Raw genomic sequence first — 57,341 nt, 5'->3', positions numbered from 1 at the left:
CTCACATTCATATGCTGGAGCAGCGGAATGCAATCGAGCAGATAGCGCTGAAGGGCCTCGACGCTGTCTTCCCTTTCCAGAAGCTGCAAGGGGTCGCTTGTTTCCGCAATTGACTCACTCATACCGGATCTCCAGCGCCAGGTGATTGTCAGGTCAGTTTCGCCGGCCACAGACCGGGCAGAGGGGATCCCGGGCAAAGCGGGTCTCTCGCCAGCGGCCAGAATGGGCATCATAGCGTAACAGGCGGTCCTGCAAAGCCTCACCGCGCCCGGTGAGCAGCTTGATGGCCTCGACCGCCTGCATGGCACCAATCACACCCACCAGAGGGCCCAGCACCCCGTTGCTGGCGCAGTCCCCCATGTCATCGTCAGCGGCAGCCTCGTCAAAGAGGCAGGCATAGCAGCCACCATGGCGGCTGTCGAAGACCGCCACCTGGCCCTGCCAGCGAATCGCGGCCCCGGAAACCAAAGGCCTTCCATGGCGAACAGCGGCGCGATTGACCGCGAAGCGGGTGGGGAAATTGTCACTGCCGTCGAGGATGACATCCACTTCTGGCAGCAGCCTGTCCAGGTTGGCATCGTCCAGCCGCTCACGCTCACAGTCGATCGCCACCGCCGGGTTCAGGGCCAGCAGGCGGTCACGGGCTGCCTGCGCCTTGTCATGACCCACCTGGGTGCTATCGAACAGGATCTGGCGTTGCAGGTTGGCGGTGTCGACACTATCGAAATCGGCCAGAATCAGCCGGCCGATCCCGGCGGCGGCCAGATAGGCGGCAGATGGATTGCTCAGGCCACCCATGCCGACGATCAGGGCGGTGGAGCGGCCCAGTTCGCTCTGGGCGTCCTCGCCGAATTCCGGCAGTGACAGATGTCGGGCATAGCGAAGTCGGTCCATCCGCTTCTCCGGGGCCAATGCGTGGGCGACTATTTTACATGGCAAAAAAAGCGGGGCCCTTGCGGGCCCCGTTGGGGTAGTTGCTTGGTGGCATCCTTGCCGTCGCTCGCCTGTCGGAAGGGCGGCCGGGTAGCCCCGGCTTCTTGTTGCCGCCTGCTTGGGGACTGTTGGCGGCAGCCGGATCCGGGTGAGGGGGAGTCACGATGGATCCGGCGGGTCCGGATCGTTGCCGGACTTGAGTTCAAGTCTATACCAGCTTTGTACAAAAGCAAGTTAATATTAGCGAATGTGCGCATAAATAATTGCATTGCCCAGATAGCTTTTTGCTATCATTTGGCAGCATTTCGCGCGGCTAGCCGGTATCGCCTCCCCGGCGGGCAGTGGATATCCGTTCCCGGCCGGCCAGATCGCGGTGGGTCGCGATCTCGATCAGACCGGCTGCATCCAGCAGCGCCCGCACGGCCGGTCCCTGGTCATGACCGTGCTCCAGCATCAGTCGGCCGTTGGGGGTCAGCTGGGCCGGGGCCTCGCGGATGATCCGGCGCAGGTCATCCAGGCCATCATCGCCCGCGGCCAGGGCGGTGCGGGGTTCGTGGGGCAGATCGCCCTGCGCCAGGTGAGGGTCCTGTTCGGGAATATAGGGCGGATTGGAAACGATCAGGTCGAAACGCTCCCCCGTAACTGGCTCGAACCAGTCGCCTTCCAGCAGGCGGAGCTTCAGGCCCAGCCGCTGGGCATTATCCCGGGCCACGCTGAGGGCCGCCGCGCTCTCATCACTGGCGCTGACCGACCATGCGGGGCGTTCGTCAGCCAGGCACAGGGCAATGGCACCGCTGCCGGTGCCCAGATCCAGTGCGCGTACTCCCCCGGCCGGCATCAGATCAAGAGCCAGATCCACCAGCAACTCGGTCTCCGGGCGGGGAATCAGGGTATTGGCATCGACCCGCAGGCTGAGTTGCCGGAAATCACGCCAGCCCAGCAGGTGGGCAATCGGTTCATGCCGGGCCCGTCGCCGGACCCAGGCGAGATAGCGCTCGGCCTCCGCCGCTGTCAGCTGTCGCTCCGGGAAGGCCATGATCTGGGCATCGCCCAGGCCGCTGGCATGGCGCAGCAGCAGGCGGGCCTCGCGACGGGGATCGGGGGTCGTGCCCTGGAGCAGGGTCTCGCCCCGACTGAGCAGCTCGCTGATGGTGGCCGTTTGAGACCTGCTGTCTGGGGGTATTTCTCGCATCCCCACATTGTACGCAAGCTGGCGAGGCAAAGCTCCTGGCCATGCCGTACAATATGCGCCTTTGCGACTGGCGGTTGGCCTGGGCCAATGCACCCCCTTGGCCTGCAACCGCTGTTTTCCTGTTCGCCTGCGGGAGGCTGCATGCAGATTTATCGCAATGCGCTCGAGATGATCGGGCGCACGCCCATGGTGGAACTGACGCGGCTGGATACCGGCCCCTGTCGTCTGTTCGCCAAGCTGGAACTGAACAACCCGGCCCATTCGGTCAAGGACCGGATCGCCCGGACCATGATCGAAGAGGCGGAGAAGCGGGGCGATCTCAAGCCCGGTGACACCATTGTCGAAGGTACCGCCGGCAACACCGGTCTTGGCCTTGCCCTGGTGGCTCGCCAGAAGGGCTATCCCCTGGTGCTGGTGATTCCTGACAAGATGAGCCCGGAGAAGATCGCCAGTTGCCGGGCCATGGGAGCCGAAGTCATCCTGACCCGCTCGGATGTGGCCAAGGGCCACCCGGAGTATTACCAGGATCTGGCCCTCCGTGTTGCCGAAGAGCGCAATGCCTATTTCATCAACCAGTTCGGCAATCCGGATAATGCCCTGGCCCACGAGCGCACCACCGCGCCGGAAATTTATGAACAGCTGGACGGCAAGGTAGATGCGGTGGTCATCGGGGTTGGCAGTTCCGGCACGGTGACTGGTTTGGGTCGCTGGTTTCGGGAGCATGCGCCGGAGGTGGAATTGATCGTCGCCGACCCCGAGGGTTCGGTGCTGACTCGCTACATCAATGAAGGGGAACTGGGTGAAGCCGGTTCCTGGCTGGTGGAGGGCATCGGCGAGGATTTCATCCCGGATGTGGCCGACCTCAGCTTCGTCAAGAAGGCCTATGCCGTTCCCGACCGGGAGGCCTTTCTTACCGCCCGCCGCCTGCTCTCCGAGGAAGGCATCATGGCAGGCTCCTCCAGCGGAACCCTGCTGGCCGCGGCTCTCCGTTACTGCCGCGAGCAGAGTGAGCCCAAGAATGTGGTGACCCTGGCCTGTGACACCGGGAATCGTTACATTTCCCGCCTCTACAACGACTTCTGGATGTGGGAGCAGGGCTTCATCGAGCGCCCCGCCCACGGCGACCTCCGGGACCTGATCAGCCGGCCCCATGAAGACCGGGCGACGGTGGCGGTATCCCGTCAGGACACGGTGGCCACCGCCCACAAGCGGATGCGCGATAACGGCTTCTCCCAACTACCGGTCGTGGAGGGTGACCGGCTGTTGGGCGGGGTCAACGAGGGCGATCTGATCCATGCGGTCAGGGGCTCGGAAAAGGGTTTCGACAGCCTGGTGGGCGAGATCATGAATCCCAGCTTCCCCACCGTGGAAGTGGATCTGCCCATGGTCCAGTTGGCTGAACGCCTGGAAATCGACACCGCACTGGCGGTGGTGCGCGACTCACACTTCCTCGGCATGGTGACCCGCAGTGATCTGCTGGGTTACCTGCGCCGGGGCAATGTCATTGAAGAGTAAGGAAAGCGATATGTCGGACAAGAAGCGTCACGGTCTGGCCACGCGGGGAATCCATGCCGGTCAGCGGCCGGATCCCAGCACCGGCGCCATCATGACCCCCATCTACGCCAGCTCCACCTACGTGCAGTCCAGCCCGGGGGAGCACCAGGGCTATGAGTACTCCCGTACCCAGAACCCCACCCGCAGCGCCTATGAGGCCTGCGTGGCCGATCTGGAGGAAGGCAGCCACGGCTTCGCCTTTGCCTCGGGCATGGCGGCCACCGGCACCATCCTGGAGCTTCTGGACGCGGGCAGCCATGTGATCTGCATGGACGATCTCTACGGCGGTACCTATCGCCTGTTCGAGAACGTCCGCAAGCGCTCCGCCAATCTGGATTTCAGCTTTGTGGACATGCGCGATCCATCCGCAGTGGAAGCCGCCATTCGTCCCGAGACCCGCATGATCTGGGTGGAGACCCCCACCAATCCGGTGCTCAAGCTGGTGGACCTGGAGGCCATCGCGGAGATCGGTCGTCGCCACAAGCTGCTGACTGTCGCCGACAACACCTTCGCCACGCCCTGTGTACAGCAGCCGCTGACCCAGGGTTTCGACATGGTGATGCACTCGGCCACAAAGTATCTCAACGGTCATTCCGACATGGTCGGGGGTGTGGTCGTGGTGGGCGATAACCAGGATCTGGCCGATCAGCTGGCCTACCTGCAGAACTCCGTGGGTGCCGTCAGTGGCCCCTTTGACAGCTTCCTCGCCCTGCGCGGGCTCAAGACCCTGGCCCTGCGCATGGAACGCCACTGCCAGAGTGCGCTGGAACTGGCCCAGTGGCTGGAAGCCCGGCCGGAGGTGGAAAAGGTCGCCTATCCGGGGTTGGAGAGCCATCCCCAGCACGAACTGGCCCGGCGTCAGATGAAGGGCTTTGGCGGCATGATTACCATCTGGCTCAAGGGCGGCCTGGATCAGGCGCGCAGCTTTCTGGAAAATACCGAGCTGTTTTCCCTGGCCGAGAGCCTGGGCGGGGTGGAAAGTCTGATCGAGCACCCGGCCATCATGACCCACGCCTCCGTCCCCCGGGACAAGCGCGAGGCACTGGGTATCAGCGATACCCTGATTCGTCTTTCGGTGGGTATTGAGGATCTGGACGACCTCAAGGCCGACCTGGAACATGCCCTGTCGGCGATCAAGGCGTAGGGCGTTTAAATCTCACTTTCATTTAGGGGAGCAAGAGATAATGTCGGAGCAAGAAAAGGCAGCCGGGCAGGAGGATTTTGAAGCCCGCAATGAACTGGAATTCCTGATTCAGGCCGGCCGTGACGGCAAGGTCTCCCTGGGCACCATCTTCCAGTGCCTGTTGCGCTCGCCGCTGTACATGGTCATGAACCAGCCGGTCCAGCCGGGCGACCGCCTTAACGACGTCCAGGGCCTGATGGTCACGGACAAGGAAGGCGGCCAGTTGCTGACCGTGTTCACCGCCGAGGAACGCACCGAGGACTTCTGCCGCAAGCAGGAGGGTTTCGAGCATCCCACGCGATTCCCGGCCCCCATCCTGCTGGACAATATGCGCGATGACATGGGCCTGGTGATCAACCCGGGATTGACCGTTGGCATTCAGGTGACCGCCAAGGGTGTGCGCTCTCTCAAGCGCGAGTTCGGCCAGGGCTGGCTGCAGAACATTCCCGCGCCGGAAGCCGATGAAGGCCAGGGCGGTAGCGAGCCGCAAAGCCACTGAGCGGGCTGGCGCCCATGAAGTCGCTGGTGGACGCCCTGGCCGGTCCCGGCTGGGGCGTCATCGATGACTTTCTCCCGGCGGAGACGGTTGCCCGTCTGCGCCGGACCCTCTACCGGCGTCAGAAGCGCGGCAGTTTCCGTGATGCCGCCGTGGGCCGTGCCGCCGGCCGTGCCCGGGTCAAGGCCATCCGCGGCGACCGACTCTGCTGGCTCGACCCCAGCCGGGCACGGGGCAGCGAGGCGGTCTGGTTCGAGCAACTCTCGGCCCTGCGCGAGACCCTCAACCGCGAGCTTTATCTGGGCATTCGCGGCTGGGAAGGCCACTACGCGCTCTATCCCCCCGGCGCCCGCTACGGCCGCCACATTGACCGCTTCCGAGACGACGACGCCCGCGTCGTCTCCACCGTCTTCTACCTCAATCCCCGCTGGCGCTCCGAATACGGCGGCCAGCTCCGCCTCTACCCTGATGCCGCCGACCCGGTGGACATCTTCCCCGCCCCCGGCCGCCTGGTCATTTTCCTGAGCGACAGCCTGCCCCACGAAGTCATCACCACCCAGCGGGATAGATTGTCCTTGGTGGGGTGGTTTAGGAGGGATTAGGGAGCGGCGAGCTCCGAGCTTCGAGCAGCGAGCTGGCCTTGCACGCGACAATGCCGTGCCGCTTCGGAAACGCCGTGGATTGCGTGTGGCTTGAATACGCGAGGCTCTGCAGGAAACAGTAGGCCTCGCAGCCGGCGCGGCCAGCTCGCCGCTCTACCCAGTCATCTCCGCCAGCCGGTCCGCGTGATCTTCCTGCATCAAGGCCTCCAGAACCGGATCCAGCTCGCCTTCGAGAATGCCGTCGAGCTGGTGGAGGGTGAGGTTGATGCGGTGGTCGGTGACGCGGCCCTGGGGGAAGTTGTAGGTGCGGATGCGTTCGGAGCGGTCGCCGCTGCCGACGAGCTTGCGCCGGGTTTCGGATTCGCTCTGGCGCTGTTCCTGTTCCCGGGCGGCTTCCAGTTTGGCTTTCAGCAGGGATAGGGCGCGGGCCCGGTTCTTGTGCTGGGAGCGTTCGTCCTGGCATTCCACCACGATGCCGCTGGGCAAGTGGGTGATCCGGACCGCGGAGTCGGTCTTGTTGACGTGCTGGCCACCGGCCCCGGCGGCCCGGAAGGTGTCCACCCGCAGGTCATTGCTGTTGATTTCCACGCTGGTGTCCACTTCGATTTCCGGGATTACCGCCACGGTACAGGCGGAGGTGTGGATCCGGCCCTGGGATTCGGTCTTGGGGACCCGCTGGACCCGGTGGGCGCCGGACTCGAACTTGAGATGGGCATAGGCCTCGCTCCCCACCACCCGGCTGATGATTTCCCGGTAGCCGCCGACTTCACCCGGGCTTTCGCTCAGGATCTCCACCGTCCAGCCCTTGGTTTCGGCATAGCGGCAGTACATCCGGAACAGGTCGCCGGCGAACAGGGCGGCTTCGTCGCCGCCGGTGCCGGCGCGGATTTCCAGGAACAGATTGCTGTCGTCGTGGGGGTCGCGCGGGACCATCAATGACAGCAATTCCTCTTCCAGTCGCGTCTGCTCCGACTCCCCCGCGGCCAGCTCCTCGGCGCCCATTTCCCGCACCGCCGGGTCCGGGTCGGCGGCCATTTCCCGGGCGTCGGCCAGATCCGCTTCCTGCTGGCGGTATTGGCGGAAGGCCGTCATCACCGGCTCCAGTCGGGCATATTCCTGCGACAGGCGACGGAAATCATCCGGGTTGCTGGCCGCATCCGGTTCGGCCATCAGGCCGGCCAGTTCCTGGAATCGCTCTTCCAGTTGTTCGAGCTTGTGGCGGATATTGTCCTTCATTCTTCTTTCTCGTCTCCCTCGCCCAGGTCGAATAACTGTCTTGCCGTGTCCAGGGTGTCCCGGTCTCCCTGTTCCCCCGCCTCCCTCAAGGCCACGGTGGGTTCGTGAAGCAGGCGATTGGTCAGGGTATGGGCCATGTATTCGAGAACATCCTCGGGCCGGCGTCCGGCGGCCAGCATGCGCTGCGCCTGACGCAGGGTTTGTTCGCGCTGATCGAAGGCCCGCTCGCGCAGTCGGCGGATGGCCGGGACCGCGTCCAGACTACTGAGGGTGGCGGCCAGATGGCTGGCCCTGGCATCGACGATTTCCAGGGCGCGTGCGGCCGCCTGTTCCCGCGAGGCCAGGTTTTCGCGAATGGTCTGCTGCAGATCATCGATGGTATACAGGAAGACATCACTGAGATCTGCCACCGACGCCTCAATGTCGCGGGGCACGGCGATGTCCACCATCAGCACCGGCTTGTGGCGGCGCTGACGGAAGGCGGTCTTGACCATCTCCCGGGTGAGGATGGGCTCGCGACTAGCGGTGGAGGCGATGATGATGTCTGCCTCCACCAGATGGATCGGCAGCCGGTCCAGGCTGCTGGCCTGGGCCTTGACCTCATCCGCAAGCCGATGGGCCCGGTCCACGCTGCGGTTGGCGATGATCATGCGGCCGATGCCACGGCGGTTGAGGTGCTGGGCGGCCAGTTCGATGGTCTCGCCGGCACCCAGCAGCAGGGCGGTGTGGTTCTCGAATTCGGCGAAGATCTGGCGGGCCAGATCCACGGCGGCATAAGCAACCGAGACCGGGTTCTGGCCAATGCCGGTATCGGTGCGGACCTGTTTGGCCACCGAGAAACTGCCCTGAAAGAGCTGGTGCAGCACGCGCTTGGCGGTGCCGGCCTCCAGGGCGGCTTCGTAGGCCTGTTTCATTTGCCCGAGGATCTGGGGCTCGCCCAGCACCATGGAGTCCAGCCCGCAGGCGACGCGCATGGCATGTCGCACCGCCTCCTCGTCGACGAACTCATAGACCGCGCGCTGGATGGCCTCCTGATCTGTGTTCGGGTGATGATTGAGCCATTGCCGCAGGGCCGTCTCACCGTCCTCGTCCAGGCTGCCGTAGATTTCGGTGCGGTTGCAGGTGGACAGCACGGCCACTTCCCGGACCCCGGGCAGGGATTCCAGGTCACGCAGGGCCGCGCACAGCTCGTCGCCGGAAAAACTCAGTTGCTCCCTGAGTTCCAGCGGGGCCGTGTTATGGTTTATTCCTAGGGCGATCAGCGGCATGTAGGGTGGCGTTAGGGATGCTGGCTGGATTGGTGAACAGACCCCGACAGGAACCTGAGTCGACGGCCGTGGTCGGCCGAAGAACAATGCTCATTGGCTAAGCCGGGAGTCATGACAAAAAATCATTATACATCAGTCCTCCTGCTTGCCTTGCTCTGGCTGGCAGCGTGTGCCGGCATGACGCCCGAGCGGGAAGATGAGCAGGCTGCCCAGAGCGAACACATCCTGCTGGCCGAGATCGCCCGTTCCCGGGGGGAGCCCGAGCTGGCGTCGGATTTCTATGCCCGTGCCCTCAAGCCCCGTGCCTCACTGGCCCTGACCCGGGAAGCCAGCACTTATGCCCTGCGCGTCGAAGCCTGGCCACAGGCTCTGGAAATGGCCCAGCTCTGGAAGGCGCGGGACCCGGACAATCCAGCCGCGGACTGGGCGCTGGGTATGGCCGCCCTGCAGGCTGGGGAATTGGCCCAGGCCCGGGACGCCTTTCGGCGCTGGCTAATAGAGGCGAGCGAAGCGGACTGGCGCTATCTGGGCGGGGAGTTGCAATCACTGCCGCGGCGCTGGCGTGCCTGGCAGTTGATGGAGCCCCTCTCGCGAGAACACGACAGTGCGCCCGCGCTGCTCGCGGGCGCGCGCATGGCCATGAGCCTTCACCGCCTTGAGGATGCGCAACGGCTGAGTCAGCGGGCCCTGGTCCGTGACCCGGATGACCCCGAGGCCTGGTGGCTCAAGCGTCGTGTCCGCGCCCAGGCGGGGGATGCGGCGGCGGTGACCGAGGCCTGGCTGGCCCTGGCGGATTGGCGGGATGCCGGCGCCATTCTGGAAATGGCGACATTGCTGTGGGAATCCGGGGATCTGCCCGCCGCTGCCGATCTGCTGCGCGGAGCCCTGGAGGACAACCCCGGACTGTCCGCCTTCGATTATGCCCTGGCCCTGGTACTGAGCGAGCAGGGTCAGTATGAGGAGGCCCTGGAACGGTTTTCGCGATTGGCGGCTCGCGGTTTCCGTCTTCGCGAAACCTGGTTTCGAATGGCCGTGGTGAATGAGCGGGCAGGCAAGCGTGAAGCTGCCTTGCGGCTTTATGATCGGGTGCTGTCCGGCGACGATCATGTGGAGGCTCGCGCTCGGGCCATTGCCCTGTTGCTGGAACTGGGTCGAGAGGGCGAGGCGGATGAACGCATTGAGCTGAGTCGCTATCAGTTGGGAGACTATCGCCACCAGTTCCGCGTTACCCTCGGCAGCCTGCTGTTGGCCCGGGGCTGGCAGTCACGGGGTGTTGCCCTGTGCGAAGCGGCGCAGGCGGCCCGAGCCTGGGATGCCGATGCCCACTATCGCTGCGCTCTGGGCCGCCTGGAGGCTGAGCCGGGTTCGACCGTGGCGGTGGAATGGCTTCGCAAGGCCCATCGTCTCTGGCCGGAGGAGCCGCTGGTGCTGAACGCCCTGGGCTACAGCCTGGCCGATCAGGACCGGGATTTGCGTGAGGCCCGTCGTCTTATTCGACAGGCACTCAGGCGTAGCCCGGACAGTGGCGCCATACTCGACAGCAAGGGCTGGGTGGAGTATCGCCTGGGTAATCATCAGGCGGCGGCGCGCTGGCTGGAGCAGGCCTGGGAGCGCTTGCAGGTCGCCGAGGTCGCGGCCCACAAGGTAGCCGTGAAGTGGGCGCTGGGACAGAGGGAAGAGGCGCGAAGCCTGTATGAGACGGCCCGCGAGCGCTGGCCCGACGAGGAGATACTGGAAAAGACATGGCAGCAATTGCAAAAAGACTGAAGGGCGGTCTGGGGCTGCTGGCACTGGCGCTGATGGTTGCCGCCTGTGCCCCTTTTGCGCCCGCCCCGGAGGAGCCACCGGACTATATGGCCTGGGAGGCGCACCAGCGTGACCTCGCCATGCTGCAGGCCTGGTCGCTGGATGGTCGGGTTGCCCTGCGCACGCCTGATGATGCCTGGAGTGCCTCCCTAAGATGGTCCCAGTGGGTGGATTACATGGATTTTCGTCTGCGCGGTACCTTCGGGATCGGCGCCACCCGGGTTCGGGGCGATCCCGGCTGGGTGGTGATTGAGAACAGCCGGGGCGAGACCTGGCAGACCGCCGAGCCCGAGCGCGAGCTCGCCCTGCAGACCGGCTGGCAGGTGCCTTTGGGCATGTTGCGCTGGTGGATCATTGGCTTGCCCTATCCGGATGAGGAACCGGCCTACCTGGCAGTGAATGGGGGCGGCCAATTGAGCGAGCTGCATCAGGGCGGCTGGACCATTGAATACGATCGCTATGAGACGGTGGATGGTTTGGCGCTGCCCGGGCGGATCACGGTGGACAACGAGCTCGAGGGGGTGACGCTGCGCCTGCGGGTCAGTGAATGGGTTCTGGGCGATCGAACCGGGGGGCCCGACTTTGCCGGTGTGGACTCTCAGCAGGGCGCTTGGGCAGTCATTCCAGGGCAGGACCAGCCCGATGAGTGATCCGGTCCACGAGGATGCACAAGCCTGGCCGGCACCCGCCAAGCTGAACCTTTTCATCCATGTGCTGGGTCGGCGGGATGACGGCTATCACGACATCCAGACCCTGTTTCAGTTTCTGGACTTCGGCGACCGACTGACTTTTCATCGGCGCGACGATGGGGAAATGCAGCTCAGTGGTGACCTGGCCGAGGTGCCTGTGGACGAGAACCTGGTGATGCGAGCCGCCCAGGCCTTGCGCAGTCGAGTCGGCCGGGATGATCTGCCCGGCGTGGATATTCAACTTGAGAAGCGGATTCCCGCACAGGGCGGATTGGGCGGTGGCAGCTCGGATGCCGCCACCACCCTGCATGCCCTCAATCGATTGTGGTCCTTGAAACTGAGTGAGGAGGAGCTGGCCGAGATCGGCCTTGGCCTGGGCTCGGATGTGCCTGTTTTCGTTCACGGCCAAGCGGCCTGGGCCGAGGGGCGAGGCGAACGTCTGACGGCCGTGGCCGATCTGCCGGAACCCTGTTTTCTGGTGGTCAAGCCTGACTGTGCCGTGTCCACTGGCGAGATCTACAATGCCGAGGAATTGATCCGGGACAGTGCGGTCATCCAGTTGCAGGATTATCTGCGACAGGGCGGACGCAATGATTTTCAGCCGGTGGTGGCGGCCCGCTACCCGGCAGTGGCGGAAGCCCTGCGCTGGCTGGCGCCCTATGGCAATCCCCGTCTGACCGGGACGGGGGCCTGTGTGTTTCTCGCCCTCGACGACGCTGCTCTGGCCAATGAATTGCTTCGGCATCTGCCCGAGAACTGGCAGGGATTCTACGCCCGAGCCTGCAATCAGTCGCCCTTGCGGGAGCGCCTGGGGGCCGACTGAGTCAGACGGGGTACAATTGCGGCGAGGTCGCTGCTATAATGCCGCGCTCATTCAGGTTGCCGAGTTCATCGGCTGACCTGGAAAAGATGATTGGGGCGTAGCCAAGCGGTAAGGCAACGGGTTTTGATCCCGTGATGCGCAGGTTCGAATCCTGCCGCCCCAGCCATATTCAGCCCGGCCGTGCTTACGCACGGCCGGGCTTTGTCGCTGTAAGTGCCCCAGACCAGGCCCCGGAGCCTGGCGGGAGTGGGGCGCCCGTCCGGATTCCTCATCACTTGAGCATGCAAGGGGACAGCAGGTGTCGGTATCTAACATGATGGTTTTTGCCGGCAATGCCACGCCGGATCTGGCGGCGCGCATCGCCGAACGCTTGGAGCTGCCCTTGGGCAAGGCCAAGGTGGCGCGATTCAGTGACGGCGAAGTGGCCGTGGAGATCAACGAAAACGTCCGTGGTCGTGACGTGTTCATTGTTCAGTCCACCTGTCCGCCCTCCAACGAGAACCTGATGGAATTGCTGGTGATGGTGGATGCCCTCTACCGGGCCTCGGCCGGGCGGATTACCACCGTGATTCCCTATTTCGGCTATGCCCGGCAGGATCGCCGACCACGCGCGGCCCGGGTGCCCATCTCCGCCAAGCTGGTGGCCAATATGCTGACCTCGGCGGGCGTGGATCGGGTCCTGACCATGGACCTGCATGCCGATCAGATTCAGGGCTTTTTCGATATCCCGGTGGACAATGTCTATGCCTCGCCGGTGCTTCTGGATGACATGCGCAAGCTGCGGGAAGAGGCAGCCTCCAAGGGGCAGGAGCTGATCATGGTCTCCCCCGATGTGGGTGGCGCCGACCGGGCCCGGGCATTTGCCAAGCGCCTGAGCGATTCCGACTTGGCCATCATCGACAAGCGTCGACCGCGGGCCAACGAATCCCAGGTCATGAACATCATCGGTGATGTGGACGGCAAGTCCTGCGTGATCGTCGATGACCTGGTGGATACCGCGGGCACCCTGTGCAAGGCCGCCGGTGCACTCAAGGAAAAGGGTGCGGCCCAGGTAAAGGCCTATATTGCCCATCCGGTGCTTTCGGGCAAGGCCATGGACAATATCAACGCTTCGGTGCTGGATGAGCTGGTGGTGACCGACACCATTCCGCTGCACGCCGAGGCCGCCGCCTGTGACAAGATTCGTCAGTTGGGCATTGCCGAGCTGATGGCGGAAACCATGCGTCGCATCAGCGACGAAGAATCGGTGATCTCACTCTACGCGGAGTGAGTCCGATTCCGTCCGCCTTGAAGGGTGGACGGAGGCGCGGTGACACGAACCTGGTCGCGGGGGAGTGTGACCGGAAACGACAAGGGATCCATGGATCCATACGGAGAGTAAATCATGTCTGACGATTTCACACTGAATGCAGAAGTCCGTGACGACAAGGGGAAAGGTGCGAGCCGCCGCCTGCGTCGTCAGGGCCGTGTCCCGGGAATCATCTACGGGGGTGGCAAGGACCCCGTGCCGGTTTCCGTGGATCACGATGAACTGATCAACCAGCTGAAGCATGAAGCCTTCTACTCCCACGTGCTGGAAATCAACGTGGGCAAGAAGAAGGAGAAGGCCGTGCTCAAGGATCTGCAGCGCCACGTCTACAAGCCCACCGTGGTCGAGCATATCGACCTTCAGCGTGTGAGCGCCAAGGAAAAGCTGCGCATGCAGGTGCCGCTGCACTTCGAGGGCGAGAAGACCTGCCCCGGCGTCAAGCTTCATGGCGGTGTGATCACTCACAATCTGGTCAACGTGGAAGTCAGCTGCCTGCCCAAGGACCTGCCCGAGTTCATCGAGGTGGATGTGAGCGAGCTGGATATCGGCGACTCCATTCACCTGACGGATCTCAAGCTGCCGTCCGGGGTTGAACTGGTCGAGCTGATGCATGGCGAGGACCATGACCTGCAGGTGGTGTCCATCCACCAGCCCCGTGCTGCCAAGGAAGACGTGGAAGCCGACGAGGCCGAAGCCGCCGATGCCGAGGCCCAGTCCGAGGCCGACGAGAAGAAGGAAGAGGGCGGCGAGTAAGCGTCCACCCGAGCGCGCGGGGGCGGCTGCCCAGGTTGCCGCCCTCCCGCGGCTTGATCAGGGGTTTCAATGTCTGAACAGATCAAGCTCATCATCGGCCTCGGCAACCCCGGGGCCGATTACGTTGATACCCGGCACAATGCCGGCTTCTGGTACGTGGAAGAATTGGCTGCCCGCTATGGTGGCCTGTTCAGTGGTGAGCGGAAGTTTCATGGCGAGATGGCGCGTATTCACGTGGGTCGGCATGATCTGCGCCTGTTGCGTCCCCTGACTTACATGAATCGCAGTGGCCAGTCCGCCCGGGCGGTAATGGATTTCTTCCGTATCCGGCCTGAAGAAGTGCTGGTGGCCCATGATGAGCTGGACCTGGCGCCGGGGACCGTGCGCCTGAAGTGGAATGGTGGCCATGGAGGCCACAATGGACTGCGGGATCTGGACCGGCACATCGGCCGGGATTTCCGTCGTTTGCGAATCGGAATCGGTCATCCCGGGCATGCCGCGGCGGTGGTGGGCTATGTTCTCAAGCGCCCGGGCAGCGAGGATGAGGCCCTGATTCGCGAATCCATCCGGGATGCCGCCGACGCCCTGCCGGCCATCCTCGACGATGGCCTGGAGGCGGGCATGAACCGCCTGCACACACGGGCCTGAGCGCGATATTGGAGAATCTTTAATGGGAATCAAGTGTGGCATCGTGGGTCTGCCGAACGTGGGCAAGTCCACGCTTTTCAATGCCTTGACTGCGGCCGAGATCCCGGCCGAGAACTATCCCTTCTGTACCATCGATCCCAATGTGGGAGTCGTACAGGTGCCGGACCCTCGTCTGGAGCGGATCGCCGAGATCGTCAAGCCGCAGAAGATCATTCCCACCACCATGGAGTTCGTGGATATTGCCGGCCTGGTGGCCGGGGCCTCCAAGGGCGAGGGCCTGGGTAACCAGTTTCTGGCTCATATCCGCGAGACCGATGCCATTGCCATGGTCGTGCGTTGTTTTGAGGATGATGATGTCACCCATGTGGCCGGCAAGGTGGAGCCGCTGGCGGATATCGACACCATCGGTACCGAATTGGCCCTGGCCGACCTGGATACGGTGGAAAAGGCCATGCAGCGAACCCAGAAGGTGGCCAAGTCCGGCGACAAGGATGCGCGCGCACGGCTGGTGATTCTGGAGAAGCTTCAGGGGCACCTGGCGGAAGGCCAGCCGGTTCGCAGTCTGTTGCTGGATGAGGACGAGACTCAGGCCATCCGCGACTATCATTTGCTGACCGCCAAACCTCTGATGTATATCGCCAACGTGGATGAGTCCGGATTCGAGGACAATCTCCTGCTTGAGCAGGTGCGGTCCCATGCCGAGAATGAATCGGCCGAGGTGGTGCCGGTCTGCGCCGCCCTGGAAGCCGAGATTGCCCAGCTTGAGCCCGAGGAGCAGAGCGAGTTTCTGGCGGATGCCGGCATGGACGAGCCTGGCCTGAATCGGGTCATTCGCGCCGGCTATCGTCTTCTGGGGCTGGAGACCTACTTTACTGCGGGTGAAAAGGAAGTTCGGGCCTGGACGGTCAAGGCCGGTTCCAGCGCCCCCAAGGCGGCGGCCGTGATTCATACCGACTTCGAGAAGGGTTTTATCCGTGCCGAAGTGGTTTCCTACGAGGATTTCACCGCCTGCGGCGGCGAGCAGGGCGCCAAGGATGCCGGCAAGTGGCGCCTGGAAGGCAAGGATTACATTGTTCAGGAAGGCGACATCATCCATTTTCGTTTCAATGTTTGATGCCGGTTTTGGCGCTTGACAGCGAGCGCTGATCACGCCAAAATCCCGCATCTGCCGGCTCTCTTCCCGAGACCGGTCCTGTTTGAAAAATGGCTATGTAGCTCAGTTGGTTAGAGCACAGCATTCATAATGCTGGGGTCGGTGGTTCGAGCCCACCCATAGCCACCAGTTTCGATGCCAGAGAAGGCGGGGTGGCCAGGGCCTGCCCATTACCCACAACGCCCGTGTCAGAGTCCCGCAATTCGATCTCGGCAAGGCGCCGCTCACCGGAAGAGTGGTAGGCTTTCCAGGAGCGGCAACGCCGCCGAGGCCGAATTGCGGCGCTTCCTTCGACGAGTCGCTGGCCGGCCATTTCCTGCGTTGCGCTTGCCTGAAAGGTAATCAGCCTTCCCGCACAAGCGCGCCCTGAATCCGACCGGTCGGTAACGCGCTGACGTGGGCCTTGCGGGTAGTGGGCAGGCCGATAGGGCCCCCCGCCTTTTTTGTTACCGCGTCTGCTGGCGTGGATGTGTTTAGCCCGGAGAGAAAGTATGTCCTTGTTTTCCCGTTCACGTGCCTGGTCTGTTCTGCTGTTGGCCGCGTTTCTTCTGCCGTTGATGGCCTGTGAGTCCATTGATGACGACGGCGACTTTGCGGTCGAGATTCGTACCGCCGCGGCACAGGGTATTCCATTCAATACCCTCGTCGAACTTCATGCCGGGATCGATGAGCCGCGGGAAACCTGGACGGCTCGCGTTGATCCCAATGGGGTGCTGCGGTTTCGCTTCGAGGAAGACAATCTCCCTCATCCCCGGGATTTCATCTGGCTGGAAGCGCAGGTTCAGCGGGCTGATGGCGTGCTGATTGATCTGAAAGTGCTGGTGGATGAATGGCAGCACATCGAAGCGGCGGTTGATGAAGACGGTCAAATCACGCCCAATGAGTTCCCGCGTCTGTTCTTTTCCGCCCTGCGCCTCGTCGAGAGCGAAATGCTGGAGCATGAGGCGGATGGCCTCATCCGCGATGGCGAAAAGCTGCGTCAATATCTGGATGAGCTGGATGCGCAGGTCCTGCTGGACAGTACCACCGCGCTGATGGTCGCTCTGAATACCAGCGACCCGGGCTTTCCCGATGAGCTGGATGAAATCAGAAAGCTGTTCACCCAGCCTGAAATCACCCGAGACCTGATTCTTCAAGCCGGTGACACCCAACCGGATCTGCTGGCAGAAATTCGCACGAGGGTTCTGGATCAGGCCGATCGGAAAGCCGGCTGGAATGAGCCGTCGGAGCTGCTTGGTCGCTTTGCCATGCATTTGCCACGCTTTCCCGGCATTACCGGCGATGTCTTCCGTTTCGATACCGAAAGCAGTGGCCGTATTGGTGCCCCCGAAGGCCAGGATGACTTCAGCTGGTGGCTGGAGGATGGCTCGGTCAAGATCGATTTTGCCGGTGACCTGACCTGGCGTGGCTCTGAACTGCAACAGGACGAAGACGGTAACCCGGTCACGGCAGAGTTTACCGAGCGGTATGATTCTGCTCGCTTCCACCGGATTCTTGCTGGAGAAGAATCGAACCTGATTCTGGTTCAGGCGGAGTTCGAGCGCGTATTCGACGATGAAGAATTCGGGACCCAGACGCGCACCGCAACCCGCGCAATGACGGGTTGGTTCGGCAGCAAGGATGAGCTTCCGGTAGAGGAAGTGGAGGGGCGTTGGGTCCTCAACCTTCCGGACAGTGATCTGGACGAACAGGTGGCCTCCCTGCGCCTTGACCCCAACAACATGGGTGAAGTCGAATTTGGTGGCTGGAAGGCCGGCGAAACCATCAATTGGAGCAGTGATGAGTCACAACTGATTTTCGAGGCACCGGATGGCCGCCTGGAAATCGAATTTGTGCGCCCCTCCCGCAACGGTTGGGTTGGCATCATCACCGAACTGGACGAGACCGGGGCAGTAATTTCCGAGTCCGTGGACCTGATCGACCGGGGCGATTCGGCGTTTGACCCCAATGATGTGGCCGGAACCTACTGGCCTTTCGGCGGCAATGTGGCGCCTGGTATGGACAGCGCCACGGCTTTCCGCATTCGACTGACGACCGCCCAGGAAGGTGAAGAGGGGCAGGCCCAGTCCATGCGATCGGTGGGTTGGGTTGTTGAGGATGGCGATGTTGTCATCCGCAGTTGCTTCGACGAGGAAGAACAGGTCTGGGTCGGCCTGCAGGAAGACCCGGACGAGGAACTGGTATGCACCGAGTTCCGCCGCCGCACCTGGGATCTGGTCCGGATTTCCGAGCGTGATGAGGACGATGACGACTATGTGATCGTTGAGACCCTGGAGGTCTGGAACAACGAGGACCTCAGCGAGCCGCCCAACAACACCTTCTTCAAGCGCCTGTATTTCGTGGAGCGGCGCAGCCCTGAAGTGGGCGGCGAAGAACAGCAGGCCGGCCATGTGGCATCCCCCCTGGCGGACATCCTGGTTCCCGGGCGTGGTCATCCTGACCCGGAAATTGGCGGCGAACGTTGATTTAGGCTCGACAACCTCCATCTTGGCCTGCAATAGTGCACCTTGGTTGGTCTGTCACAGGAGAGACGCAGATGAAAACGAATTCGCGAGGATTTGGCCGCCTTGTTCCGGGCGTGACGGTGGGCTTGATGGCGTCGATGGTCCTGGCAGCCTGCACCACACTGGATCCCTATACCGGCGAGGAGCAGCGCGCTCGAGCAACAACCGGTACGGTGGTCGGTGCGGTGACGGGTGCCATTCTCGGGGCAGCCACGGCCAGTGATCGCCGTGAACGCCAGCGTCGGATGCTGATTGGCGCCGGTGTGGGCGCTCTGAGTGGTGGCGCCGTGGGTGCCTATATGGATCGTCAGGAGGCCGAGCTTCGGGAGCGACTGGAAGGGACCGGTGTATCGGTCACCCGGGACGGGGATCAGATTCATCTGAACATGCCGGGTGACATCACTTTCGACTTCGATAGCGATGCCGTGCGCTCTGAGTTCTACGAAGTGCTGGATTCGGTGGCGGTGGTGTTGGAAGAATTCGATCAGACCGTGGTTGAGGTAGCCGGGCATACTGACAGCACGGGCGCGGCAAGTTATAACCAGCGTTTGTCCGAGCGACGGGCTCAGTCGGTTTCAAGGTATCTCCTGTCCCAGGGCTTGATTGAGGAGCGTATGCTGGTGGTGGGTTACGGTGAGGATCAGCCCGTGGCCAGTAATGACACTGAAGAGGGTCGTCGCCAGAACCGCCGGGTGGAACTGACCCTGGTGCCGGTGACCGATGATTGAAGTCTGAGCAAACAATCACAGCCATGAAAAAAGGCCGCTTTTGCGGCCTTTTTTCATGGCTGTGATGCCGATATCTTCAAAGCCCCATCATCAAACCCGCCAGGGCATATCCCACCAGCGCCAGAACCCCGGCCACCAGAGCGTAGGGGATCTGGGTGCGGACATGTTCAAGGTGATCACAGCCCGCACCCAGTGAGGAAATGATGGTGGTGTCGGAAATGGGCGAGCAATGATCACCGAAAACGCCACCCCCCATGACTGCCGCCAGGATCAGGGACGGGGGTACATCCATGGCTGCCGCCAGTGGCAGGGCGATGGGAATCAGGATGCCGTAGGTACCCCAGGAAGTGCCGGTGGTAAAGGAAATGATGGCACCGGCCAGGAAGGTCAGTGGGGCGAGCAGGAAAACCGGCAGTGCCGGCCCGAGCATGGCGGCAACAAATTCGCCCGTTCCCAGCCCTCGCATGCTGGCGCCAAGTGCCAGGGCCAGTAGCACCGTGGCCACTACCGGCAGCAGCTTGCCCATGCCCTGAAAGCCCAGTTCCACCAGGCGTCGGTGTTCGAACACGCCGTCCCAGCGGAGTAGCACATAGGCCACCGCCACGGCCAGGGCTGTGGCCCACAGTACCGACTGGGCGCCGGCGCCGGCCAGCAGGCTGCCGTCCCCGGTCAGCCACAGGAAGAACAGGATGCCACCGATCATGGTTCCCACCGGCAGCAGCATGTAGCGGGCACGGGTGGGCTGGATTTCGTAACTATCCACCTGGTTTTCGTCCATCTTCGACTCCGCGGTTTTCAGCGGGCCGTGTACGCGGGTAGTCAGGACGGTGTAAAAGACCAGGGCCAGGGTGAGCAGGGCATAGAAGTTTAGCGGAATGGTCGCGGCCAGCACCGCCACCGGGTTTTCGTACTGGAACTCATCGATCAGCCCCAGCAGATAGGCTCCCCAGCCATTGAACAGTATCAGGATCGCCACCGGTGCACAGGTGGAGTCGATGATATAGGCCAGTCTGGCCCGACTCATGCGGAAGCGGTCGAACAGGCCCCGGGCCACGATACCCGAGGTGAGGATACTCATGTTGGTTTCAATGAAGATCGCGAAACCGGTGAACGTAGGGAGCAACCCGGCCCGGCGGGCATTATTGGTATAGCCGCCGCGAGTCAGCCACTGTACAACCGCCGCCACACCGCCGGAATACTGGATATAATAGAGCAGGGCCCCCACCAGCAGACTGAACATCAGGATGCGGGTGCTGTTGGGGCTCTCGAAGACCGCGGTGGCTCGATCCAGCATGCCGGTAAAGCCACCGCCCGGATTGAACCCTGCCAACAGGGTTTCCGACACGAACAGTGCCGCCAGCAGCGCGACGATCACTTCCCGTTTCCAGATCGCCACGGCAATGGCCACCACCGGTGGCAACAGACTCAGCCATTCCATACCTCAGGGCTCCGGGGCAGGGCCAGCCGGCGGCCCCGGCGGGGCCACCGGTGGCTTCCTTGGATTCAACGGATGGGCAGGAGATTGATGAGGTTCATGTCCTCATCATCCACCAGCTCGATATTGCCGGAAGGTGAAGTGAGCAGCGTGGTGACGCCAGGGCCGTGGCCGGCCACACCGCTGATGCCATGAACGACTACGCCAACACTGATCGCACCACCCCGGTAGATGCGACCGAATTTGTGGTCGGCATCCGTGATGGCAACGATGTCACCGAAGCGAAGACGGTCAAGCCCATACCGTTCCACGACCTCCTCGTCGAAGAACTGGATGTCGTAGTCGCCGGTGAAGACATGATTTCGGCCCAGACCGGAGCCCATGATCTTTGCCGGGATGCGGACGCTGACGGGGACTACCAGCCGATCCTGCTCGTCCAGCCCCATGCCGCGTTCCGTCATGGCCTCCAGTAGGTCCGGGCTCATGTTGCGAATGTAGATGTCGTCGGCATTGCGGGCTTCCATGCCCAGGCCCACGGCCCGGATCTGCATCCGGTCTCCCACCACCAGATCGTCATAGACCTCGTCGGGGAAATCCACCATGACATTCTCAATGCCGCCATGCTTGCCGATCACACGGCCTTCCGCGCCGGCAGCCTCACCACTGATGATGCGCACCCGATTGCCTATCTGGGCCAGTACATTCAGGGCCCGGTTGGCGGTATCACCCGGCGAACCGTTACGAATGCTGACAGCCGGCTCCACATGATCCCCCGCCATGTGCACGGCGGAGTCGCCGGTTCGGAAGTTGTAGGTAATGCCACCCGTGCCCGGGGCGGCCGCGACGGTGCCATCCGGCGATACCCGCAGGGGTGGGTCGGCCTGATGGGGCTGGGTAATCTCGCCAATCACGGCCTGTTCCACCAGTTTGTCCAGATTGACTTCCAGGGGGGTGACATCCCGGGCCTCAGTCTCGCTGGCACAGCCGGCCAGCAGAAGGGCGGCAATCAGTCCCAGCAATTTTACGTTGGGGGCAAAGACTCGTTGCATTCCAGCTCCTCCTTACAGCTTGTCGAAGGCATTCCGGGTCATGTTTTCATGCCCGTCGGCGGTGACCACCACGTCGTCTTCAATGCGGATGCCGCCGAAGGGGCGGAAGCGGTCCACCTGGGTCCAGTTGATGGCCTTCCCTTCCTCGCTTTCCCGGATCGGGTCCAGAAGCTTGTCGATGAAGTACAGACCCGGTTCCACCGTGAGACTCTGGCCGGCGTCCAGCTTGCGGGTGGTGCGCAGATGGGGATGGGCGGCCGGTGGCGGCTCCCGGCTGCCATCGGGGCCGGCCATATGGCCCCCCACATCGTGGACTTGCAGGCCAATGAGATGGCCCAGGCCGTGGGGGAAGAACTTGCGCGTCAGCCCACTTTCAAAGGCCTCTTCCGCCGAAACGGTAATGAAGGACCAGTCGGCAAGCAGGCGGGACAGGGCCCGGTGGGTCTGATCGTGGAGGTCGCCGAAAGAGATGCCGGGACGCAGCTGCTCACAAAGACCCCGCTGGAGGGCATCCATCTCGTCAATCAGGCGGGAAAAGTCGGCGTCACCCCCGGACCAGGTCCGGGTTATATCGGATGCATACCCCTTGAAGGCGGCACCGGCATCGATCAGAAAGGAGCGGGCCTCGGCCGGGGCCTGGCGTTCCAGATGGTCATAGTGGAGGGTGGAACCGTTCTCGTTGAGGGCAATGATGGCCGGGTAGGGGAGCTCGGCCTGGGTGTGGCTGCAGGCAGTGCAGAAGGCCTGATGAATCTCGAATTCGCTCGCCCCCTCACGGAATGCCCGTGCCGCGGCCTGGTGCGCTTGTGCCCCGAGTCGGTTGGCCTCGCGCATGCATTGGATTTCGTAATCCGTCTTCCAGGCCCGGTAATAGTGGAGATGATTGAGCAGATCCTCCGGGTTGCGTCGGCATTCACCCAGAGCCGCCGGCGGTGCCTCACCCAGATAGACGGGGTGGCGAAGGGCCACCAGTTGCTTGTCGATCTCGCTGCTGTCCTCGTAGAGCTCGATCTCGAAGGCCCCGGTCCAGTCCCCCTCCGGCGCCTCCGGGGTCTTGTGCCAGAAATCGTTGGGCGCGTGCAGGAGCAGGCGGGGACGCTGGCCGGCCTGATAGACCAGATAGCTGCCCGGATGTCTGGTCAGGGGCGCCCAATAGTTGAAAAGGGGGTTCACCTTGAAGGGATAGGCGATATCATCGAGAAAACGCTGGTGCACCGGCCCGCTGTCGATCACCACCGTGGAGACGCCACAGCGCTCCATGGCATCGTCGAATCGGTGGCGGACGGTTTCAATATGGGCCAGCTGTGCTGAATCGTTGGTCTGGACCGCTGTGCTTGGCATATCCTTGAATCTCTGACTCTGAATGGAGTCGAACAGGATAACCCAGGCGGGCCCTTGCGCGCAGGGGGGTCTAGAGGAGGGATCGCAAAGTGAAAGCCCCAACCCCGCTGGTTTTGCTGCTGCTCGCTCTGCTGGCGGTTTCAGCCAAGGCGGATATTCGAGAAGATTTCGAACGCCCGGCCGCCTTCGAGCCCGATATTGCTTTCTGGACGCGCATCTATACCGAGGTCGGCACGAACGGCGGGCTGCTGCATGACCGTCGCTATCTGGGCGTGGTCTACGAAGTGGTCCGGTTCCCGGAGGGCGCGGAACGGCCCGAGCGCAGGCAGCACCTGGACCAACGCCGGGAGGTCGTGCGAAATCGCTTGCTTGAACTGGCCCGGGACCCCGGCATAGAGGCCGATTGGGCGGAGGAGATGCGCCAGCTCTGGGGCGATGGCGCCGGTCCGGCTGAGTTTCGTGCCGCGGCCGATCGCATCCGGTTTCAGCTCGGTCAGGCCAATCGTTTTCGTGCCGGCCTGGAGCGCTCAGGTCGCTGGGAGGCCCATATCCGGCAGCAGATGCGGGAGCATGGTGTGCCCGAGGGCATGGTCGCCTTGCCCCATGTGGAGTCCTCATTCACCCCCTACGCCCGTTCCCGGGCGGGTGCCGCCGGCATGTGGCAGTTCACCCGGGGTACCGGACAGCGCTTCATGCAGGTGGATCATGTTGTCGATGAGCGCCTGGATCCCTGGCTGTCTTCCCGAGCCGCTGCACAGCTGCTGAGCCACAACTATCAGGTTACCGGTAGCTGGGCCCTCGCCCTGACCGCTTATAATCATGGCGCTGCCGGCGTCAGGCGGGCGGTGTCGATTACCGGCAGCGATGATATTGCCCGCATCGCCCGGGAGTATGAAGGCCGCCGCTTCGGCTTTGCCTCGCGAAATTTTTACCCCGCTTTCCTGGCCGCCCTGGATATCCACGCCGAGCCGGAGCATTACTTTCCCGCCCTGGAGCCCGAGCCCCCGGTTGTGTCCAATGGCCTGGAAATGCCCGCCTATGTCCCGGTGCGGGCCCTGGCCGATGCCCTTGATGTCGCCCCGGATGAGCTTCGGCGGCTGAACCCTGCCCTGCTACGGCCGGTGTGGGACGGCCAGAAGTATGTCCCCCGGGGCTATCCGCTACGATTGCCTGCCAGCGTTGACAGCCTCAACCCGCAAGATCTGCTCTCGCGACTTGATGAGGATCAGCTATTCGCCCGTCAGGCTCCGGACCGCTATCACGTGCTGCGACGGGGCGAGACCCTGTCCCATGTTGCCGACCGCTATGGGGTCAGTCTCAGTCAACTGGTCGCGATCAATGATTTGCGCAATCCCCACCGAGTCAGAGCCGGCCAGCGATTGACACTGCCCGGCAACGATGCGGCCCCGGTCCGGGAGCGCGTGCCCGCCGATGGCCGGTACCAGGTTCGACCGGGGGATAACCTCTCCCTGATTGCAGCCCGCTTCAACACCACCGTGACTCGCCTGAGTGAAATCAATGATCTGGGCAATGGTGACCGGATTTTTCCGGGTCAGGAACTGAAGGTAGCGACGGTGACCCGCAGCCCGGAGGCTGCCGCTGACGATGATGGGCCGACAGGCGAGGTGGCAGAGGCGCCGGAGAAAGCGGCGGATGATGAGTCACCCTCGGCCCTCCCGACGCCCGTCGCCGCAGTGGAAGACGGTCCCGAGGCGATGGAACCGCTTGCCGATGAGGCTCGGAGGGATGGGGGGCATTTGCCGGAAGAGCAGCCGGAACTGGCTGCGGATCCCAGTGATTACGCCGTGGGCGTGGATGGGACGATCGAACTCCGTTGGGGCGAGACCCTGGGCCATCATGCTGATTGGCTGAATATTCGGACTCAGAGCCTGCGTGAGCTCAATGGTTTGCGATTTGGTGATTCGGTGGTCGCGGGCCAGCGCCTGCGACTGGATTTTTCCAGCGTCGAACCGGCCGACTACGAGTCTCGCCGGCTCGCCTTCCATCAGGCGGTGCAATCCCGGTTTTTCAGCCAGCACAGGATCAATGGTGAAAGCCATCATGAAGTGCGGGAGGGGGATTCCCTGTGGAATATCTCCCGCCGCCACGGTGGGCTGCCTGAGTGGCTGCTGCAGCAGTACAACCCCGATCAGAACCTTCGTCGTATTCGGCCAGGGGACGAAATTCGCGTGCCGTTGGTGGAACGACTAGACTGAAATCGCGGGACCGGCGACCTGATCGTCCACAGAGTAACCTGGACAGCTTAACGCTGCGCATGCAGCAATGGGGAGGCTTTTCGTGTCCAGTCCGACCTTGCCTCGTTGGCTGCGCCACCGCCGGCTCAGTCTGCGGGTTATCCTCGTCATCCTCCTGATCAGTGGCCTGTTTACCCTGATCACGGCTTCCTACCAGTTGTACAGTGAGTATCGCCGGGAATATTCCGGTCTTGAGCAGCGTCTGCAGGAAGCCGAGGCCAGTTTTGGTGACAGTCTGGCCCGGAGCGTCTGGGCCCTGGATGAAAACCTGGTGGCCTTGCAGCTACAGGGGATCGCGCAGATTCCCCATGTCACGCGAGTTGAGATTCGTGGGGATATTGAAGCCCGGGTGGGTGAAAGCAGCGATTATCCTCATCAATTGGAACACTTCATTCCTGTAGTCTATACCGGCGAGGATGGCATTCCCCAGGCCCTGGGCAATGTTCGGGTCGAGGCGGACCTCAGAGGCATTCACGAACGTCTCTGGAGCATGGGGCTGGTGATTCTGGCCAGCCAGGCGATCAAGACATTCAGTGTGTCCCTGATATTGCTCTTCGCCTTCTATTATCTGGTAACGCGTCATCTCCAGGCCCTGGCCCGCTTTGCTCGTCGCTTGCGACTGGATCGTCTGGGGCTGCGGCCGAAGCTGGCTCGTCCCGAGCATGGCCTGTTGCGACCGGATGAGCTGGACGATGTGCGCGAGGCTTTCGATCATGCCATTGCCCGAATCCGCCGCGATTTTGCCGCCCGCAACGCCGCCGAAAGGGAACGGAATCTGCTGGCCAGTGCCCTTGAGCAATCGCCTGTCGGTGTCGTGATCATGGACGCGCAAGGGCGGGTCAAGTATCTCAACCCTCGCTTCATTGAATTCAGTGGCTGCAGTAACGAGGAAGTGCTCGGCCGCCAGGCCTTCCAGCCAGGAGGGTGGTTCCACCAGCGTATCAGTCTGCCCCGAGGTGCCAGTGACCCCTGGGAAACGGTGCAGGCAGGTGAAGAGTGGCAGGGTGAGCTTCGCTTTCGGCGGCAAGATGGTCAGTTTCGCTGGTGTCGGGGATTTGTCAGGTCGCTGAGCGATGGTGATCAGCGCTACTTTCTTGCCCTGCTTGAGGACACCACCCAGCTTCGGGCGGTTCAGGAGCGACTGGATTTTCACACTCGATTTGACCCCTTGACGGAGCTGCCTAATCAGATACTGGCCTACGAGTATCTCGCCGGAGAGTTGAATGCCTTGGATGGGACGCAGCGCCTGGCGTTGTTGTTTCTGGACCTGGACAACTTCAAATACGTCAATGACAGCCTGGGCCACGGTGTTGGGGATGAGTTGCTCAATACCATTGCCGGGCGGCTGCGCAGGTATTCAGACGACGACTGGATACCGGCTCGATTCGGCAGTGATGAATTCCTGGTTATCGTTCCCAGTGTCGGCGAGGAAGGCGAGCTGGTGGCGCGTCTGGAAGCACTCATGAATGCTTTGCGGGAGCCGATGATTCTTTCCGGTGAGAACTTCTTTCCATCGGTCACGGGCGGTGCGGCAATCTATCCGGATGCGGGGGATAATGCCCGTGCCCTGCTCCAGGCTGCTGATACCGCCTTGTATGCAGCCAAGGCGGAGCGCAAGAACTCCCTCCGTTTCTATGACCCCCAGTTGGGTGTGGAGACCCAGCATCGCCTGACACTGGAAAGTGACCTTCGTCAGGCCCTGGCCGAAGGGCAGTTTGAGTTGCACTATCAGCCGGTGATCGACTTGAACAGTGGCCAGCCGGAGAGTCTCGAGGCGCTGATCCGGTGGCGTCACCCAAGCCGTGGTCTGATTCCGCCGGATGAGTTCATACCCCTGACCGAAGAGAATGGCCTGATCCTGCCCATCGGCGAATGGGTCCTCAGGACCGCCCTTGGGGACCTGGCTCAACTGCGCCGAACCCTGGGGCTGGAGGGGCTGACCATGGCAGTCAATCTCTCACCCCGCCAACTTGTGGAGGGCGACCTGTCCGAGACAATCAGTGATGCACTTCAGCAAGTCGGACTTCCCGGTGATGCCCTGCAATTGGAGTTGACAGAGCGCTTGTTTCTGGAAGAGTACTTCGCCACTCGACAGAAACTGAAGCAGTTGGAGGGGATGGGGATAGCCCTGGTGGTTGATGACTTCGGAACGGGCTATTCCGCCTTGGCCTATCTTCGCCGTTTTCACGTCAACACCCTCAAGGTCGACCGGGAGTTTGTTCGTGATATCAGTGAAGATGAAGATGATGCGCTTTTGACTCAGGCAATCATATCCCTTGCCCACGACCTCAAGATTCAGGTTGTGGCGGAAGGGGTGGAGACGGCGGTGCAACTGAATTACCTGCGTCAATGCGGTTGCGAGAAAGGTCAGGGGTATTATTTTGCGCGGCCAATGCCCTTCGTTGAAACCGAGGCTTACCTTCTTCAGGTGATCGCCGATGCCTGACTCATTCCCAAGCCAATTCGTATTGCGTGGCGCGCTCCTTCTTCTTGGGTTTACCTTGTTGTTGGCCCCGATCTCGTTAACGGCAGAGGAGACCGTGATTCGTCACATCAAGCCGGATGTGGAAGAGGAGGCCAGGGACGCCTATTTTGTTGAATTGCTGAGTCTTGCCATGGAGCAGACGCAAGAGAGTCATGGCCCCTTCCGTCTCGAGAGGGCGCCGATCCGCATGACCCAGAGTCGGGCCATGCGTGAGATGCGCCATGGACGCCATGTGGACGTGGTCTGGACCATGACTTCCCGTGACAATGAATCAGGCTGGTTGCCTGTCCGCGTCCCTCTCTTGCGAGGTCTGTTGGGTGTCAGGGTGCCTGTGGTGGCGGCGGAGCATGTGAACCGCATGGAAGCCGTGACCGATCTCAGCGAGTTGCGGCGCTTCGTGGCCGCGCAGGGTCATGACTGGCCGGATACGGGTATTCTGAGGGCCAATGATGTCAGGGTGGAAACCAGCTCCGATTATGAAGCCCTTTTCCGGATGGTGGCCGGGGGGCGAGTGGATTTCCTGCCCAGGGGTGTTATTGAGGTTTGGGCTGAGGAGCAAATCTACCGGCGGTATGACCTGGCGCCGGGCAACGGTCCCCTGATTGCCTACCCAGCGCCCATTTATTTCTTCGTCGCCCCGGAAAATCATGCCTTGGCAGAGCGCCTCGAAGCAGGATTGCTGAAGGCCTTGGATGACGGCAGCTTTCTGAGCTTATTTGAATCTCATCCCGCGAACCGCCTGGCCATCAGCCGTTTCCTGGAGACCGATCGCGCGGTCATCTGGCTGGATAATCCCAATCTAACTGAGGAAACTCCCACCGATGAGGCGGATTTCTGGGTAGAAAGGGTGTTCGAACAGCTGAGTAATGCGCCTTAAGCGCCTATACTCTGGATCATGATCAAGGAACCCGGCACCACCAGTGAGAAATTGCCTGGCGACGACAGGCTCTACCGGCGGCTGTTCGAGGCCTCCACCCACGCGGTGTTGGTTTATACCTCCAGCCAGATAGTGGCCGCCACTCCGGCGGCTGTCAGACTGTACGGTTATTCCGATGTGTCCCAGATCATCGGGCGGCACCCGGCTGACCTCTCACCCCCAAAGCAAGCGGATGGTCTGGACTCCCGAGCAGGGGCGGCAAGTCACATTCGCGAGGCCTATGCATCCGGCATCAGCCACTTCGAGTGGCTCCATCAACGCGCGGATGGCACCACCTTCCCTGCTGAAGTCTCCATGACCCGTCTTGATTTTCAGGAAGGTCCGGTGCTGCGTGCCACTATCCGAGATTTGTCGGAACAGAAGGAGATGGAAGCCCGATTGCGACAACGCGCGGATAGCCTCGAACACCGCCTGCATGAGCGCAACCAGGAATTGCTGGAGAGCAACCAGGCGCTGGAGCGGGAAGTGGCTGCCCTGCAGAATACCGAACGGGCGCTGTCGGATCAAAAGGCCTTTTTCAAGCAGCTCTTTGATGCCTCACCCGAAGGCATTGTGCTCCTGGACCGGGAGGACCGGATTCTGAAAGTGAACCAGGCCTGGCTCGATATATTTGGTTACCAGGTGGAAGAGGTTGCAGGGCGCACCATCAATGAATTGATTGTTCCCGATATGCTCGAGCAGGAGGGGAGTACTCTCTCGGAGACGGTTCTGGATCGTCGACCGGTCCAGGCTGAGACCAAACGCCAGAGGAAGGACGGGGTACTGGTGGATGTCTCCATCCTGGGGGCACCGGTACTGATTGGCGATGACCAGATCGCGGTCTATGGCATTTATCGGGATATTAGCGGCCAGCGGCGCATGGAGGAGGAGAGCCGTCTGGCCGCTGCTGCACTGGAGAATACGGCTGAAGGGGTCATGATCCTGGACCGTGATCGTCGCGTGGTGAAAGTCAATAAGGCGTTTGCCCGGATTACTGGCTATGGGAAACAGGAAGTGATTGGTCGGCCCATGCCGTTTCGTTCCCTGCAGCGGGAACGGGGTGAAGATGATCGTGATATCTGGCGTGCCCTGGATCAGGACGGGCATTGGGAAGGGGAGGTGTGGAATCGAAGGAAGGGTGGTGAGACTTATCCGGAACTGCTAAGCCTGAGCACGCTCAAGGATGGGCAAGGGCAAGTCAGTCATTACGTTTGCGTCTTTAATGACATCAGTGAGCATAAGGAATATCAGCGCCAACTGGAGTTTCTCGCGCATCACGATACATTGACAGGCCTGCCCAATCGTACTCTCTTTCAGCAGGAATGCCAGCAGGCGATTGGCCGAGCCAAGCGCAGCGGCAAGGTGGTGGGTATCCTGTTTCTGGATATGGATCATTTCAAGACCATCAATGACTCTCTTGGACATCCGGTAGGGGATCGCTTCCTCAAGGATGTGGCGAGCAGACTCAAGGAAGTGATACGGGAAAGCGATCTGGTTTCCCGCTTCGGTGGCGATGAATTCGCCATCCTGGTGGATAATATAGACGACCCGGAGGACGTGGCCACGGTTGCCAACAAGGTCCGCGAGGTCCTGTCGGAGCCGGTGCGGGTGGATGAGTACGAACTGGCAGCTTCTTGCAGTATAGGCATCAGTCTTTTTCCCGCCGATGGTGAGGATGCCTCCTCCCTGTTACGGAATGCAGATACCGCCATGTATCGGGCCAAGGAAAAAGGCAGAAATTGCATTCAGTTCTTCTCCGCGGATATGAATGCTCGGGCCTATGAAGAGCTATTGATGTCCAAGGCCTTGCGAGATGCTCTGGATCAGGAGCAATTCGTTCTCCACTATCAGCCTTCCGTCTGCCTGGATACATTCAAGATCGTTGGTGTGGAAGCTCTGGTCCGCTGGGAGCACCCGGAGCAGGGTCTGGTGCCACCCTCTACCTTCATTCCGCTGGCCGAAAGGAATGGCCTGATTGGCGAGCTTGGCCGCTGGGTGTTCCGGGAGGCCTGCCGTCAGGCGGTGGCCTGGCGGGATCAGGGGCTACCGTCCTTGCGAATGGCCGTCAATGTTTCAGCTCGCCAGTTTGGGCAGCGGCATTTGATTACCGAGTTGTCACGGGAAATCGACAGCAGTGGAATGCTGGCCTCGGATCTCCACATCGAAATCACCGAAAGCATGATGATGGAAAACCCGGATCGGGCCCGGCGGACGTTGGAAGCAGTGGCCCGCATGGGTGTGGATATTGCGGTGGATGACTTCGGGACGGGGCACAGTTCCCTGAGCTATCTGAAAGACTTTCCCATCCATTATTTGAAAGTGGATCGCAGTTTCGTCATGGGGCTGCCGGAGGATCAGGATGCCCTGGCTATTGTCCGCGCCATTGTGGCCATGGCCAAGAATCTCAAGCTGAAGGTAATTGCCGAGGGTGTGGAGACCGCCCGTCAGCGAGACCTGCTGGCGGAGATGGGTTGCGACGAGGCACAGGGGTACTTCTTCAGCCGACCGCGCCGAGCGGCGGACATAGCGCAACTGCTCAAGGAAAACCGGCCACTGCCCTGAGCGACCATGGGGTCGCCAGGGCAGTGGCGGCCAGGATTAGCGGTCCACTGCTTCCAGCGTGATGCTGGGAATATCGCCCTTGCGGGAAAACTGATGCTCCCGACCCATGTCCTCCATAGCCCGGTTACGCTCCTCCGCTGAGCGGTACCAGCGGAAGCTTTCCCAGTCACTGCCCAGAAGATGGGGAAGTGCCAGGGGGTCTCCCTGTGGCAGCGTGATGCGAATCCCGTATCGTTTCTGTTCACTCATGTTCCTATCCCTCAGATCCGGTCGCCGTGATCCAGATCGGCCGGTGGCAATTCTTCTTCGCCATCGCGGATAAAGTGATCCATCCAGCGCATCAGTCGCATGACGTACTCGCGTTGGCTGGTGGCATTGCGGTTACCGTGACCCTCGCCGGGGAAGGTCACCATGCGCACCGGGACATTGTTCTGCACCTTGAGGGTCCGATAGAGCTCCATGGACTGCCCCACATGCACCCGGGTATCCGCCTCACCATGCATGATCAGGATGGGCGTGCGGGATTGCTCGGCATGATAGATGGGGCTTCGCTTGAGGGAAAACTCCCAATCATCCCAGGGCCACTTGCGGGCATGCACCAGCATCAGTTCCTGGGGAATGTCCGAGGTGCCGAACTTGGAGATATTGTTGCTGATGCCTACGAACATCACGCTGGCTGCAAAGTGCTCGGTCTGAGCGGTTGCACCCCAGGCGGAAGCATAGCCGCCGTAGGAACCGCCGGTGATCCCCACCTTGTCACCATCAACCAGCCCGGTTTCCACCAGGTGCTCCTTGGCGTCGACGATATCGTCAAATTCAGCCCCAGCGGCGTCGGCCTGCCCGAGCATGGAGAATTCCACTCCTCGAGCCGTGCTGCCACGATAGTTCGGATAGAACACGGCATAACCCCGGGCGGCTGCCACCTGGCCCGGGTTGGAATAGTTGGTATTCCAGCCATTGGAGATATGGGCTTCGGGACCACCGTGGATGACCATGATCATGGGGTGATTGCCGCGACGACGCTCCCGTAGCGGGCGGATGAGGACACCCTCGAGTTCCAGGCCGTCGCGAGCCTCATGGGTCACCACTTCCTGGGGAGCCAGATCGCGGTCGGCCAACCAGGGATTGGAGTCGGTCCAACGTTCCAGGCTGTCATCCTGATGGACGTGAAGCTCCCGGGGGTGCTCTGGGCTGTCCGCGGCGAAGGCCAGCACACCGCCCCCATTGGACAGACTCAGGGAACGCAGGATGGGCTGCTCCGGCCCAATCAGGATCTCCTCGTTGTCGCCACTGCGGTGGATTCGACCCAGTTCGCTCTGGGTACCGCGGTGGCCGAGCCAGATAATGTGCTCGTCATCTTCCCAGGCCATGGTCTGGATGTGGCCGAGGTACTCATCCGCCTTGATGTTCTTGAACTCACCGCTGTCTACATCGCCCACGACCAGGCGGCCCTCGCGAGGATCATGGATATCCATGCTGCCGACCCAGGCCAGATGTTCTCCATCAGGGGACCAGGCCATGGATCCCAGTTTACCTTCCGTCTCAAAGCGGGTGACCACGTCACCACCATCGGCTTCCACCACCAGGGGGTGGCGGAACATCAGATCGTCATCCACCAGTGGGGTGGGCGCGATCATCATGGCCAGATGTTCGCCATCCGGACTCCAGTGCAGCTGGGACGCGCTGCCTTCGATGTCCAGCTTTTCGGGCTCCCCATCGCCATCAATGTCGGCCGTCCACACTTCCACATCCTGCAGTCGCTCCTCGATGACACGGGCATTGAAGCCCTTGTCCAGCAGTTTCCGACGTTCTTCGGAGGTCGGTTCCGTGGCCAGAAAGGCAACCCGTTCTCCCGAGGGATGCCAGCTGTAGCTGCGGATTCCGGTGGGATGGGTCAGCACGCGTCGTGCCTCGCCGCCCTTGGCTGGAATTACATAGAGAGAGCGCTGGTCGTCACCTTCACGGCGAGCCAGAAAGGAAATGCCGGAACCGTCAGGCAGCCAGTCAATGGCACTGATATTCACCTTGCCAGTGATAAAGGGGCGGCTCTTGCCTTCACCGGTGGCTATATGCAGCTCGCTCCAGGCCGGCCCATTCTCATCCTGGTAGGGATTGCGGGGCACGCTGCGCAGGTAGGCCACCTGTTCACCATCGGGGGAGACCGCCACCTGGGTGACCTGCTGGATGCGATAGAGATCATCCTTGTCCATGCCGTTGGCCAGCACCACGCCGGCCTGCAGGCAGAAGATGCCGAGAACGGCGGTTAGCAGAAAGCGTCTTGCCTTCATTGTCGGAACTCCTGATTGGGTGAAATGGGTTGCCTCGCCCGTAACGGGGCGATCCACCATGTGACAGGCGGAACAGGATAGGCAACCTGACCGTCATTGACCAGTTTTCCGATCTGGTCCGTGCGATTTGACGCGATTTTCCCAATCCACTCGGGTGCCGACGCCAGACTCTTCCGGGCGGTCCCCCTGGGCCGCCAGTATTGCTATGCTGTGGGTACGCAGGGATGTGTTCTCCATGGGGCGGGATGCCGAGAGGTCTTTGGGTTGGCTGTAAGTAGGCCGGCTCGCGGCGCGGGGGCCGACGGTGATTGAACAGGGAGACTTGGTAACGGCTGCGTTGGCGGCCCAGGCTGTCCTGTCCGCGGTTCTGGCGGTTTTCTTCCTGTACTTCCTGCATGACCGCCGCCGACCCTTCCTCAGATTGTGGGGCCTCAGTTTTCTGGCCCTTGCCATTCACGTGGTGCTGTCTCTGCTCACGTATCGTCTGTTGATGGCCGGCCTAGGCCCTGGTCTGCGCCTGCCAGTCTCTGTAGCTGCCCTTGCCGCCGTCTACGCCCAGGTAGCGTTACTGGTGGCGGGCGTCGTCGGCCTGGCTTATCGGCGCTTTTTGACCCCACGCCATCTGGCTGTGGTGGTGATTGTGGTTGCCCTCCTTGGCGGGGCGACTGCTCTGATCGGTGCCTTTGGCCCGGATGCGGCCTCGCTCCGGGTTTTCGTCCGCCTGGGGGTCAAGAACTTCCTGCTGGCCGCGGCGTTCATGGGCGCAGCATGGGTCATTCTCCGCCAGCGCAGCTCGCCGGTTCAGGCAGGCGCACTGTTGGCCGCGGGTGCCATGATTGCCTACGGGCTTCATTTGCTGCACACCCTGGCCATTCAGGTCCTTGGTCCTGCCGGGGTCTGGACGGCCCCCTATGCGCCCTTCCTGCCCATCGGCGATCTTGTCCTTTACGCCCTGATTGGCCTGGGTCTGGTGACCTGGCTGTTTGAGCACGAGCGGGCCGAGGCCCGGGTTGCCCGCAGTGAGGTTTCCCGTCTGTCCTTCTTTGATCCACTCACCGGCCTGCCCAATCGTCGCAACGTCCGGGTGCAACTGGCCAACCGGATCCGTGTATTGAGTGGTACAGGCCTGAAGGTGGCCTTCGCCTTTCTCGACCTGGAGCGTTTCCGGCGGGTCAACGATTCCCTTGGCCATGCCAATGGCGACAAGCTGCTGCGCAGTCTGGCGGAGCGGCTTGATGCGCGGCGCCCGGCACAGGCCACGGTGGCAAGAATATCCAGTGACGAATTTGCCGTCATTCTGACGGATTTGCCGGACGAGGCAGAAGCTCGCACCCATCTGGATTATCTGATGGATGCGGTGCGCGAACCGGTGCATGTGGGTGGGCATGATATTCATCTCGAGTGCGCCTGCGGTTATGCCCTTTACCCCGATGATGCCGAGGATGAGCGGGCGCTTATGCGCGCCGCCGACCTGGCCCATTCCTCGGCGCGGCGTCGTGGTGGCGGGCCGGTGCGTTATCGACGGATCATGGAAGTGGCGGCCGATGAACGCCTGGTGCTTGAATCGGAATTGCGGCGTGCCATCCCGGATGGCCAGCTGCGCCTGCTGTACCAACCCATCGTGGATGCCGAAGGGACTGTCAGGATGGTTGAAGCCCTGGTCCGCTGGCAGCATCCCGAGCGAGGGCTGCTGCTGCCGACTGAGTTCTTGTCCATGGCAACGACCGCTGGGCTGGCCAGCAGCCTTGACTATTGGGTGATGGAATCGGCCTGCCGGCAGATCGTGTCCTGGCGGGATCAGGGGGTGGACCTTCGGGTAGCAGTTAATCTGTCGGCCAACCTCTTCGAGGCGCCCGCGCTACCGTCCACAGTCGAGCGTATTCTGCGTCGAAGCAGCTTGCGGCCAAGTGATCTGCAACTGGAGATTACCGAGCAGGTGGCCATGGAAGATATCGAGGCCGGTAATGCCACCATCGAGCGGCTCAACGAGGTGGGTGTGGCTCTTGCGCTGGACGATTTTGGTACCGGCTACAGCTCCCTGAGCTGGCTCCAGCAGTTGCCGGTCAGCCGGGTGAAAATCGATCGCTCCTTCATTCAGGAGATTGAGCAGGCCCAGGGTCTGGCCATCGTGCGTTCAATAACCGACCTGGCCCATGCCCTGGGTTTGCGGGTTACCGCCGAAGGGGTGGAAAGTGCTCAGCAATGGGCACTGTTGCGCCAGCTGGGCTGCGATCTCTTCCAGGGGTTCCATTTCAGCCAGCCATTGGCCGCCTCGGAGGTGAGGGCGTTCGCTCAGCGACGGCGACTGGCTCAGCTCTGAGGGTCCTCAGCCAGCGCGGTGCTGAACCATCGCGCTGCCGGCCAGAGGACCCGGGCGGAACAGTTTCCGCTCGGGACTTTCGAAAAACGACCGGCACCCGGTCTCGGTGACGACCACCGTCTCGGAGATGCCAAGCAGCTTGTCTCCCTCCACGCCCCACAGCCAGGGGATCAGATGCATGGTCATCCCCGGCTCCAGCGGCCGCCGGTCCCCCGGTTTCAGGCTGAGCATATAGCCTTCATCCCAGCTGGGTGGAAAGGCGATCCCGATGCTGTAGCCGGCACGGGTGATGAGCTCGGCACCCAGACGATTGGCACTGATGATGTGGCGGGCGGCATGATCCACCTCGGCCGAGGTGACCCCCGGTCGGATGCAGTGCATCATTTCCGCCAAGGCTTCCTGGCCGATGGCCTCCGCCTCCCGCATGACTCTGGGGGGCTTGCCGGTCCAGATCGTTCGCATCATCGCGGTGTGGTAGCGACGCACGCAGCCGCCCACTTCCAGAAAGACAGTCTCATTCTCCTGGATGGTCCGGCCCTCCCAGGTGGCATGCCCGATCATGCAGCGAGGGCCGGACACGATATAGGGCGCTACCGCCGGATACTCGCCTCCCGCCCGAAACATGGCTTCATGAACGGCCGCGGCGACATCGTTCTCCGTGGCACCGGGCACGGCGGCTGCTATGCCTGCCGCCATGCCGGCTTCCGTGGCCCGGGCGGCCTTTTCCATCATCGCAAGTTCTTCTTCCGACTTGGTGATCCGCCCGGCCTCCACGATGCCGTAGCAGTCCACGAAATTGCTGCTGTCGAAGCTGGCCAGCATGCGCTCCTGCTGGTAGGCGGGGAAGAAGTAGCTATTGCGCTCGTAGCCGATCCACTGGTCATCCAGACCGAATTCCACCAGGGCATGGTGCAGGGTCTCAATGGCGTCACCGGTATCGGAATAGGGGCGGGTGATTTCCACCCAGGTCCGTGGCCAGACATTGGTTTCTTCCAAACGACGGGTCACCATGAAGGGCTCGTCTTCCAGGGGCACCACCAGGGCCTGGAAGTAGGAATAGCCGGTGGTCTGGTAGCCAGTGAGATAGAGCAGATTGCCCGGGTCGGTAATGATGGCCACATCGATACGGCGTCGCGCCATGCGTTCCCGCAGTTCCCTGAGTCGACGCTCGTATTCGCCGATGGAGAAACTCAGACCGTTGTGATCCCGCATCTTGGCGACTCCCAATCTGTTGACAGGTTCAGCTTTACGCAAGCTGGACCACCCCCGTCAAGTCCCGGAAATGACGGTTGTCAAGCCATTGGGTGGGGCGTCCGCGCTAGAATGGGGACACAATATTGCAGGTTAGGAATGGAGAACTCCTGAATAATCAGGGGTTGCTTGACTCAGGGGCTGCTCATGAATGAGCCGATCTATCTTGATTATGCCGCGACCACGCCGGTGGATCCTCTGGTTGCCGAGGCCATGGCCGGCTGCCTGACGCGTGATGGCTGTTTCGCCAACCCGGCCTCGGCCCATCGCCCCGGGCGAGAGGCTCGCCGGCGGGTGGAGGCGGCGCGGTTCGCGGTCGCTGAACTGCTGGGGGCCGAGCCGCGCGAGATGGTTTTTACCTCGGGGGCGACGGAATCCAACAACCTGGCCATTGCCGGCGCCGCCCGCTTTCACCGCCGACGCGGTGGCCATCTGATTACCTCCCGTACCGAGCACAAGGCGGTCATCGATGTCTTCCGGCGGCTGGAAGCCGACGGCTTCGAGGTCAGCTGGCTGACGCCCGCGGAGAGCGGCATTGTCGATCCAGCCCAGGTCGCCGAGGCCATCCGCGACGACACGGTGCTGATCAGTCTCATGCACGTCAATAACGAAACCGGCGTCATCCAGGATATTGCCGCCATCGCCGAGATCACCCGGGCCCAGGGTGTCCTGTTGCATGTGGATGCCGCTCAGTCGGTGGGCAAATTGCCCATTCGCCTGCAGGAGTGGCCGGTGGACCTCCTGTCCCTCTCGGCCCACAAGTTCTACGGCCCCAAGGGTGTCGGTGCCCTTTTCCTCCGTCGCCGCCCGCGGGCCCGGGTGGAAGCCATGATGTTGGGCGGCGGGCATGAGCGCGGTCTTCGCTCGGGGACCCTGGCCACCCACCAGATCGTGGGCATGGGGGAAGCGGCCCGTCTCGCGATTCGGGATATGGGCGCGGACCGTGAGCGCATTCTCGCCCTGCGGGGCAAGCTGGAAGCGAGGCTGTTGGCCATGCCCGGCGTACGCCTCAACGGGGATCCGGAGCGGCGGGTCGCCGGGACGGTGAACCTGGGGTTCGACGGGGTCCATGGCGAAGCCCTGGTGGCGGCACTGGATCCTTATCTGGCGGTTTCTTCGGGATCTGCCTGCACTTCGGCGTCGGCCGAACCTTCCTATGTGCTTCGTGCCCTTGGCCGCTCCGATGCCCAGGCCGAATCCTCTCTGCGCCTGAGTCTTGGCCGCTTCACCACCGAGGCGGAAGTGGATCGGGCGGCCGACTGCATTGAACAGGCCGTCTCGCGCCTGCGGGCCCTGTCGCCACGCTCCCTGGGCGATTCGGAACCGACCCCGCTTTCGGGTTAAAATGCCCCAGTGGCCGGTGTCCACCGGCGTGAACGGACGTCAGATCGCATGGTCGAAAGCCACAGCGAGGAAACAGCGGCACACGAGGTTTATGGCGAGGTCTGCTGGCAACGCTTTCTGCGGCCCCGCCATGCGGGGCCACCGCCCGCTGGGCTTGAATCGGTTTGCGGGCAGGCCCGGGGACGGGCCGATGACAGCGAAGTCTGGCTGTGGCTGTCCCGCCAACCACGAAAGGCCTGGTTCCAGGCTCACGGCAGCCCCTGGATCATTGCCGCCGCGGATCTGGCGGCTGAAGCCTGGCAGGCTGGGGAGAAGCGGCTGTCGGCGGCAACGCTGGCCTCGCGGCTGGATGCACCGCCGGACGTCATGGACGCGTTTCTGACTGTCGAGGACGCCTGGCATTCGGCGTTGAAAATTCTGGATTAGCAACAGAGGATCGGGAAAGGCCATGGCTATCACCCTGACCGAATCGGCGGCCGAGCGGGTCGCCAGTCACCTGGAAAAGCGCGGACATGGTATTGGCCTGCGTCTGGGTATCAAGCGGACCGGCTGTTCGGGCTGGGCCTATGTGATTGATTATGCGGACGAAAGTGGCGACGATGACGTGATCTTCGAGGATCACGGCGTCAAAGTCGTGGTTGACCGTGAGCATCTTTCCTATCTGGACGGGACCGAGCTCGACTATGTTCGCGAGGGCATCAATGAGGCCTTCAAGTTCCGCAATCCCAACGTCAAGGACGAGTGCGGCTGCGGCGAGAGCTTCACCGTCTGAGCGAGTCTTTCCAGTTGCCCGCCCGGAAAACCGCCTTCCGTGGCGGGTTTTCATTGCCGCGCCCCGGCGTGCACGGGTACCATAAGCGGCTTGGCCCGCTCTTTGTGCCCCTGGGGCGTTGGAGGGCTGGGGCCCGACTGTCGCAATCAAACCAAATTCAGCAGGAGAAAACGGAATGGCCGTGGAACGCACCCTGTCCATCATCAAGCCCGACGGCGTGGAAAAGAACATCATCGGCGAAGTCTACAGCCGCTTTGAAAAGGCGGGCCTGAAAGTCGTCGCCGCCCGCATGCTGCATCTCAGCCAGGAACAGGCCGAGGGTTTTTATGCGGTGCACAGCGAACGGCCCTTTTTCAATGACCTGGTCAAGTTCATGACCTCCGGCCCGGTGATGGTCCAGGTGCTGGAAGGTGACAATGCCATTGCCCGCAATCGCGAGCTGATGGGGGCCACCAACCCTGCCGAAGCCGAGCCCGGAACCATCCGTGCTGATTTTGCCCAGACAATCGACGCCAATGTGGTGCATGGTTCCGATGGTGCCGACACCGCCCGCACGGAGATTGATTTCTTCTTCAAGCCGGAAGAAATCCACTCGCGTTGAGTCGGGATGAAGGCCTCCGCGTGACGGGGGTGGAGAAGTGAACGGTGGCGGAGTACCTGAAGAATAATCTGCTGGGAATGGACCGGGCCGGCCTTGAGGCCTATTTCGAGCGCCTTGGGGAAAAACCGTTTCGCGCCCGGCAGATCATGAAATGGATCTATCAACAGGGGGAAACGGATTTCTCCCGCATGACCGACCTGAGTGTTCGCTTACGGGAGCTTCTGCAGGAAACCGCCGAAGTTCGCGCCCCGGAAGTCCTGTCCGATCATCTGTCCCGGGATGGGACCCGAAAGTGGCTGATGCGGATGGGGTCGGGGAACGCCATCGAAACCGTCTTCATTCCCGAGGAAGGCCGCGGCACGCTTTGCATATCCTCCCAGGTGGGTTGTGCCCTGGATTGCCAGTTCTGCGCCACGGCGGAACAGGGCTTCAACCGCAATCTCACCACCGCCGAGATCATTGGCCAGGTCTGGCATGTGAATCGCCTGCTGGGCCGTGACGAGAAAAACGCCAAGCGCCTCACCAATGTGGTGCTCATGGGCATGGGCGAGCCCCTGGCCAACTTCCGCAATGTCTTGCCGGCGGTCAATCTGATGCTGGACGACATGGCCTTCGGCCTGTCCAAGCGTCGAGTGACCCTCAGCACCTCCGGCGTGGTGTCCAATCTCTATCGTTTTGCCGAGCAATCCGAGGCGGCATTGGCCGTATCCCTGCATGCGCCTTTCGATGAGCTGCGTGACGAGATCGTCCCCATCAATCGAAAGTGGCCACTGGCGGAATTGATGACGGCCTGCCGCTACTACATCGAAAAGCATCCCGGGCGTCATATCACCTGGGAGTACGTCATGCTGGACGGCGTCAATGACGGTGACCAGCACGCCCGGGCAATGGCCCGCCTGCTTGCCGGCATCCCGTCCAAGATCAATTTGATCCCCTTCAATCCCTATCCCGGGGCACGATACCGGCGGTCCAGTGATGCCCGTATTCAGCGCTTCCGTGAGATATTGCAGGCGAAGGGATACAACGTCATTACCCGCAAGACGCGGGGGGATGATATTGATGCGGCCTGTGGCCAGTTGGCCGGACAGGTCAAGGACCGAAGCCGTCGCCAGGAGCGGCGGGCGGCTGCGAGAGAGGGGATAGCCTCATGATTGCTGGATCGAAGACCGTTGGTACGCTTTCACCGGTAGTACTTGTCTTGGCGGCAATGTTCCTCGCGGCCTGCGCCGGGGGGCAATCCCGTGCCGACACGGATGATCAGGAGGCGGCCCTGAGTCACCTTCAACTGGGCATCCACTACATGCGCCAGGGGCGGCTTAACATGGCCAAGGAGAAAATGGAGGAGTCCCTCCGTTTTGATAACCGCAACGCCATGGCCCATGCCACCATCGCCTTGCTTTATGAGCAGATAGAAGATCAGCGCATGGCCCAGCGCCATTATCGTCGGGCCTTGCGCCTGGATGGTGACGACCCGGCGATTCGCAATACCTACGGTACCTATCTTTGCCGCCAGGGCGAGTACCGGGAAGCCGAAGAAGAGCTGGTCAAGGCAGCCCGTAATCGTCTCTATGACACGCCGGAGGTAGCCTGGACCAATGCCGGTGCCTGTGTTCGCCGTATTCCCGATCTGGAGGCCGCGGAGGAGTATTTCCGCAATGCCATTCGGGCCAGGCCGGATTTCACCGATGCCCTCTGGCATCTGGCTGACATGCAGTACGAGCGTGGCGAGTACCTGAGCGCCCGGGCATTCTTCCAGCGCATGGCCGAGCATGGCGATATGGAGCCCGGCGCCATTCTGCTGGGGGTGAAGATCGAGGATGCCCTGGGGGACCGTGACGAGGCCGAGCGTTATGCTGCCCTGCTGAAGCGCCAGCATCCGGACTCGGAACACGCCGATCGATTGGCGGAGCTTGGATATGACTGATGAGCCATCCCGGGGGGGATCGAGCGACAATCAGGAGCGGCCGCCGGATGGTTCGCCGGGGCCGGGTAGCCGCCTGCGGGATCAGCGGGAATCCCTGGGGCTGACCCTTGAGCAGGTGGGGCAGGAACTACGCATACTGCCGAGCATTCTGCGGGCCCTGGAGGAGGACCGTTTCGAGGTGCTCGAAGCGCCAATTTTCGTGCGCGGTCATCTGAGAAACTATGCCCGTCTGTTGGATCTCCCAGCGGAAGAAATCGTTGACGCCTACAACGCCACACTGCCGTCGGATTCCCAGCCGGCGTTGGAGCTGCGGGGTAATGCCGGGCCGGCCATGGATTCGGGAACTCCCGCCTGGGTATTTACCGTGGCCTGGATCGTGGTCCTGGCCATGCTGGTGATGGGGGGGCTGTGGTGGTACGCCGGGCCTCACCGTGAGCCGGTCAGCGCACTTGATGAAGCCGAGGAGCGGGTTGAGCCGGTGGCCGAGCGAGACGAGGCTGTCGAGACGGTAGAAGATTCCCCGCTTACCGAAGAGATTGACGAGGGTCGGGCGGAGCCGGAGGAGATCGAAGCGGAGCCGTCAGCAGTTGCCGAGATGGAAGAGGAAAGCCCGGCGGCTGACCCGGAGCAGGAGCCGGTGGCGGAAGCGGATGAAACCCTGCCCGCCGCAGCCGAGCTGCTTGAGCCGGAAGTGGTGGCGCCTGATGAGCCTGTGGCGGATGTCATTGACGAGGAAGGCAGTCGCAGTCTGACGGTGATCCTCGATGATGACTCCTGGATCGAGATCTACGATGATCGCGATCAGCGACTCTATTACGGCCTGGCCCGGGAAGGTGAGCGAGTCGAGGTGGCGGGCCTCGCGCCGATCAGTATCTTCATGGGCAATGCCCCGGCGGTCAGCCTGGAGGTGGATGGGGAAGTCTGGGAGTTTGGCGACCGCATCCGTCGTGACAACACCGCTCGGATTACCGTAACGCCCTGATTGTTCTGTGTAATTGCTGCTCCCTGTGCGACAGCCTGGCCTGATTCGCACGGGTAACTGGATTTTGAGGAGAGAACGTGTCCAAGGGAATTCAGCCCGTACGGGGAATGAATGACATTCTGCCGGAGGACAGTCCTTACTGGCAGGCCGTGGAAGACACGGCCCGGGCCGTGTTCGAGGAGTACGGCTATCAGGAAATCCGCATGCCCATCGTGGAGCGGACGGAACTGTTCGTGCGCTCCATCGGTGAAGTCACCGATGTGGTGGAAAAGGAAATGTACACCTTCGAGGATCGCAGCGGCGACAGTCTGACACTGCGGCCCGAAGGGACGGCCAGTTGTGTCCGGGCGGGCATGAGCCACGGTCTGTTTCATAACCAGATTCAGCGACTGTGGTACCAGGGACCCATGTTTCGGCATGAACGCCCCCAGAAAGGCCGTTATCGGCAGTTCCACCAGCTGGGGGTGGAGGCCTATGGCCTGGAAGGGCCGGATATCGATGCCGAGATGCTCATGCTCACCGCCCGCCTTTGGCGGCGCCTGGGTCTCGACAGTGTCAGGCTCAAGCTCAATTCCTTGGGCAATCCCGAGGCCCGCCGGGCCTATCGGGAAAAATTGGTGAGTTATTTCAGTGAGTTCAGGGATCGTCTGGACGAAGACAGCCGGCGGCGGCTGGAGAGTAATCCCCTGCGGATTCTGGACTCCAAGAATCCGGATCTGGCCGAGATCATCGCCGATGCGCCCAGTATCCTGGATCACCTGGATGAGGAATCACGGCAGCATTTCGACAAGCTGCGGCGCTTGCTCGATGCACAGGGTATCGAGTACGAGGTGGATCCCCGACTGGTCCGCGGTCTGGATTATTATTCGCGGACCGTGTTCGAGTGGACAACCGACCGCCTGGGGGCTCAGGATGCAGTCTGCAGCGGGGGGCGCTATGATTTCCTGGTTTCACAACTGGGCGGTCGCCATGTGCCGGCCGTGGGTTGGGCACTGGGGATGGAGCGACTGATTGCACTGCTCGCCCTCGGTGATGAGGCGCCCCGGCGGGATAGCCGGCCCCACGCTTATCTGGCCATGATGGGCGAGGAAGCCGAACAGCTCGGCTGGCGGCTTGCGGAGTCTCTGCGGGATGAGCTGCCGGGTCTGCGATTGACGGTTCATTGTGGCGGGGGCAGCTTCAAATCCCAGTTGAAAAAGGCCGATCGCAGCGGGGCGGAGCTGGCCCTGATCCTTGGCGAAACCGAGATTCGGCAGGGTCGCGTGGGCATCAAGCCCCTGCGCTCGGGTGAAGAGCAATTCGAGGTGGATCAGGCCAAGCTGGCGGATCTGCTGCGCGAAAGACTTGATTGAAGAGAGAGGAAACTCGTGTTTAGTTCAGACGAAGAAGCAATTGACGCAGTAAAACGCTGGTGGCGGGAAAACGGTGCCTTCGTGATTGCCGGTCTGGTGATCGGTGTTGCCCTGATTGCCGGTTGGCGTTTCTGGCAGGCCTCCATGGAGACCCAGGCCGCGGAAGCCGGCAACAGGGTGGAGCAGGTCAATATGGCCGCCGAGATGGGGGACTTTGATCAGGCGGCCACCCTGGCGGATGAATTGCTGGCCGATTATCGACGCACCTCCCAGGCTGCCCATGGCGCACTTCGGGTGGCAGCGCTGGCTGTGGACACCGGTCGCCTGGAAGAGGCCGCTGATTACCTGCGCTGGGCGGTGGATAATGGCCGCGACCAGGAACTTGCGAAACTGGCCAGGGTCCGTTTGGCGAGGGTGTACGTCGCCCTGGACGACCCCCAGTCGGCCCTGGATGTGCTGGATGGTGTTGATCCCGGGCGCTACGTGGCTCTGTTCGAGGAAGCCCGTGGCGATGCCCTGTTGGCGGCCGGGGAGCCGGCGGCGGCCCGCGAGGCCTACGGCCGGGCCCTGGATGCTGACAATGACGAGTTCGGTGCCAGTGCGGCACTGGAAATGAAGTATCACGACCTGGCCGGGTACCAAGACTGATGCCAAGCCTTTTCAGTAGAACGACTAAGCGAATTGCCCTGCTGCTCATTGCCACCGCTGCTCTGGCTGCCTGTGCCCAGCAGAGTGCCATTGAAGAGCCCCGGGACCTGGAGCGTTTTGAGGCCCGCTACGATGTAGAGCGGCTTTGGAGTGCGCGGGCGGGTGGTTCCGAAGAGCGTCTGTTTCTCGGGCTTCGCCCCGCCTCTGATGGTGAACGGGTTTATATTGCCGGGCACAATGGTCGCGTCCAGGCGGTAAACGCCGAGACCGGTCGGCGTATCTGGCAGGTGGACCTGGATGCGCCCCTCGCCGGTGGGCCCAGTCTGGCCGAGGGTCGCCTGATCGTCGGCAGCCTGGACGGGCGGGTCTTCAGCCTTCGCACCGAGGATGGTGATGTGCGTTGGCGTGAGCGCGTGAATGGCGAAATCGTGACACCGCCGGCCGTCGCGCGCGGCTATGTGGTGGTCAAGTCCGGAAATGGTTACGTCCACGGTCTTTCCCTGTCCGATGGCGGTGAGTTGTGGTCCCGCTCGGAAGAGGTGCCACCGCTCAAGATGCGGGGCAACACCAGCCCGATCATTCGGGGCAGTCGCGTCCTAGTCGGTTTCGACAATGGTCAGGTTCGCGCTTACGGTGTTCGCGACGGGCAGAACCAGTGGTCACAGATGGTAGGCATCTCCGCCGGGCGGAATGAGCTTGAGCAGATTGCCGATATTGCCCCTTTCATGGCCGCCTCCGATGACACCGTCTACGCGGTTTCCGCCTCCGATCGCATGGCGGCAGTGAGCCTCAGTGGCTCCCAGCGCTGGGAGCGGGATATTGGCAGCCTTGCCGGGCTCGATATTGATGATGACCTGGTCTATGTCACCGACCGCCACTCCGAAGTCCACGGTCTCAATCGCCGGGACGGCACCAGTGTCTGGCTTCAGGATGCCATGCGTGCTCGACAGATGACCGCGCCAGTGGTCTATCAGGACACGGTCGCCGTGGCGGATCTGGAAGGCTATGTCCATTTCCTGTCCGCTGACGGTGGTGAGCTGGTTGCCCGGGAGCGGATGAGCCGCAACCGGATCAACATGGCGCCTCTGGCCGTGGGCGACAAACTGATTGTCCAGGATGGCGAGGGGCGTGTACGCGCCTATCGACTCAAGGCCAGGGACTGAGGCCACCGCCCCATGCTGCCCGTCGTCGCACTGCTTGGCCGCCCCAATGTGGGCAAGTCCACCCTGTTCAATCAGTTGACGGGCACCCGTGATGCCCTGGTGGCGGATACGCCGGGGCTCACCCGGGACCGCCATTACGGCATCGGCCGGTCTGGAGACCGTCCCTTCATCGTGATCGACACCGGCGGCATGGGTGAAGCCGAAGCCCCGGTGGAAAGCCTGATGGAGCAACAAAGCCTGCGGGCCCTGGAAGAGGCCGATGTGGCCATTTTCGTGGTGGACGGCCGCCAGGGACTGACGCCTGCCGACGAAGAACTGGCTCGTGCCTTCCGACGCCAGAACAAGCCCGTGGTGGTGGCGGTAAACAAGGCCGAAGGCCAGGCCCGGGATGCTGCGGTAGCCGAATTCCATGCCCTGGCAATGGGCCAGCCGCGCGCCATTTCGGCCTCTCTTGGTCGCGGCATTGTCCCCCTGATGGAAGAAGTGCTATCCCATGTGCCCAGTCGGGAAGGGGAGGATGACTGGCACGAGGATGGTATCCGCGTGGCGGTTATCGGTCGCCCCAATGTGGGCAAGTCCACCCTGATAAATCGATGGCTGGGCGAGGAGCGCATGGTCGCGGCGGATGAGCCGGGTACCACCCGGGACGCGGTGCGCGTTCCCTTTCGCCGTGACGGCCGGGACTATGTGCTTGTGGATACTGCCGGGGTACGTCGTCGTGCCCGGGTGGAGGAGTACATCGAAAAGCTCAGCGTGGTGAAGACCCTCCAGGCCATTGAAGACGCCCATGTAGTGGTCGCGCTCGTGGATGGCTCCGAAGGGGTGACTGACCAGGATGCCTCCCTGATGGGGCTGGCCCTGGAGGCCGGCCGGGCCGTGGTGGTGGCCATCAACAAATGGGACGGTCTCAGTCCGGACAGGCGCGAACGCACCCGGACCGAGATGGACCTCAAGCTGCCCTTCATGACCTTTGCACCCCATCACCATATTTCCGCGAAGCATGGCACCGGTGTGGGTGAGCTGCTGGCTTCCGTGGATACGGTGTGGGAGGCGGCCAACCGTGACATGCCCACCTCCGAGCTCACCCGAGCCCTGGAAGACGCGGTATCCCGTCATGCGCCACCGGTGGCACGAGGGCATCGGATCAAACTCCGTTATGCCCACCAGGGGGGCAAGAATCCCCCGGTGATTGTTGTTCACGGTAACCAGACCGAGCGCACCCCCAAGGCCTATCGTCGGTACCTGGAAAACTATTTTCGGCAGACTTTCTCTCTTCAGGGCACACCGATCAGGATCGAGTTCAAGAGCAGCGACAATCCCTTCAAGGACAAGAAGAACAAACTCACCGACCGCCAGATTCAGAAACGCAAACGCCTGAAGAGGCATGTGAAGAAATAAGTGCCGTATTGGGGCAGGGTGCCTATGGCAGCAAGCGATGACGTGATCATTATCGGTGCCGGCCACAACGGCCTCACCTGCGCCTGCTATCTGGCCCGGGCCGGTTTGTCGGTCCGCGTGCTGGAGCGCCGCCACGTGGTGGGGGGTGCGGCAGTGACCGAGGAATTCTATCCCGGTTTCCGTAATTCCACCGCCAGCTATACAGTCAGTCTTCTCAACCCCAAGGTCATTCGGGACCTGGGCCTGCACGAGCATGGCCTCAGGATTGTCGAGCGGCCGCTGTCCAACTTCCTGCCCCTGGAAAACGGAGATGCCCTGTCCCTGGGGGCCACCGAGAAAGACACCCTGGCCGATGTGGCCCGTTTTTCCAGCCAGGATGCCAGGCGCCTGCCTGAGTTCGAGCGCATGTTGTCTGCCGCTGCCGCTGCCCTGCGGGAGATGATTCTGCAGACCCCGCCCAATGTGGGAGGCGGGTTGACGGATCTGATCCATGCCCTTCGGGATGGCCGTCAGTTCGCCCGCATGAGTGCCGAGGCGAGACGGGATCTGCTCGCCCTGTTTACCCGCAGTGCCACGGACATTCTGGACCAATGGTTCGAGTCCGAGCCCATCAAGGCCATTCTTGGTTTTGACAGTATTGTCGGCAACTATGCCAGCCCGGACACCCCGGGGTCGGCCTATGTCCTGTTGCACCACGTCTTTGGCGAGGTGAACGGCAAGCCGGGCGCATGGGGCCATGCCATCGGTGGCATGGGCGCCATCACCCAGGCCATGGCCCGCGAAGCCGAGCGGCTGGGGGTCGTGATCGAGACCGAGGCGGCGGTTGACCGGGTCAGGACAAACCAGGGCAGGGTCAGCGGGGTGGAACTGGAGGATGGTCGATTCCTGCCTGCACGCCGGGTCGCGGCCAATATCGGGCCCAAGCTGCTCTACCTGAAATTGATGGACGAGTCGGACCTGCCTGCCGGGTTTCAGAAAAGAATGCAGGCCTATCGCTGTGCTTCCGGCACTTTCCGGATGAATGTGGCCCTGTCGGAGCTGCCGCGTTTCACGGCCATGCCCGAAGCCGGTCCCCATCTGTCATCGGGCATCGTCATGGCGCCCAGCCTGGAGTATATGGACCGTGCCTGGCGGGATGCACGAGACAGCGGCATTGCCCGGCGACCGGTGGTGGAAATGCTCATCCCCAGTACCCTGGATGACAGTCTGGCACCGGCCGGCAAGCACGTGGCCAGTCTCTTTTGTCAGCATTTCGCGCCGGAGGGCCCTGCCGGCGGGTGGACAGACGAGGCCCGAGAACAGGCAGCCGAGGCAGTGATCCGAACGGTCACCGAGTTCGCACCCAACTTCCGGGACAGTCTGTTGGGCTACATGGCCCTCAGCCCGGCTGACCTGGAGGCCCGTTTCGGTCTGGTGGGTGGCGATATCTTCCACGGCGCCCTGCAACTGGATCAGCTCTATTCCGCCCGCCCCATGCTGGGTTATGGTGATTATCGCGGGCCGGTGAAAGGGCTTTATCACTGCGGCTCCGGTGCCCACCCTGGTGGCGGCGTCACCGGTGCACCCGGCCATAATGCGGCCCGCGAGATTCTGCGTGACCGGCGCTGGTTCGGGCGCCATTGAAAAGAGGGCGGCCATGTTGAGACGAATCGTGGATCGAACAGGGGAGCAATGGGATATCGCCCGCGGCCATGAGTCCTACGGGGCCATGGTAATCCTCTTCTGCCGCTGTTCCGACAATCTCGTCATGAAGTCCTATATGTTCGCTGACAATGCAATGGCGGCCGACGCGGAAATCGACGGGCTGAGTGACGAGGACCTGCTGTCCCGACTGGACGAGGCCGAAGCGGGCCCCTGATCTGGAATTCAAGGCATGAGGAGATTTTGATGCAGCCCAGTAGATCCGGCACGGTGGAAGGACGTCCCATCGCGGTATTCGATGATCTTCTGCCCCTGGAGCAGATTCGTCAGTTGTTCTCGGTCCTGACTCGCAGCGGTTTCACCAAGGATGAAGCCGCGCGTTCCGATACCAGCCAGTTCACCCATTGGGCTGCCAATGTGGATCAGCCCGAAGTGCTGCCCATTTTCAAGCCCACCATTGAAGCCGCTCGATGGTTTGGTCAGACCTCGGGGCGGGCCTATCGGGTCTACCGCAGTTACTGCAATTACGCCGGCTTTGGGGATGTACTGTTCACCCACACGGACTGTCTGCCGGACCAGCATGAATTGACCGGTCTCTGGTTCATTGCCCCGGAATGGGATGTGGAGTGGGGCGGGGAAACCCTGTTCTTCAATGAGGACAAGGATGCGGAATTTGTCGTCAGCCCCCGCCCCGGTCGTCTGGTGCTCTTTGACGGCGCGATCCTGCACGCCGGCCGGCCCCCGTCCCGCATCTGTCACATGCCCCGATATACCTTCGCCTTCAAGCTTGAGCCCTATCAGCCCAGCCGCTAGGGGTGGAGGCAGGGTTGATCCGTTCTGCCAACAAAAAAGCCCGGCCGATGGCCGGGCTTTTTTCGTCTTGCGCGGCGATGAGCCCCTGAATCAGGCTTCTTCGTCGGCGCCATCGGGCTGACCGCTTTCCAGCTCCGTTTCGGAGGCATCACGCACTCCGGCAATCTTGACGTCGAAATGCAGGGTCTGGCCGGCGAGGGGGTGGTTGGCGTCGATCAGGACCTTGTCATCCCGCAGCTCCACCACGGTGATGATCTGGGCGCCTTGCTCACCCACGGCCTGGAAACGCATGCCGGGCTCGATCTCGGCGTCAGCCTGGAAGATGTCGCGCGGCACTTCCTGCTGGAGCTCGTCGGTCCGCTCACCGTAGCCGTCTTCCGGCTGCACGGTCACTTCACCGCTGTCGCCCTCTTTCCAGCCCTCGATGCCCTTTTCCAGGCCGGGGATGATGGATTGGGTGCCGTGAACAAAGGCCAGGGGCTCTCGGCCTTCGGAGCTGTCCAGGACATTGCCCTCGGTGTCTTTGAGGGTGTATTCGATTGAGACCACGCGCTTGTTGGCGACTTCCATTGAAACCTCTTGAATATTCATTCTGAAAAAAAGGACCGCTCAGCGTGACATCCCGCCAGGGCCGCGTAAAGCCCGGGCTTCACCGTTCGTCCAGAAAGCGCTGTAACGGCCCCCATGGACTCCATTCAGGTAGCTGGGAGCCCGGCCTGAGGGCCCGGAAAAGGCGGGGACTGGCAATCCCGACCCCCATCCCCGACAATGTCGCGTTTTGATACTGGCAGGAAAAGAGTGACCGTGACTGAATTGCCGGCAACAAAAAGCATTGTCTTGCCCCACCCCCTGCGGACCTGGTGCGGCGATACCCTGGAGGGGGTTCAGCAGGTCTATGAAACCTGGGGGCAGCCTCGTGGCAATGGTGACAACACTCTGGTGATATTCACGGGCCTGTCGCCCAGTGCCCATGCCGCTTCCTCGGCCGCCGATCCCGAGGAGGGATGGTGGGAGGCCATGATTGGCCCGGGTCGCCCCATTGATACCGATCACTGGCACGTGATCTGCTTCAACTCTCTTGGCAGTTGTTTCGGCTCTACCGGACCCGGCAGTGTCAATCCGGCGACGGGCCAGCCCTGGCGGCTGGATTTTCCTGAACTGCGGGTCGAGGATATTGCCGCTGCCGCGCATGCGGCCCTGATGGAAATGGGGCTTGAGCGGGTGCATGGGGTGATTGGCCCTTCCATGGGGGGGATGACAGCGCTGGCCTTTCTGCTGCGCTACCCTGGTGTTGCCCGTCATTTTCTGAGCATCTCCTCCGCATTGCGGGCACTGCCCTTCGCCATCGCCATTCGTTCCCTGCAGCGCGAGGCCATCCGCAGTGATCCGGCCTGGCAGGGGGGCAATTACCATCCCGAGCAACCGCCGGTTACCGGCATGCGGCTGGCCCGCAAGCTGGGCATGATTTCCTATCGCTCCGCCGGGGAGTGGGTCGAGCGTTTCGGTCGTCGGATGATGGCCGAGCCGGACCCGGGGTTCGGACCGCGCTTCGAGATAGAGTCCTATCTGGAGGCCCAGGCCGATCGCTTCGTGGGTGGCTTCGACCCCAACTGCTACATCTATCTGTCCCGGGCCATGGATCTTTTTGATGTGGATGAGCATGCGGGGGAAGGGCAGGATGCACTCGGTGTGCTCGACTATCTCGGTTCCGCGGCGGTGGTGGGTGTGGACAGTGACATTCTGTTCCCGGCACAGCAGCAAAGGGCCCTGGCCGAAGGGCTTGAGCGTGTCGGCATTCCGGTGAGTTATAGTGAACTGGCCTCCATCCAGGGACATGATGCCTTTCTGGTCGACCATGACCGCTTCGGACCGGTGATCGCTGATTATCTTGAAAAGATTCGAGGAGCCTGACCATGACCACTGACTATGCCGTCGACAAGGCCCAAAGCGAGCCAGGATTCGACTTTCCCGGCGCTGCCGAATTGATCGACACGGTGGCTGACGCGGTTCGGGAAAAGGAGCCGGATCGGATTGCCGATCAGGTCAAAAAGGGGCTCTGCCGTCTGATATCCAGCGCAGAATTTCAACTGCCCCGGGCCTTCATGGAGGCTGCCGAGGATCATTATGCCCGCCGCCTGGTTTATCGTGACCCTGAAGGCCGATTCAGCATTGTCGCCATGACCTGGGGGGTAGGGCAGGGCACCCCATTGCATGATCACTGTGGACTCTGGTGCGTGGAAGGGGTCTGCCATGGCCGAATCCGCATTGAACAGTATCAGCACCGGGAGTCCCGGGACGGGCTTGAGCGATTCCGTCTGGAGGAAATCATTTCCTCGGAGACCGGCGGCGCCGGCTGCCTGATCCCGCCTCATGAGCACCACCGCATCCTCAATGACCGGGAAGATGATGTGGCGGTCACCTTGCACATCTACGGAGGCGATATGGAAAGCTGCAATATCTTCCTGCCCGAATCCGGTGACTGGTACCGCAAGGAAAGTCGTAGTCTCCAGTTTGATGCCTGACAGCCGTCCATGGGCTTTCGTCATCCGGTCCAGGTCCTCCATGGGGTCAGCGCCTATTGCTTGATGCTGGTCCTGAGTCTGGGCCTGCTGTGGCTGGCCCAGTGGTTCGGGGGACTACCCGCCGCCTTTGCCCGCGTGGGCGCCATGCAAGTGGCCTGTCTGCTGACCATTGCCCTGGTCGTTGGCACGGGTCGTCTTGCCATTGCTCCCACACTGGGCCTCGCGAGATGTTCCTGGTCGTCTCTGGTCGCCGCCCTGTTGCTGGGAGGGGGCTTGATGGTCCTGGTGGCGGCCACCCTGGCCCGTCTCTACTACCTGGGAGAGGCCGAGGACCATGCTCGCGCAGTGGATGAAGTACTGGGCGAGGCACGGGTGCAATTGGGCGGCCTGACCCTGGCGCTGATGGTGGTTGCCTTCGCTCCCCTGAGTGAAGAGCTGCTGTTCCGCGGGCTGATTCTGCGCGGCATGCTTGATCGATTCCCGCCCTGGGCCGCCGTGCTGGTCACCACGGTGCTGTTTGCCATGCTTCACGCCCATCCGGTTCATTCCCTGGTGACCGGGGTTCTGGGCCTGGCCTGCGCCATTGTCGTCATCCGCCAGGGCAGTATCTGGCCCGCGGTCATCATGCATGCCGCCTGGAACGGTTCGGCCATGTTGATGGACGAAACCGGGGTGCCGGGTGTGCTGCCGTTGTGGACGATTGCGCCCGCATTGGTCATGATAGGTGGCGGAATTCTACTCATGGGCCGTCGCTGAACGGCAAAGGAAGCGGAACATGGCTTACTGGTCAATGGATGAGTTCAGTGGACGTTTCCACACCGAACCCGAGGACACGGTGGTGGTGGACGATGCTGCCATCGACGAAGTGGGCCTGGCCACCGGCGATCCCATTGCCATTCCCGCGCCGGGCCGTCAGGTCATGGAAAAGGCGCATCGGGAATTGCGCCGTAGCTGGGTGACGGGTGGTGTGGTATTCCAGGCCTGGGACCTGGACGACAGCGAGGCTCCGGACGACGATGAGGACCCGGGGCCGGAAACCGTCATCAGCCTGCTGTGGAGCCTGGCCGACAACCAGGATTTGCCGGCGGACATCGCCGGCTGTTCCATCGCCTGGCTGGCCGATGCAAGGATCTGGTCCGAAAGCACCCAGCAGTTCGGTGATGCCCTTTATCGTGCTCTGCGCGATGGTGGGGTTCTTGGCGACGGGCTGGAAGCCGACCATGCCCGCCAATTGACCGAGGACTATCTGCAGGCCCTATTTGACGACAGCGAAGAGGATGACCTCTTCCTGTTCGGTCTCGATCCCGGCTTCTCCTGCTGGTTCTGCGACGGCGAATACGATATTGCCTACGCCATGATCAATCTGGACGCGGGCTGGTTTGCCCTGTTCCTGGCGACGGACAGTGAAGATTGAGGGTGGATTGACGGTTAGGGGTGAGGAGTAAGGGGTTAGGGGGTAGGAGGGAAACCGGCCTTTGGCCGGTTTTTTCTTTCCCCTGACTTCTAACCCCTCACCCCTCACTCCACATCAAGCGGCGACTCATCCTCAAGAAAATACCGTGGATTCACCATGGTATTCCCCAGCGACACCGACCAGTGCAGATGAGGGCCGGTAACTCGCCCGGTCATGCCCACCTTGCCGACCAGATCATCGGTCTCCAGGGTGTCGCCGGTTTCGACACTGATCTCGTCCATATGGGCAAACATGGAAATGAGGCCCTGGCCGTGGTCCAGAAAGACCGTCTTGCCGTTGAAATAGAAATGCCCGGTCTCGATCACCTTGCCGGGGGCGGGCGCGTGGATGGGCGTGCCGGTGGCGCCGGCAATGTCCACGCCGCTGTGTGGATTCCGGCGCTGGTCATTGATATAGCGCTGCAGGCCGAAGGCGCTGGTCTGGCGATTCTTCACCGGTAGCTGGAATCGGATGGGGACGTCATCCTGGTCGCTGTGGGTGGCCAGGGCGCGCCGAATGCGCGGTCGTTCCCGTCCAATGCGCTCCAGCGCTTCTTCATCGGGCGTCACCATGCGCTCATCGGCGATGGTGATCCGCGACTCGGCATATTCCTTGGGTTCCACTTGAAAATGTCGGGTTTCCCATCCACCCCCATCGCGGCGCAGGCGATAGGACTGTTCACCGGGGCTCGTGGACAGGGGAACGCCCAGCAGGGCGCGGTAGCCTCCCTCTCGAGGAATGACCAGAACATCCCGGTCCCGATAGCGAAGCTCGGGCCGGCCATTACCCTCGTCTGGAAGGTCGATGACCTTCACACCCCCCGGTACCGGCATATTGCGCGGCAGGTCCGCCAGACTGGTGCCGGACAGACTCAGAAAAGCCATTGCCAGGCAGAACAGCAAAGCTCGCTTCATTGCGATTCATCCTCTCTTTGCACTTCGATCACGTGAGCGCTTACCCGTCCCCGAGCCAGGCGGGCCCGGATCTCATCCCCGGCCATCAACTGGTCGGCATTCCGAATAATACCCCCATCCGGGGATTCCACAATGGCGTAACCGCGTTCCAGGGTCGCCAGGGGGCTGACGGTATGCAGGGTGCGGGCCAGGGCACCGAGCTTTTGCCGTTGCTGTCCGCAGCGGCGTTCCATGGCGCGAATCATCCGTTGCCGCAGTTCCTGCAGGCGTTGCTTGCTGCGGTCGAGCCCCACCGCGGGGCTGGCCAGTTGCAGGCGTTCCCGCAGGTGGTTCAGGCGGCGATATTCATCGTTCAGGCGACGGCGGATGATTCGCCCGGCGCGTCGCTCCAGTTCGTCCAGCCGTTGAGCCTGCTGTTGCAGGTATTGTCCGGGATGGCGCAGGGACAGGCGACGTTGCAGTGTTGTCACCCGCTCACGGGATTGTTGCAGGCGTGCGTTTATCGCCCGCTCAAGACGTTGTTCTCGCTGACGCAGCCACTGCACCCATTCAGTGCTGTCGGGGCTGACTGCCTCCGCTGCGCCGGTGGGGGTGGGGGCGCGGTAGTCGGCGGCAAAATCGGCGATGGTGAAGTCCACTTCATGGCCGACGCCGGCCACCACGGGAATGGGGCAGGCACGGATGGCACGGGCCACCACTTCCTCGTTGAAGGACCAGAGGTCTTCCAGGGAGCCACCGCCCCGGGCCAGCAGGATGACATCACATTCTTCTCGGCGGCCCGCCGTTGACAGCATGGCGGCAATCTTCTCGGCCGCGCCGTCCCCCTGAACCGGGACCGGATAGACGATGACCTCGCCCATGGGATAGCGCCGGCCAAGGGTTGTGATGATGTCGCGAATGGCTGCCCCGGTGGGGGAGGTGACCACCCCGATGCGGCGGGGCATGGCCGGCAGGGGGCGCTTGATGGCCTCATCGAACAGGCCCTCGGCGGCCAGTTTCTGCTTGAGCGCCTCAAAGGCCCTTTGCAGGGCACCCACCCCGGCCGGCTCCATGGCCTCGACCTTGAGCTGAAATTCCCCTCGAGCCTCGTACAGCCCCACCCGGGCGCGGACCAGGACCTTCTCCCCGTTCTCGGGACGAAAGCCCAGATTGCGCTGCTGGGGACGGAACATGGCGCAGCGGACCTGGGCGGACTCGTCCTTGAGGGAGAAATAGAGATGGCCGGAGGCCGGCCGCGCCAGATTGGATATCTCGCCCTCAATCCAGAGGGCCGGAAAGCCCTGTTCCAGGGCAAATCGCGCTTCCCGATTGAGTCGGGAAACGGTCCAGATCTGGGCGGGTTCCGGTGGTTGCAGCAGTGATCGGCTCATGCCGCCCAGTTTACCATTGCTCGCCCCTTCGCCATTGAGGGCCCGGCCCGCCGCTCTTTCCGGTAGCTCGCTTTACCCGGCCCCGTCGGGGCGCGTATAATTCGTCGATTAACTTTCCCGCCGGTAGCCTGTCTATCGGCCATGTCGACACACGGTCCGGGACGAATAACCCATGTCGATTCGCATCGCCCAGGAAGCCCTCACTTACGACGACGTCCTCCTTCTGCCCGCGCATTCCGAAGTGCTGCCCCACCAGGTGGACCTCTCCACCCGCTTCACCCGGGACATCAGCCTGAACATCCCGCTGGTTTCGGCGGCCATGGACACAGTGACGGAAGGCCGCCTGGCCATTGCCCTGGCCCAGGAAGGAGGCATCGGTGTCATCCACAAGAGCATGCCGCCCGAGGCCCAGGCCGCCGAGGTACGTTTCGTCAAGAAGTATGAAAGCGGTGTCATCAAGGACCCGATCACCGTCACCCCTGATCGCAGTATCCGTGAAGTGATGGAATTGACCCGGCGCCACGGTATTTCCGGTGTGCCGGTGGTGGATGACGAGGAGCTGGTGGGGATTGTCACCAGTCGTGATCTGCGCTTCGAAACCCATTACGACGAGCCTGTTTCCAGCATCATGACCGGCAAGAACAAGCTGGTGACGGTCAAGGAAGGGGCGAGCCGGGAAGCCATCCTGGAGAAGCTGCACGCCTTCCGGATCGAAAAAGTGCTGGTGGTCAACGATGACTTCAAGCTGCGCGGCATGATCACGGTCAAGGATATCCAGAAGGCCACCGACTTCCCCCATGCCTGCAAGGACGACCAGGGTCGCCTCCGTTGTGCGGCTGCCGTGGGCACTGGCGGGGACACGGACGAGCGCGTTGAACGGCTGGTCGAGGCCGGCGTGGACGTGATCGTGGTGGATACCTCCCATGGCCATAGCAAGGGCGTGCTGGATCGGGTTGCCCAGATCAAGAAACAGCACCCCGAGATGCAGGTGATTGGTGGCAATATCGTGACCGGTGATGCAGCCCGTGCCCTGGTGGATGCCGGCGCCGACGGGGTGAAGGTCGGTATTGGCCCCGGTTCCATCTGTACCACCCGGGTGGTGGCCGGCGTGGGCGTGCCTCAGGTGACCGCGGTGGGCAATGTGGCCAAGGCCCTGGAAGGCACTGGCGTGCCTCTGATTGCCGATGGCGGCGTGCGTTTTTCCGGTGACCTGGCCAAGGCCCTGGTGGCCGGCGCTCACAGCATCATGGTCGGGGGGCTGTTTGCCGGCACCGAGGAGAGCCCCGGCGAAGTGGAGCTCTACCACGGCCGCTCCTACAAGGCCTATCGCGGCATGGGCTCCATGGGGGCAATGGCCAGCCGCCACGGCTCTTCTGATCGTTACTTCCAGGACAAGACCGAGGAAGTGGAAAAACTGGTCCCGGAAGGGATCGAAGGCCGTGTTCCCTACAAGGGCCCCCTGTCTGCCATCGTTCACCAGATGATGGGCGGCGTGCGCGCCTCCATGGGCTATACCGGCTGTGCTTCCATTGAAGAGATGCGGACCAAGCCGGAGTTCGTGAAAATCACTGGCGCGGGGGTGAAGGAATCTCACGTCCACGACGTGACCATCACCAAGGAAGCCCCGAATTACAGAACAGAGTAAGCCGCGAGCTGCGAGTAGGA

At 62.2% G+C, this 57,341-nt stretch carries 51 protein-coding genes and 2 tRNA genes (1 of these 53 running past the window's edge); 39 read left to right on the top strand and 14 right to left on the bottom strand.

The window, feature by feature from the left end; translation table 11 throughout:
- The 3 genes from VCB98_RS06490 to prmC all read right to left on the bottom strand — a co-directional run.
- On the bottom strand, window positions 1-122 hold the 5' end (the start) of the coding sequence (locus tag VCB98_RS06490) for a YiiD C-terminal domain-containing protein (RefSeq protein ID WP_346051088.1). Its footprint begins 379 nt before the window's first position; the window shows 122 of its 501 coding nt (coding positions 1-122); its start codon is at window positions 120-122; the stop codon falls past the left edge of the window.
- A 31-nt stretch (window positions 123-153) separates the two neighbouring features.
- The gene (locus tag VCB98_RS06485) at window positions 154-894 is read right to left on the bottom strand and encodes a HesA/MoeB/ThiF family protein (RefSeq protein ID WP_346051087.1); all 741 of its coding nucleotides are present in this window, start codon (window positions 892-894) and stop codon (window positions 154-156) included.
- 352 nt (window positions 895-1,246) lie between these two features.
- Window positions 1,247-2,125: a peptide chain release factor N(5)-glutamine methyltransferase gene (gene prmC, locus VCB98_RS06480; protein WP_346051086.1), complete on the bottom strand. Its 879-nt coding sequence runs from the start codon at window positions 2,123-2,125 to the stop codon at window positions 1,247-1,249.
- Window positions 2,126-2,266: 141 nt separating this feature from the next.
- Between prmC and VCB98_RS06475 the strand changes: the two genes are divergently transcribed.
- The 4 genes from VCB98_RS06475 to VCB98_RS06460 are packed head-to-tail and all read left to right on the top strand — an operon-like array spanning window position 2,267 to window position 5,960.
- Window positions 2,267-3,640, top strand: a complete 1,374-nt coding sequence (locus tag VCB98_RS06475; protein WP_346051085.1) for a pyridoxal-phosphate dependent enzyme — start codon at window positions 2,267-2,269, stop codon at window positions 3,638-3,640.
- A 10-nt stretch (window positions 3,641-3,650) separates the two neighbouring features.
- Entirely contained in the window at window positions 3,651-4,823 is a 1,173-nt protein-coding gene (locus VCB98_RS06470; protein WP_346051084.1) for a cystathionine gamma-synthase, read from the top strand.
- A gap of 40 nt (window positions 4,824-4,863) precedes the next feature.
- Window positions 4,864-5,361 carry an SseB family protein gene (locus VCB98_RS06465; RefSeq protein WP_346051083.1) on the top strand — a complete coding sequence of 166 codons (498 nt, stop codon included), beginning with the start codon at window positions 4,864-4,866 and terminating at the stop codon, window positions 5,359-5,361.
- A 14-nt stretch (window positions 5,362-5,375) separates the two neighbouring features.
- Window positions 5,376-5,960 (top strand): 2OG-Fe(II) oxygenase, encoded by a 585-nt coding sequence (locus tag VCB98_RS06460; protein WP_346051082.1) that lies wholly within the window; start codon window positions 5,376-5,378, stop codon window positions 5,958-5,960.
- A gap of 153 nt (window positions 5,961-6,113) precedes the next feature.
- Here the strand turns inward: VCB98_RS06460 and prfA are convergent, their stop codons facing one another.
- Window positions 6,114-7,196: a peptide chain release factor 1 gene (prfA, locus tag VCB98_RS06455; RefSeq protein ID WP_346051081.1), complete on the bottom strand. Its 1,083-nt coding sequence runs from the start codon at window positions 7,194-7,196 to the stop codon at window positions 6,114-6,116.
- Window positions 7,193-8,464, bottom strand: a complete 1,272-nt coding sequence (hemA, locus tag VCB98_RS06450; RefSeq protein ID WP_346051080.1) for a glutamyl-tRNA reductase — start codon at window positions 8,462-8,464, stop codon at window positions 7,193-7,195. Before hemA ends, prfA begins: the two co-directional genes overlap by 4 nt.
- 111 nt (window positions 8,465-8,575) lie before the next feature.
- On the opposite strand from hemA, the gene VCB98_RS06445 reads away from it, so the two are divergent.
- From VCB98_RS06445 to VCB98_RS06395, 11 genes are all read left to right on the top strand, one after another.
- Window positions 8,576-10,231 (top strand): tetratricopeptide repeat protein, encoded by a 1,656-nt coding sequence (locus VCB98_RS06445; RefSeq protein ID WP_346051079.1) that lies wholly within the window; start codon window positions 8,576-8,578, stop codon window positions 10,229-10,231.
- Complete coding sequence (lolB, locus tag VCB98_RS06440; protein WP_346051078.1) at window positions 10,207-10,920, top strand: lipoprotein insertase outer membrane protein LolB; 714 nt, start codon at window positions 10,207-10,209, stop codon at window positions 10,918-10,920. Before VCB98_RS06445 ends, lolB begins: the two co-directional genes overlap by 25 nt.
- Window positions 10,913-11,782, top strand: coding sequence for a 4-(cytidine 5'-diphospho)-2-C-methyl-D-erythritol kinase (gene ispE / locus VCB98_RS06435; RefSeq protein ID WP_346051077.1), 870 nt, complete (start codon window positions 10,913-10,915; stop codon window positions 11,780-11,782). The genes lolB and ispE overlap by 8 nt, the downstream gene beginning before the upstream one ends.
- A gap of 91 nt (window positions 11,783-11,873) precedes the next feature.
- Window positions 11,874-11,948, top strand: a tRNA-Gln gene (locus tag VCB98_RS06430).
- A 147-nt stretch (window positions 11,949-12,095) separates the two neighbouring features.
- The gene (locus VCB98_RS06425; RefSeq protein WP_346051118.1) at window positions 12,096-13,052 is read left to right on the top strand and encodes a ribose-phosphate pyrophosphokinase; all 957 of its coding nucleotides are present in this window, start codon (window positions 12,096-12,098) and stop codon (window positions 13,050-13,052) included.
- A gap of 114 nt (window positions 13,053-13,166) precedes the next feature.
- Complete coding sequence (locus VCB98_RS06420; RefSeq protein ID WP_346051076.1) at window positions 13,167-13,844, top strand: 50S ribosomal protein L25/general stress protein Ctc; 678 nt, start codon at window positions 13,167-13,169, stop codon at window positions 13,842-13,844.
- A gap of 69 nt (window positions 13,845-13,913) precedes the next feature.
- Entirely contained in the window at window positions 13,914-14,492 is a 579-nt protein-coding gene (pth, locus tag VCB98_RS06415; RefSeq protein WP_346051075.1) for an aminoacyl-tRNA hydrolase, read from the top strand.
- Window positions 14,493-14,514: 22 nt separating this feature from the next.
- Complete coding sequence (gene ychF, locus VCB98_RS06410; protein WP_346051074.1) at window positions 14,515-15,606, top strand: redox-regulated ATPase YchF; 1,092 nt, start codon at window positions 14,515-14,517, stop codon at window positions 15,604-15,606.
- 91 nt (window positions 15,607-15,697) lie between these two features.
- Window positions 15,698-15,774 (top strand) — tRNA-Met (locus VCB98_RS06405).
- A 362-nt stretch (window positions 15,775-16,136) separates the two neighbouring features.
- Entirely contained in the window at window positions 16,137-18,110 is a 1,974-nt protein-coding gene (locus VCB98_RS06400) for a hypothetical protein (RefSeq protein ID WP_346051073.1), read from the top strand.
- A gap of 128 nt (window positions 18,111-18,238) precedes the next feature.
- A complete protein-coding gene (locus tag VCB98_RS06395; RefSeq protein WP_346051117.1) occupies window positions 18,239-18,877 on the top strand; it encodes a YiaD family glycine zipper/OmpA-like lipoprotein in 639 nt (212 codons plus the stop codon).
- 76 nt (window positions 18,878-18,953) lie between these two features.
- Here the strand turns inward: VCB98_RS06395 and VCB98_RS06390 are convergent, their stop codons facing one another.
- The 3 genes from VCB98_RS06390 to pepQ form a co-directional block, all read right to left on the bottom strand.
- Entirely contained in the window at window positions 18,954-20,315 is a 1,362-nt protein-coding gene (locus VCB98_RS06390; protein ID WP_346051072.1) for a Na+/H+ antiporter NhaC family protein, read from the bottom strand.
- Between the two features lie 65 nt (window positions 20,316-20,380).
- Window positions 20,381-21,361, bottom strand: coding sequence for a DUF4438 domain-containing protein (locus VCB98_RS06385; protein WP_346051071.1), 981 nt, complete (start codon window positions 21,359-21,361; stop codon window positions 20,381-20,383).
- A 12-nt stretch (window positions 21,362-21,373) separates the two neighbouring features.
- On the bottom strand, window positions 21,374-22,702 hold the full coding sequence (gene pepQ, locus VCB98_RS06380) for a Xaa-Pro dipeptidase (protein WP_346051070.1): 1,329 nt from the start codon (window positions 22,700-22,702) through the stop codon (window positions 21,374-21,376).
- Between the two features lie 89 nt (window positions 22,703-22,791).
- Here pepQ and VCB98_RS06375 point away from each other — a divergent pair, with 89 nt between their 5' ends.
- The 4 genes from VCB98_RS06375 (at window position 22,792) to VCB98_RS06360 (ending at window position 30,920) form a co-directional block, all read left to right on the top strand.
- Window positions 22,792-24,918, top strand: coding sequence for a LysM peptidoglycan-binding domain-containing protein (locus VCB98_RS06375; RefSeq protein WP_346051069.1), 2,127 nt, complete (start codon window positions 22,792-22,794; stop codon window positions 24,916-24,918).
- 82 nt (window positions 24,919-25,000) lie between these two features.
- Entirely contained in the window at window positions 25,001-27,403 is a 2,403-nt protein-coding gene (locus VCB98_RS06370) for a bifunctional diguanylate cyclase/phosphodiesterase (protein ID WP_346051068.1), read from the top strand.
- On the top strand, window positions 27,396-28,319 hold the full coding sequence (locus VCB98_RS06365) for a transporter substrate-binding domain-containing protein (RefSeq protein WP_346051067.1): 924 nt from the start codon (window positions 27,396-27,398) through the stop codon (window positions 28,317-28,319). The genes VCB98_RS06370 and VCB98_RS06365 overlap by 8 nt, the downstream gene beginning before the upstream one ends.
- Window positions 28,320-28,337: 18 nt before the next feature.
- The gene (locus tag VCB98_RS06360; RefSeq protein ID WP_346051066.1) at window positions 28,338-30,920 is read left to right on the top strand and encodes an EAL domain-containing protein; all 2,583 of its coding nucleotides are present in this window, start codon (window positions 28,338-28,340) and stop codon (window positions 30,918-30,920) included.
- Window positions 30,921-30,956: 36 nt separating this feature from the next.
- Here VCB98_RS06360 and VCB98_RS06355 read toward each other — a convergent pair whose 3' ends face one another.
- A complete protein-coding gene (locus VCB98_RS06355) occupies window positions 30,957-31,169 on the bottom strand; it encodes a hypothetical protein (protein ID WP_346051065.1) in 213 nt (70 codons plus the stop codon).
- An 11-nt stretch (window positions 31,170-31,180) separates the two neighbouring features.
- Window positions 31,181-33,208 carry a S9 family peptidase gene (locus tag VCB98_RS06350; RefSeq protein ID WP_346051064.1) on the bottom strand — a complete coding sequence of 676 codons (2,028 nt, stop codon included), beginning with the start codon at window positions 33,206-33,208 and terminating at the stop codon, window positions 31,181-31,183.
- A 304-nt stretch (window positions 33,209-33,512) separates the two neighbouring features.
- Between VCB98_RS06350 and VCB98_RS06345 the strand changes: the two genes are divergently transcribed.
- The gene (locus VCB98_RS06345; protein ID WP_346051063.1) at window positions 33,513-35,528 is read left to right on the top strand and encodes a putative bifunctional diguanylate cyclase/phosphodiesterase; all 2,016 of its coding nucleotides are present in this window, start codon (window positions 33,513-33,515) and stop codon (window positions 35,526-35,528) included.
- A gap of 6 nt (window positions 35,529-35,534) precedes the next feature.
- On the opposite strand, the gene doeA is transcribed toward VCB98_RS06345, so the two are convergent.
- Entirely contained in the window at window positions 35,535-36,740 is a 1,206-nt protein-coding gene (gene doeA, locus VCB98_RS06340; RefSeq protein ID WP_346051062.1) for an ectoine hydrolase, read from the bottom strand.
- 186 nt (window positions 36,741-36,926) lie between these two features.
- Here doeA and VCB98_RS06335 point away from each other — a divergent pair, with 186 nt between their 5' ends.
- From VCB98_RS06335 to VCB98_RS06270, 14 genes are all read left to right on the top strand, one after another.
- The gene (locus VCB98_RS06335; protein WP_346051061.1) at window positions 36,927-38,123 is read left to right on the top strand and encodes an aminotransferase class V-fold PLP-dependent enzyme; all 1,197 of its coding nucleotides are present in this window, start codon (window positions 36,927-36,929) and stop codon (window positions 38,121-38,123) included.
- Between the two features lie 48 nt (window positions 38,124-38,171).
- Complete coding sequence (locus VCB98_RS06330) at window positions 38,172-38,549, top strand: hypothetical protein (RefSeq protein WP_346051060.1); 378 nt, start codon at window positions 38,172-38,174, stop codon at window positions 38,547-38,549.
- A gap of 22 nt (window positions 38,550-38,571) precedes the next feature.
- Complete coding sequence (gene iscA / locus VCB98_RS06325) at window positions 38,572-38,895, top strand: iron-sulfur cluster assembly protein IscA (RefSeq protein WP_346051059.1); 324 nt, start codon at window positions 38,572-38,574, stop codon at window positions 38,893-38,895.
- A gap of 175 nt (window positions 38,896-39,070) precedes the next feature.
- A complete protein-coding gene (gene ndk / locus VCB98_RS06320) occupies window positions 39,071-39,496 on the top strand; it encodes a nucleoside-diphosphate kinase (RefSeq protein WP_346051058.1) in 426 nt (141 codons plus the stop codon).
- A gap of 44 nt (window positions 39,497-39,540) precedes the next feature.
- Complete coding sequence (gene rlmN, locus VCB98_RS06315) at window positions 39,541-40,647, top strand: dual-specificity RNA methyltransferase RlmN (protein WP_346051057.1); 1,107 nt, start codon at window positions 39,541-39,543, stop codon at window positions 40,645-40,647.
- On the top strand, window positions 40,644-41,420 hold the full coding sequence (pilW, locus tag VCB98_RS06310; RefSeq protein WP_346051056.1) for a type IV pilus biogenesis/stability protein PilW: 777 nt from the start codon (window positions 40,644-40,646) through the stop codon (window positions 41,418-41,420). The genes rlmN and pilW overlap by 4 nt, the downstream gene beginning before the upstream one ends.
- Window positions 41,413-42,402 carry a RodZ domain-containing protein gene (locus tag VCB98_RS06305; RefSeq protein WP_346051055.1) on the top strand — a complete coding sequence of 330 codons (990 nt, stop codon included), beginning with the start codon at window positions 41,413-41,415 and terminating at the stop codon, window positions 42,400-42,402. The genes pilW and VCB98_RS06305 overlap by 8 nt, the downstream gene beginning before the upstream one ends.
- Before the next feature lie 77 nt (window positions 42,403-42,479).
- Window positions 42,480-43,754 carry a histidine--tRNA ligase gene (gene hisS, locus VCB98_RS06300; protein ID WP_346051054.1) on the top strand — a complete coding sequence of 425 codons (1,275 nt, stop codon included), beginning with the start codon at window positions 42,480-42,482 and terminating at the stop codon, window positions 43,752-43,754.
- Between the two features lie 15 nt (window positions 43,755-43,769).
- Window positions 43,770-44,402 carry a YfgM family protein gene (locus VCB98_RS06295; RefSeq protein WP_346051053.1) on the top strand — a complete coding sequence of 211 codons (633 nt, stop codon included), beginning with the start codon at window positions 43,770-43,772 and terminating at the stop codon, window positions 44,400-44,402.
- Entirely contained in the window at window positions 44,402-45,565 is a 1,164-nt protein-coding gene (gene bamB, locus VCB98_RS06290; RefSeq protein ID WP_346051052.1) for an outer membrane protein assembly factor BamB, read from the top strand. Before VCB98_RS06295 ends, bamB begins: the two co-directional genes overlap by 1 nt.
- Window positions 45,566-45,577: 12 nt before the next feature.
- Window positions 45,578-46,963: a ribosome biogenesis GTPase Der gene (gene der, locus VCB98_RS06285; RefSeq protein ID WP_346051051.1), complete on the top strand. Its 1,386-nt coding sequence runs from the start codon at window positions 45,578-45,580 to the stop codon at window positions 46,961-46,963.
- Window positions 46,964-46,987: 24 nt separating this feature from the next.
- Window positions 46,988-48,586, top strand: a complete 1,599-nt coding sequence (locus VCB98_RS06280) for a phytoene desaturase family protein (protein WP_346051050.1) — start codon at window positions 46,988-46,990, stop codon at window positions 48,584-48,586.
- Between the two features lie 13 nt (window positions 48,587-48,599).
- Entirely contained in the window at window positions 48,600-48,821 is a 222-nt protein-coding gene (locus VCB98_RS06275; RefSeq protein WP_346051049.1) for a hypothetical protein, read from the top strand.
- 29 nt (window positions 48,822-48,850) lie between these two features.
- Complete coding sequence (locus VCB98_RS06270) at window positions 48,851-49,417, top strand: 2OG-Fe(II) oxygenase (RefSeq protein WP_346051048.1); 567 nt, start codon at window positions 48,851-48,853, stop codon at window positions 49,415-49,417.
- A gap of 90 nt (window positions 49,418-49,507) precedes the next feature.
- Here the strand turns inward: VCB98_RS06270 and VCB98_RS06265 are convergent, their stop codons facing one another.
- Entirely contained in the window at window positions 49,508-49,987 is a 480-nt protein-coding gene (locus tag VCB98_RS06265) for an FKBP-type peptidyl-prolyl cis-trans isomerase (RefSeq protein WP_346051047.1), read from the bottom strand.
- A gap of 234 nt (window positions 49,988-50,221) precedes the next feature.
- On the opposite strand from VCB98_RS06265, the gene metX reads away from it, so the two are divergent.
- Genes metX through VCB98_RS06245 form a run of 4 tightly spaced genes read left to right on the top strand, consistent with a single transcriptional unit; the run spans window position 50,222 to window position 53,353 of the window.
- A complete protein-coding gene (gene metX / locus VCB98_RS06260; protein WP_346051046.1) occupies window positions 50,222-51,328 on the top strand; it encodes a homoserine O-acetyltransferase MetX in 1,107 nt (368 codons plus the stop codon).
- A gap of 2 nt (window positions 51,329-51,330) precedes the next feature.
- Complete coding sequence (locus tag VCB98_RS06255) at window positions 51,331-51,939, top strand: cysteine dioxygenase family protein (RefSeq protein WP_346051045.1); 609 nt, start codon at window positions 51,331-51,333, stop codon at window positions 51,937-51,939.
- Window positions 51,940-51,948: 9 nt separating this feature from the next.
- Entirely contained in the window at window positions 51,949-52,695 is a 747-nt protein-coding gene (locus VCB98_RS06250) for a CPBP family intramembrane glutamic endopeptidase (RefSeq protein WP_346051044.1), read from the top strand.
- Window positions 52,696-52,714: 19 nt separating this feature from the next.
- Window positions 52,715-53,353: a hypothetical protein gene (locus VCB98_RS06245; protein WP_346051043.1), complete on the top strand. Its 639-nt coding sequence runs from the start codon at window positions 52,715-52,717 to the stop codon at window positions 53,351-53,353.
- A 104-nt stretch (window positions 53,354-53,457) separates the two neighbouring features.
- On the opposite strand, the gene VCB98_RS06240 is transcribed toward VCB98_RS06245, so the two are convergent.
- Together VCB98_RS06240 and xseA are read right to left on the bottom strand one after the other, a co-directional pair.
- Window positions 53,458-54,306, bottom strand: a complete 849-nt coding sequence (locus VCB98_RS06240) for a peptidoglycan DD-metalloendopeptidase family protein (protein ID WP_346051042.1) — start codon at window positions 54,304-54,306, stop codon at window positions 53,458-53,460.
- On the bottom strand, window positions 54,303-55,676 hold the full coding sequence (gene xseA, locus VCB98_RS06235; protein ID WP_346051041.1) for an exodeoxyribonuclease VII large subunit: 1,374 nt from the start codon (window positions 55,674-55,676) through the stop codon (window positions 54,303-54,305). Before xseA ends, VCB98_RS06240 begins: the two co-directional genes overlap by 4 nt.
- Window positions 55,677-55,854: 178 nt before the next feature.
- Here xseA and guaB point away from each other — a divergent pair, with 178 nt between their 5' ends.
- A complete protein-coding gene (gene guaB / locus VCB98_RS06230; RefSeq protein WP_346051116.1) occupies window positions 55,855-57,321 on the top strand; it encodes an IMP dehydrogenase in 1,467 nt (488 codons plus the stop codon).
- Window positions 57,322-57,341: the final 20 nt, after the last annotated feature.

It is taken from the genome of Natronospira elongata (genome assembly GCF_034931365.1).
Lineage (GTDB): Bacteria > Pseudomonadota > Gammaproteobacteria > Natronospirales > Natronospiraceae > Natronospira > Natronospira elongata.
Note: the sequence above shows the minus strand (reverse complement) of the source record. Positions and strands in the feature narration are given on the sequence as shown.

Bases quoted from the DNA above. Each gene is read 5' to 3' on its own strand.
- VCB98_RS06485 (WP_346051087.1), bottom strand. From the start codon at position 894: ATGGACCGACTTCGCTATGCCCGACATCTGTCACTGCCGGAATTCGGC.
- prmC (WP_346051086.1), bottom strand. From the start codon at position 2,125: ATGCGAGAAATACCCCCAGACAGCAGGTCTCAAACGGCCACCATCAGC.
- VCB98_RS06475 (WP_346051085.1), top strand. From the start codon at position 2,267: ATGCAGATTTATCGCAATGCGCTCGAGATGATCGGGCGCACGCCCATG.
- VCB98_RS06470 (WP_346051084.1), top strand. From the start codon at position 3,651: ATGTCGGACAAGAAGCGTCACGGTCTGGCCACGCGGGGAATCCATGCC.
- VCB98_RS06465 (WP_346051083.1), top strand. From the start codon at position 4,864: ATGTCGGAGCAAGAAAAGGCAGCCGGGCAGGAGGATTTTGAAGCCCGC.
- VCB98_RS06460 (WP_346051082.1), top strand. From the start codon at position 5,376: ATGAAGTCGCTGGTGGACGCCCTGGCCGGTCCCGGCTGGGGCGTCATC.
- prfA (WP_346051081.1), bottom strand. From the start codon at position 7,196: ATGAAGGACAATATCCGCCACAAGCTCGAACAACTGGAAGAGCGATTC.
- hemA (WP_346051080.1), bottom strand. From the start codon at position 8,464: ATGCCGCTGATCGCCCTAGGAATAAACCATAACACGGCCCCGCTGGAA.
- VCB98_RS06445 (WP_346051079.1), top strand. From the start codon at position 8,576: ATGACAAAAAATCATTATACATCAGTCCTCCTGCTTGCCTTGCTCTGG.
- lolB (WP_346051078.1), top strand. From the start codon at position 10,207: ATGGCAGCAATTGCAAAAAGACTGAAGGGCGGTCTGGGGCTGCTGGCA.
- ispE (WP_346051077.1), top strand. From the start codon at position 10,913: ATGAGTGATCCGGTCCACGAGGATGCACAAGCCTGGCCGGCACCCGCC.
- VCB98_RS06425 (WP_346051118.1), top strand. From the start codon at position 12,096: ATGATGGTTTTTGCCGGCAATGCCACGCCGGATCTGGCGGCGCGCATC.
- VCB98_RS06420 (WP_346051076.1), top strand. From the start codon at position 13,167: ATGTCTGACGATTTCACACTGAATGCAGAAGTCCGTGACGACAAGGGG.
- pth (WP_346051075.1), top strand. From the start codon at position 13,914: ATGTCTGAACAGATCAAGCTCATCATCGGCCTCGGCAACCCCGGGGCC.
- ychF (WP_346051074.1), top strand. From the start codon at position 14,515: ATGGGAATCAAGTGTGGCATCGTGGGTCTGCCGAACGTGGGCAAGTCC.
- VCB98_RS06400 (WP_346051073.1), top strand. From the start codon at position 16,137: ATGTCCTTGTTTTCCCGTTCACGTGCCTGGTCTGTTCTGCTGTTGGCC.
- VCB98_RS06395 (WP_346051117.1), top strand. From the start codon at position 18,239: ATGGCGTCGATGGTCCTGGCAGCCTGCACCACACTGGATCCCTATACC.
- VCB98_RS06390 (WP_346051072.1), bottom strand. From the start codon at position 20,315: ATGGAATGGCTGAGTCTGTTGCCACCGGTGGTGGCCATTGCCGTGGCG.
- VCB98_RS06385 (WP_346051071.1), bottom strand. From the start codon at position 21,361: ATGCAACGAGTCTTTGCCCCCAACGTAAAATTGCTGGGACTGATTGCC.
- pepQ (WP_346051070.1), bottom strand. From the start codon at position 22,702: ATGCCAAGCACAGCGGTCCAGACCAACGATTCAGCACAGCTGGCCCAT.
- VCB98_RS06365 (WP_346051067.1), top strand. From the start codon at position 27,396: ATGCCTGACTCATTCCCAAGCCAATTCGTATTGCGTGGCGCGCTCCTT.
- VCB98_RS06360 (WP_346051066.1), top strand. From the start codon at position 28,338: ATGATCAAGGAACCCGGCACCACCAGTGAGAAATTGCCTGGCGACGAC.
- VCB98_RS06355 (WP_346051065.1), bottom strand. From the start codon at position 31,169: ATGAGTGAACAGAAACGATACGGGATTCGCATCACGCTGCCACAGGGA.
- VCB98_RS06350 (WP_346051064.1), bottom strand. From the start codon at position 33,208: ATGAAGGCAAGACGCTTTCTGCTAACCGCCGTTCTCGGCATCTTCTGC.
- doeA (WP_346051062.1), bottom strand. From the start codon at position 36,740: ATGCGGGATCACAACGGTCTGAGTTTCTCCATCGGCGAATACGAGCGT.
- VCB98_RS06335 (WP_346051061.1), top strand. From the start codon at position 36,927: ATGAATGAGCCGATCTATCTTGATTATGCCGCGACCACGCCGGTGGAT.
- VCB98_RS06330 (WP_346051060.1), top strand. From the start codon at position 38,172: ATGGTCGAAAGCCACAGCGAGGAAACAGCGGCACACGAGGTTTATGGC.
- iscA (WP_346051059.1), top strand. From the start codon at position 38,572: ATGGCTATCACCCTGACCGAATCGGCGGCCGAGCGGGTCGCCAGTCAC.
- ndk (WP_346051058.1), top strand. From the start codon at position 39,071: ATGGCCGTGGAACGCACCCTGTCCATCATCAAGCCCGACGGCGTGGAA.
- pilW (WP_346051056.1), top strand. From the start codon at position 40,644: ATGATTGCTGGATCGAAGACCGTTGGTACGCTTTCACCGGTAGTACTT.
- VCB98_RS06305 (WP_346051055.1), top strand. From the start codon at position 41,413: ATGACTGATGAGCCATCCCGGGGGGGATCGAGCGACAATCAGGAGCGG.
- bamB (WP_346051052.1), top strand. From the start codon at position 44,402: ATGCCAAGCCTTTTCAGTAGAACGACTAAGCGAATTGCCCTGCTGCTC.
- der (WP_346051051.1), top strand. From the start codon at position 45,578: ATGCTGCCCGTCGTCGCACTGCTTGGCCGCCCCAATGTGGGCAAGTCC.
- VCB98_RS06280 (WP_346051050.1), top strand. From the start codon at position 46,988: ATGGCAGCAAGCGATGACGTGATCATTATCGGTGCCGGCCACAACGGC.
- VCB98_RS06275 (WP_346051049.1), top strand. From the start codon at position 48,600: ATGTTGAGACGAATCGTGGATCGAACAGGGGAGCAATGGGATATCGCC.
- VCB98_RS06270 (WP_346051048.1), top strand. From the start codon at position 48,851: ATGCAGCCCAGTAGATCCGGCACGGTGGAAGGACGTCCCATCGCGGTA.
- VCB98_RS06265 (WP_346051047.1), bottom strand. From the start codon at position 49,987: ATGGAAGTCGCCAACAAGCGCGTGGTCTCAATCGAATACACCCTCAAA.
- VCB98_RS06255 (WP_346051045.1), top strand. From the start codon at position 51,331: ATGACCACTGACTATGCCGTCGACAAGGCCCAAAGCGAGCCAGGATTC.
- VCB98_RS06250 (WP_346051044.1), top strand. From the start codon at position 51,949: ATGGGCTTTCGTCATCCGGTCCAGGTCCTCCATGGGGTCAGCGCCTAT.
- VCB98_RS06245 (WP_346051043.1), top strand. From the start codon at position 52,715: ATGGCTTACTGGTCAATGGATGAGTTCAGTGGACGTTTCCACACCGAA.
- VCB98_RS06240 (WP_346051042.1), bottom strand. From the start codon at position 54,306: ATGAAGCGAGCTTTGCTGTTCTGCCTGGCAATGGCTTTTCTGAGTCTG.
- xseA (WP_346051041.1), bottom strand. From the start codon at position 55,676: ATGAGCCGATCACTGCTGCAACCACCGGAACCCGCCCAGATCTGGACC.